The organism is Geobacillus sp. LEMMY01 (assembly GCF_002042905.1).
Taxonomy (GTDB): domain Bacteria; phylum Bacillota; class Bacilli; order Bacillales; family Anoxybacillaceae; genus Geobacillus; species Geobacillus proteiniphilus.
Genome location: NZ_MVKA01000007.1, coordinates 1 through 56,999, shown reverse-complemented (window position 1 = coordinate 56,999; position 56,999 = coordinate 1). Strand labels below are relative to the sequence as shown.

64 protein-coding genes and 1 riboswitch (1 of these 65 running past the window's edge) are annotated in these 56,999 nt (G+C 53.2%); of the genes, 5 read left to right on the top strand and 59 right to left on the bottom strand.

Annotation, left to right across the window (positions count from 1 at the left end; translation table 11 throughout):
* The 20 genes from B1A75_RS04975 to B1A75_RS04880 all read right to left on the bottom strand — a co-directional run.
* Nucleotides 1–849, bottom strand: the 5' portion of a protein-coding gene (locus B1A75_RS04975; protein ID WP_079935846.1) for an APC family permease. 516 nt of this gene lie to the left of the window's left edge; only the first 849 of its 1,365 coding nucleotides appear in the window; it begins with the start codon at nt 847–849; the stop codon falls past the left edge of the window.
* A 13-nt stretch (nt 850–862) separates the two neighbouring features.
* Nucleotides 863–1,768, bottom strand: a complete 906-nt coding sequence (locus B1A75_RS04970) for an acetamidase/formamidase family protein (protein WP_079935845.1) — start codon at nt 1,766–1,768, stop codon at nt 863–865.
* Between the two features lie 81 nt (nt 1,769–1,849).
* Nucleotides 1,850–3,139, bottom strand: coding sequence for a hypothetical protein (locus tag B1A75_RS04965; RefSeq protein WP_068896244.1), 1,290 nt, complete (start codon nt 3,137–3,139; stop codon nt 1,850–1,852).
* On the bottom strand, nt 3,139–3,840 hold the full coding sequence (locus tag B1A75_RS04960) for a response regulator transcription factor (protein WP_011231754.1): 702 nt from the start codon (nt 3,838–3,840) through the stop codon (nt 3,139–3,141). The genes B1A75_RS04965 and B1A75_RS04960 overlap by 1 nt, the downstream gene beginning before the upstream one ends.
* 3 nt (nt 3,841–3,843) lie before the next feature.
* Complete coding sequence (locus tag B1A75_RS04955) at nt 3,844–4,593, bottom strand: sensor histidine kinase (protein WP_012820711.1); 750 nt, start codon at nt 4,591–4,593, stop codon at nt 3,844–3,846.
* Nucleotides 4,594–4,816: 223 nt separating this feature from the next.
* Nucleotides 4,817–5,734, bottom strand: a complete 918-nt coding sequence (locus tag B1A75_RS04950) for a DUF7916 family protein (protein ID WP_014196233.1) — start codon at nt 5,732–5,734, stop codon at nt 4,817–4,819.
* Nucleotides 5,735–5,783: 49 nt separating this feature from the next.
* A complete protein-coding gene (gene nagE, locus B1A75_RS04945; protein ID WP_079935844.1) occupies nt 5,784–7,148 on the bottom strand; it encodes an N-acetylglucosamine-specific PTS transporter subunit IIBC in 1,365 nt (454 codons plus the stop codon).
* Nucleotides 7,148–7,879, bottom strand: a complete 732-nt coding sequence (phnF, locus tag B1A75_RS04940) for a phosphonate metabolism transcriptional regulator PhnF (protein WP_033025782.1) — start codon at nt 7,877–7,879, stop codon at nt 7,148–7,150. The genes nagE and phnF overlap by 1 nt, the downstream gene beginning before the upstream one ends.
* A complete protein-coding gene (nagB, locus tag B1A75_RS04935; protein WP_079935843.1) occupies nt 7,876–8,637 on the bottom strand; it encodes a glucosamine-6-phosphate deaminase in 762 nt (253 codons plus the stop codon). The genes phnF and nagB overlap by 4 nt, the downstream gene beginning before the upstream one ends.
* A complete protein-coding gene (gene nagA, locus B1A75_RS04930) occupies nt 8,628–9,830 on the bottom strand; it encodes an N-acetylglucosamine-6-phosphate deacetylase (RefSeq protein ID WP_079935842.1) in 1,203 nt (400 codons plus the stop codon). The genes nagB and nagA overlap by 10 nt, the downstream gene beginning before the upstream one ends.
* A 139-nt stretch (nt 9,831–9,969) precedes the next feature.
* Nucleotides 9,970–11,763, bottom strand: a complete 1,794-nt coding sequence (locus tag B1A75_RS04925) for an ATP-binding protein (protein ID WP_068896252.1) — start codon at nt 11,761–11,763, stop codon at nt 9,970–9,972.
* Complete coding sequence (locus B1A75_RS04920; RefSeq protein WP_476701666.1) at nt 11,763–12,506, bottom strand: response regulator transcription factor; 744 nt, start codon at nt 12,504–12,506, stop codon at nt 11,763–11,765. Before B1A75_RS04920 ends, B1A75_RS04925 begins: the two co-directional genes overlap by 1 nt.
* Nucleotides 12,507–12,584: 78 nt before the next feature.
* Nucleotides 12,585–13,772, bottom strand: a complete 1,188-nt coding sequence (gene ccsB / locus B1A75_RS04915; RefSeq protein WP_011231762.1) for a c-type cytochrome biogenesis protein CcsB — start codon at nt 13,770–13,772, stop codon at nt 12,585–12,587.
* Nucleotides 13,759–15,417 carry a cytochrome c biogenesis protein ResB gene (resB, locus tag B1A75_RS04910; protein WP_074043931.1) on the bottom strand — a complete coding sequence of 553 codons (1,659 nt, stop codon included), beginning with the start codon at nt 15,415–15,417 and terminating at the stop codon, nt 13,759–13,761. Before resB ends, ccsB begins: the two co-directional genes overlap by 14 nt.
* A gap of 13 nt (nt 15,418–15,430) precedes the next feature.
* Nucleotides 15,431–15,955, bottom strand: coding sequence for a thiol-disulfide oxidoreductase ResA (gene resA / locus B1A75_RS04905; protein ID WP_074043930.1), 525 nt, complete (start codon nt 15,953–15,955; stop codon nt 15,431–15,433).
* Nucleotides 15,956–16,097: 142 nt separating this feature from the next.
* The gene (locus B1A75_RS04900) at nt 16,098–16,829 is read right to left on the bottom strand and encodes a pseudouridine synthase (protein ID WP_074043929.1); all 732 of its coding nucleotides are present in this window, start codon (nt 16,827–16,829) and stop codon (nt 16,098–16,100) included.
* A gap of 136 nt (nt 16,830–16,965) precedes the next feature.
* Nucleotides 16,966–17,499 (bottom strand): spore maturation protein, encoded by a 534-nt coding sequence (locus tag B1A75_RS04895; protein WP_074043928.1) that lies wholly within the window; start codon nt 17,497–17,499, stop codon nt 16,966–16,968.
* A complete protein-coding gene (locus B1A75_RS04890; RefSeq protein ID WP_074043927.1) occupies nt 17,499–18,095 on the bottom strand; it encodes a nucleoside recognition domain-containing protein in 597 nt (198 codons plus the stop codon). Before B1A75_RS04890 ends, B1A75_RS04895 begins: the two co-directional genes overlap by 1 nt.
* Nucleotides 18,088–19,236: a D-alanyl-D-alanine carboxypeptidase family protein gene (locus B1A75_RS04885; protein WP_074043926.1), complete on the bottom strand. Its 1,149-nt coding sequence runs from the start codon at nt 19,234–19,236 to the stop codon at nt 18,088–18,090. Before B1A75_RS04885 ends, B1A75_RS04890 begins: the two co-directional genes overlap by 8 nt.
* Before the next feature lie 509 nt (nt 19,237–19,745).
* The gene (locus B1A75_RS04880) at nt 19,746–21,059 is read right to left on the bottom strand and encodes a superoxide dismutase (protein ID WP_074043925.1); all 1,314 of its coding nucleotides are present in this window, start codon (nt 21,057–21,059) and stop codon (nt 19,746–19,748) included.
* Nucleotides 21,060–21,238: 179 nt separating this feature from the next.
* On the opposite strand from B1A75_RS04880, the gene B1A75_RS20735 reads away from it, so the two are divergent.
* The gene (locus B1A75_RS20735) at nt 21,239–21,613 is read left to right on the top strand and encodes a DUF2935 domain-containing protein (protein WP_483299631.1); all 375 of its coding nucleotides are present in this window, start codon (nt 21,239–21,241) and stop codon (nt 21,611–21,613) included.
* On the opposite strand, the gene B1A75_RS04870 is transcribed toward B1A75_RS20735, so the two are convergent.
* The 3 genes from B1A75_RS04870 to B1A75_RS04860 form a co-directional block, all read right to left on the bottom strand.
* Nucleotides 21,561–21,962, bottom strand: coding sequence for a hypothetical protein (locus B1A75_RS04870; protein ID WP_074043924.1), 402 nt, complete (start codon nt 21,960–21,962; stop codon nt 21,561–21,563). The two genes, B1A75_RS20735 and B1A75_RS04870, sit on opposite strands and share 53 nt — an antisense overlap.
* Before the next feature lie 18 nt (nt 21,963–21,980).
* Nucleotides 21,981–22,637 carry an SMC-Scp complex subunit ScpB gene (scpB, locus tag B1A75_RS04865; RefSeq protein WP_074043923.1) on the bottom strand — a complete coding sequence of 219 codons (657 nt, stop codon included), beginning with the start codon at nt 22,635–22,637 and terminating at the stop codon, nt 21,981–21,983.
* 198 nt (nt 22,638–22,835) lie between these two features.
* Entirely contained in the window at nt 22,836–23,591 is a 756-nt protein-coding gene (locus B1A75_RS04860; protein ID WP_074043922.1) for a segregation/condensation protein A, read from the bottom strand.
* Nucleotides 23,592–23,784: 193 nt separating this feature from the next.
* On the opposite strand from B1A75_RS04860, the gene B1A75_RS04855 reads away from it, so the two are divergent.
* Entirely contained in the window at nt 23,785–24,324 is a 540-nt protein-coding gene (locus B1A75_RS04855) for a DUF309 domain-containing protein (protein WP_074043921.1), read from the top strand.
* Between the two features lie 22 nt (nt 24,325–24,346).
* Here the strand turns inward: B1A75_RS04855 and B1A75_RS04850 are convergent, their stop codons facing one another.
* The 7 genes from B1A75_RS04850 to B1A75_RS04825 form a co-directional block, all read right to left on the bottom strand.
* Nucleotides 24,347–24,703, bottom strand: coding sequence for a GNAT family N-acetyltransferase (locus B1A75_RS04850; protein ID WP_074043920.1), 357 nt, complete (start codon nt 24,701–24,703; stop codon nt 24,347–24,349).
* A 120-nt stretch (nt 24,704–24,823) separates the two neighbouring features.
* On the bottom strand, nt 24,824–25,288 hold the full coding sequence (ribH, locus tag B1A75_RS04845) for a 6,7-dimethyl-8-ribityllumazine synthase (RefSeq protein ID WP_074043919.1): 465 nt from the start codon (nt 25,286–25,288) through the stop codon (nt 24,824–24,826).
* A 20-nt stretch (nt 25,289–25,308) separates the two neighbouring features.
* Nucleotides 25,309–26,502, bottom strand: coding sequence for a bifunctional 3,4-dihydroxy-2-butanone-4-phosphate synthase/GTP cyclohydrolase II (locus B1A75_RS04840; RefSeq protein WP_074043918.1), 1,194 nt, complete (start codon nt 26,500–26,502; stop codon nt 25,309–25,311).
* A gap of 20 nt (nt 26,503–26,522) precedes the next feature.
* A complete protein-coding gene (gene ribE / locus B1A75_RS04835; RefSeq protein WP_074043955.1) occupies nt 26,523–27,167 on the bottom strand; it encodes a riboflavin synthase in 645 nt (214 codons plus the stop codon).
* Nucleotides 27,122–28,264, bottom strand: coding sequence for a bifunctional diaminohydroxyphosphoribosylaminopyrimidine deaminase/5-amino-6-(5-phosphoribosylamino)uracil reductase RibD (gene ribD, locus B1A75_RS04830; protein ID WP_013144840.1), 1,143 nt, complete (start codon nt 28,262–28,264; stop codon nt 27,122–27,124). Before ribD ends, ribE begins: the two co-directional genes overlap by 46 nt.
* A 207-nt stretch (nt 28,265–28,471) precedes the next feature.
* A riboswitch (FMN riboswitch) is annotated at nt 28,472–28,604 on the bottom strand.
* 47 nt (nt 28,605–28,651) lie between these two features.
* A complete protein-coding gene (locus B1A75_RS20515; RefSeq protein ID WP_014196248.1) occupies nt 28,652–28,780 on the bottom strand; it encodes a hypothetical protein in 129 nt (42 codons plus the stop codon).
* A complete protein-coding gene (locus B1A75_RS04825) occupies nt 28,767–29,207 on the bottom strand; it encodes a peptidylprolyl isomerase (RefSeq protein WP_074043954.1) in 441 nt (146 codons plus the stop codon). Before B1A75_RS04825 ends, B1A75_RS20515 begins: the two co-directional genes overlap by 14 nt.
* A gap of 184 nt (nt 29,208–29,391) precedes the next feature.
* On the opposite strand from B1A75_RS04825, the gene B1A75_RS04820 reads away from it, so the two are divergent.
* Nucleotides 29,392–30,270, top strand: a complete 879-nt coding sequence (locus B1A75_RS04820) for a DUF1002 domain-containing protein (protein ID WP_074043917.1) — start codon at nt 29,392–29,394, stop codon at nt 30,268–30,270.
* A gap of 71 nt (nt 30,271–30,341) precedes the next feature.
* Here B1A75_RS04820 and lysA read toward each other — a convergent pair whose 3' ends face one another.
* The 21 genes from lysA to B1A75_RS04710 form a co-directional block, all read right to left on the bottom strand.
* Complete coding sequence (gene lysA, locus B1A75_RS04815) at nt 30,342–31,661, bottom strand: diaminopimelate decarboxylase (RefSeq protein ID WP_079935840.1); 1,320 nt, start codon at nt 31,659–31,661, stop codon at nt 30,342–30,344.
* Between the two features lie 321 nt (nt 31,662–31,982).
* Complete coding sequence (locus B1A75_RS04805) at nt 31,983–33,461, bottom strand: spore germination protein (protein ID WP_079935839.1); 1,479 nt, start codon at nt 33,459–33,461, stop codon at nt 31,983–31,985.
* Nucleotides 33,409–34,020: a stage V sporulation protein SpoVABEA gene (gene spoVAEA, locus B1A75_RS04800; RefSeq protein ID WP_074044389.1), complete on the bottom strand. Its 612-nt coding sequence runs from the start codon at nt 34,018–34,020 to the stop codon at nt 33,409–33,411. The genes B1A75_RS04805 and spoVAEA overlap by 53 nt, the downstream gene beginning before the upstream one ends.
* A 6-nt stretch (nt 34,021–34,026) precedes the next feature.
* On the bottom strand, nt 34,027–34,377 hold the full coding sequence (locus B1A75_RS04795) for a SpoVA/SpoVAEb family sporulation membrane protein (RefSeq protein ID WP_074044388.1): 351 nt from the start codon (nt 34,375–34,377) through the stop codon (nt 34,027–34,029).
* Nucleotides 34,378–34,416: 39 nt separating this feature from the next.
* Nucleotides 34,417–35,445 carry a stage V sporulation protein AD gene (gene spoVAD, locus B1A75_RS04790; protein WP_074044387.1) on the bottom strand — a complete coding sequence of 343 codons (1,029 nt, stop codon included), beginning with the start codon at nt 35,443–35,445 and terminating at the stop codon, nt 34,417–34,419.
* 18 nt (nt 35,446–35,463) lie between these two features.
* Nucleotides 35,464–35,892: a SpoVA/SpoVAEb family sporulation membrane protein gene (locus tag B1A75_RS04785; protein ID WP_079935838.1), complete on the bottom strand. Its 429-nt coding sequence runs from the start codon at nt 35,890–35,892 to the stop codon at nt 35,464–35,466.
* A 17-nt stretch (nt 35,893–35,909) separates the two neighbouring features.
* Entirely contained in the window at nt 35,910–36,341 is a 432-nt protein-coding gene (locus B1A75_RS04780; protein WP_074044385.1) for a stage V sporulation protein AB, read from the bottom strand.
* Entirely contained in the window at nt 36,328–36,951 is a 624-nt protein-coding gene (locus B1A75_RS04775; protein ID WP_074044395.1) for a stage V sporulation protein AA, read from the bottom strand. The genes B1A75_RS04780 and B1A75_RS04775 overlap by 14 nt, the downstream gene beginning before the upstream one ends.
* A 256-nt stretch (nt 36,952–37,207) precedes the next feature.
* Complete coding sequence (gene sigF, locus B1A75_RS04770) at nt 37,208–37,960, bottom strand: RNA polymerase sporulation sigma factor SigF (RefSeq protein WP_011231790.1); 753 nt, start codon at nt 37,958–37,960, stop codon at nt 37,208–37,210.
* Between the two features lie 13 nt (nt 37,961–37,973).
* A complete protein-coding gene (gene spoIIAB, locus B1A75_RS04765) occupies nt 37,974–38,414 on the bottom strand; it encodes an anti-sigma F factor (RefSeq protein ID WP_011231791.1) in 441 nt (146 codons plus the stop codon).
* On the bottom strand, nt 38,415–38,765 hold the full coding sequence (spoIIAA, locus tag B1A75_RS04760; RefSeq protein ID WP_011231792.1) for an anti-sigma F factor antagonist: 351 nt from the start codon (nt 38,763–38,765) through the stop codon (nt 38,415–38,417). It abuts the gene before it with no gap.
* A 125-nt stretch (nt 38,766–38,890) separates the two neighbouring features.
* Nucleotides 38,891–40,066: a D-alanyl-D-alanine carboxypeptidase family protein gene (locus B1A75_RS04755; protein ID WP_074044384.1), complete on the bottom strand. Its 1,176-nt coding sequence runs from the start codon at nt 40,064–40,066 to the stop codon at nt 38,891–38,893.
* Nucleotides 40,067–40,233: 167 nt separating this feature from the next.
* A complete protein-coding gene (locus B1A75_RS04750; protein ID WP_079935837.1) occupies nt 40,234–41,535 on the bottom strand; it encodes a pyrimidine-nucleoside phosphorylase in 1,302 nt (433 codons plus the stop codon).
* 5 nt (nt 41,536–41,540) lie between these two features.
* Entirely contained in the window at nt 41,541–42,377 is an 837-nt protein-coding gene (locus B1A75_RS04745) for a purine-nucleoside phosphorylase (protein ID WP_011231795.1), read from the bottom strand.
* Between the two features lie 29 nt (nt 42,378–42,406).
* Nucleotides 42,407–43,594: a phosphopentomutase gene (gene deoB, locus B1A75_RS04740; protein WP_079935836.1), complete on the bottom strand. Its 1,188-nt coding sequence runs from the start codon at nt 43,592–43,594 to the stop codon at nt 42,407–42,409.
* Between the two features lie 130 nt (nt 43,595–43,724).
* The gene (gene xerD, locus B1A75_RS04735; protein ID WP_074044380.1) at nt 43,725–44,621 is read right to left on the bottom strand and encodes a site-specific tyrosine recombinase XerD; all 897 of its coding nucleotides are present in this window, start codon (nt 44,619–44,621) and stop codon (nt 43,725–43,727) included.
* Nucleotides 44,622–44,627: 6 nt separating this feature from the next.
* Entirely contained in the window at nt 44,628–44,840 is a 213-nt protein-coding gene (locus tag B1A75_RS04730) for a YqzK family protein (protein WP_011231798.1), read from the bottom strand.
* Nucleotides 44,841–44,941: 101 nt separating this feature from the next.
* Nucleotides 44,942–45,394 (bottom strand): ferric iron uptake transcriptional regulator, encoded by a 453-nt coding sequence (fur, locus tag B1A75_RS04725; protein ID WP_011231799.1) that lies wholly within the window; start codon nt 45,392–45,394, stop codon nt 44,942–44,944.
* Nucleotides 45,395–45,491: 97 nt separating this feature from the next.
* Nucleotides 45,492–46,157: a stage II sporulation protein M gene (spoIIM, locus tag B1A75_RS04720; RefSeq protein ID WP_074044379.1), complete on the bottom strand. Its 666-nt coding sequence runs from the start codon at nt 46,155–46,157 to the stop codon at nt 45,492–45,494.
* 224 nt (nt 46,158–46,381) lie between these two features.
* Nucleotides 46,382–47,572 (bottom strand): endonuclease Q family protein, encoded by a 1,191-nt coding sequence (locus tag B1A75_RS04715; RefSeq protein WP_074044378.1) that lies wholly within the window; start codon nt 47,570–47,572, stop codon nt 46,382–46,384.
* Nucleotides 47,562–48,125 carry an NUDIX domain-containing protein gene (locus B1A75_RS04710; RefSeq protein ID WP_011231802.1) on the bottom strand — a complete coding sequence of 188 codons (564 nt, stop codon included), beginning with the start codon at nt 48,123–48,125 and terminating at the stop codon, nt 47,562–47,564. Before B1A75_RS04710 ends, B1A75_RS04715 begins: the two co-directional genes overlap by 11 nt.
* Nucleotides 48,126–48,243: 118 nt before the next feature.
* Here B1A75_RS04710 and B1A75_RS04705 point away from each other — a divergent pair, with 118 nt between their 5' ends.
* Nucleotides 48,244–49,164: an aldo/keto reductase gene (locus B1A75_RS04705; protein ID WP_074044377.1), complete on the top strand. Its 921-nt coding sequence runs from the start codon at nt 48,244–48,246 to the stop codon at nt 49,162–49,164.
* A 153-nt stretch (nt 49,165–49,317) separates the two neighbouring features.
* On the opposite strand, the gene B1A75_RS04700 is transcribed toward B1A75_RS04705, so the two are convergent.
* Complete coding sequence (locus B1A75_RS04700; RefSeq protein WP_074044376.1) at nt 49,318–50,517, bottom strand: CynX/NimT family MFS transporter; 1,200 nt, start codon at nt 50,515–50,517, stop codon at nt 49,318–49,320.
* Nucleotides 50,518–50,530: 13 nt separating this feature from the next.
* Nucleotides 50,531–50,773 carry a YqkE family protein gene (locus tag B1A75_RS04695; RefSeq protein WP_074044375.1) on the bottom strand — a complete coding sequence of 81 codons (243 nt, stop codon included), beginning with the start codon at nt 50,771–50,773 and terminating at the stop codon, nt 50,531–50,533.
* A 380-nt stretch (nt 50,774–51,153) separates the two neighbouring features.
* Between B1A75_RS04695 and B1A75_RS04690 the strand changes: the two genes are divergently transcribed.
* Nucleotides 51,154–52,515 carry an IS4 family transposase gene (locus B1A75_RS04690; RefSeq protein WP_079935835.1) on the top strand — a complete coding sequence of 454 codons (1,362 nt, stop codon included), beginning with the start codon at nt 51,154–51,156 and terminating at the stop codon, nt 52,513–52,515.
* Between the two features lie 413 nt (nt 52,516–52,928).
* Here B1A75_RS04690 and ccmA read toward each other — a convergent pair whose 3' ends face one another.
* From ccmA to B1A75_RS04660, 6 genes are all read right to left on the bottom strand, one after another.
* Nucleotides 52,929–53,582 carry a heme ABC exporter ATP-binding protein CcmA gene (gene ccmA / locus B1A75_RS04685; RefSeq protein ID WP_011229800.1) on the bottom strand — a complete coding sequence of 218 codons (654 nt, stop codon included), beginning with the start codon at nt 53,580–53,582 and terminating at the stop codon, nt 52,929–52,931.
* A 13-nt stretch (nt 53,583–53,595) separates the two neighbouring features.
* Nucleotides 53,596–54,297 (bottom strand): hypothetical protein, encoded by a 702-nt coding sequence (locus B1A75_RS04680; protein WP_011229799.1) that lies wholly within the window; start codon nt 54,295–54,297, stop codon nt 53,596–53,598.
* Nucleotides 54,294–55,034, bottom strand: coding sequence for a hypothetical protein (locus B1A75_RS04675; RefSeq protein ID WP_041467772.1), 741 nt, complete (start codon nt 55,032–55,034; stop codon nt 54,294–54,296). Before B1A75_RS04675 ends, B1A75_RS04680 begins: the two co-directional genes overlap by 4 nt.
* Entirely contained in the window at nt 55,018–55,899 is an 882-nt protein-coding gene (locus B1A75_RS04670) for an NADH dehydrogenase (protein WP_079935834.1), read from the bottom strand. Before B1A75_RS04670 ends, B1A75_RS04675 begins: the two co-directional genes overlap by 17 nt.
* Before the next feature lie 117 nt (nt 55,900–56,016).
* On the bottom strand, nt 56,017–56,406 hold the full coding sequence (locus B1A75_RS04665; RefSeq protein ID WP_011229796.1) for a hypothetical protein: 390 nt from the start codon (nt 56,404–56,406) through the stop codon (nt 56,017–56,019).
* A 303-nt stretch (nt 56,407–56,709) separates the two neighbouring features.
* On the bottom strand, nt 56,710–56,999 hold a 290-nt coding region (locus B1A75_RS04660; RefSeq protein ID WP_139761707.1), incomplete at its 5' end, for an IS66 family transposase.

The following is a 56,999-nucleotide window of genomic DNA, read 5'->3' as shown; positions in this document are numbered from 1 at the left end:
CTCCGCAATCTGATAAAACGCCACGTCCGCGTTTTTAAACGTCGTATAATCAGGCCAAATGAGAGCGGCGACCCATGTTTGCACGATGAAAAGCGCACCGACAACGAGCAAAGCGAAAATGATCGCTTTGCCGATCGATGATTTCCCGTCTCTCGTTTCCTCAGCCAGCGTCGACACCGCATCAAAACCAAGGAAGCTCAAGACGGCCACCGACACCGCCCCCATCACCGTCTCCACGCTGAAATGATCGGGATCGTACAGCGGTTTGAACGTAAACTGCGCTCCATTGACGCCTTTTATAATAGCAATAATTCCTGTGATCACAAACACTGCAAGGACAATGAGCTCTAAAACAACAATCACTTTGTTCGCTTTGGCCGTCATCTCGATTCCGAGAATATTAATGATCGTATTCATGGCAATAAACAGAATTAGCCACACGTAAATCGGCACTTGCGGCACAATGTCGGCTAAGGCAGCAGCGCTGACCAAATAGAGAAGAGCCGGAACGAAAATGTAATCAAGCAAAATGACCCAGCCTGCCATAAAACCGACATATTCATTCATTCCCCGCTGGGCGTAGGAATACACGGAACCAGCGATTGGAAACGCCTCGGCCATTCTGGCGTAGCTCAAGGCGGTGAAAATCATCCCCACCATTCCGATTAAGTATGCTAAGGCGACCATCCCTTTTGACCCTTGCGCTACATACCCGTAAATGCCGAAAGGAGCGATCGGCACCATGAACACCATTCCGTAAATCAACAAATCAACAAATGTGAGCGACCGTTTTAATTCCTGTTTATAACCAAGCGACTCGACCGATGTGTTCGTTTCAAGTTGCGCCATCGCCGTTCCCTCCTCAATCCTCAAACAGGCGGATGACATACGCTTCAAGCACAAATCGCGGTACAAAGAAACGCGCCGTGACGAGCGGGTCAACGACTTGGCTGATTTGTGTCTGACCGGCAGCGCTAAGCACCATCGTCAAATGGTTCAGCGTCAACGGAGTGTGCGGCAACAGCAAATCAACCATTTCCTCAACCGACTGTTTGACCGCCTCATCCAACGTTTTGGCCGAGACGATCGTCGCAATGCCATCATCGTTTTGCAACAGTGGATGGTTGAGCGAATATCCTTTCATCACCCGGACGGTGACCGTCACTTCCCCCGGAATTTCGATACCAGACACGCCGATTTCGCCGTCCCCCATCGCCGCATGCAAATCGCCTAATGCGAACAACGCCCCTTTGACAAAAACCGGGAAGTAAACGGTTGCCCCTGTTGTAATGAGCTTTGTATCCATATTGCCGCCATGCGGCCCGGGCGTCCCGCACGACACATCCTCACCGCTCGGCGCTACCCCGATGACGCCAATCATTGGATTTAATGGAATAGAAAGATGCTCGTCAAATACGGCCCGGTTTTCTTCTACTGGAATCATTTTTGCCTCAAACTGCGGAATCCGGTCTCCAAGCACCCCGAGCCCTGGGCCGACAGCCATGACCCCCTGTCCTTTGAGGCGAATCTGTTCAATTTTTACCGCTAAAATGTCACCGGGTTCCGCCCCTTCAATATAGATCGGTCCGGTCGCCGGATTGATATGATTCCAATCGATCGAGTCAAACGGCGTTTCGCTTGAAGTAATTTGATTTTGGAAACAGTCGTACGTTTCGATGACAAACGTTTCCCCTGACTGTACTGTTCGAACCGGTTGGTGGTTTTTGCTAAATGCATAAATGGCCGTTGTGCATGGAACAAATGACATGTCCGCTTTCCTCCCTTTCGTTTTTGTCTCATTATAACAGGGAGCAAACAAACTGTTTTGCATTTTTTTGATTCATTTTTGTTACTTCTTTATTTTTTGAATTAATCGATAAATCTGAGTAAACAAGAAACCGCCAATCCCATTCCATGCTATGGCCTCCAGCACATTATGGCGCATTCCCCATCGCCAGGCGATAGCAAACAAACATACCCATCCGATCATGCCTATAACCCCCATCGGTTTCTCTCCTGTCCGTAAAGCAGCCAACCCAAAACACGAGGAGGCAAGCAAGGCGGTCGAAAACATGACCATCCGCATCGGAAGAAGAGGAGCAATAAAAAAGAGGGCTAGTACAAGCAAAAAAGAGATGACATATGTCCATGAGAGATGCCTGCTCCACCTGTGCCAAAAAATTTGCACAACGGAATGCAAGGAAAGGGATAAGCTGAGTGACAACGCCGCCAGCAAGGCAATAGTAAGCGGCCAAGCAATCAAGACAGAAGAATGAAGCAGCCACCGTTTCAGTATGGCGGCAGTCGAAGCGGCCGCCGCATACGGGACGCATAAGGCTGCAACGGCCAACGGAAGCGGAGCAAGGCAAAACGCGGCCATAGAAAACGTCAGCGCAACGCGTTCTTTTTTCAATATTGATGCAATATCCCATACATACTCGTCGGCCAACCATTGCCCGGCAGCCGCCGCCAGCACAGCCCAAAACAACACGAACAACGAAACCATGTTCACATCGAGGGAAGCTGGGACAGTGCGTACAATCATCTCATATTGCCGCGCCACACCACCCGTTAGATAATAGGCAAACGGAACCATTCCCATCACTATATAAACAATGTATAGCAGAACCGTTCCGATTTTCCGCATCCCCAACCAACCGGCGAGCACGGTAAACACGTACACATAGACGAACCAAATGAATAAAAAAGTCGGAGAAAAACGAAAGAGTTGCTGCAACAAATATGCACATAACACGACAACGGTAAGCAGCCGGCCGATCGAAAGAAGGCGAACAAAAAACCGAAAGAAAAACAAAGCCCGCGCCGTAAAACAGCAGTCCGGCCAGCGATCCCCTTCCTCTGTTAGGGAACGATAGCGTACGGCCGCTGCTGAACGCCAAAGCACAAAAACGGCGGCCCACACCGCCATAGCCGTCACCACCCCCGCCGCCACCCCACCATGAATAAAAGCATAACATCCAAACAACAGCAGCTCACCGGATGCGAAACGCAGTAACAGGGCATTGACCCCCTTGCTTAATCCAAGCGCCTCCGCTCCGATAAAACTGCAGCGACCAATATGCGGCACAGCAGCAAGCAGCAGTACGCATGCCATGAATAAAAGCATATACCAGTCCATTATCCATTGGTCTCCTTATACTTCGTAGGCGGGATGCCGACATATTTTCGAAACAAATGACTGAAATGATGTTGACTAGAAAATCCTGTCTCCTCAGCAATGCGTGCCATGGACCAATCCGGCTTTTTGGTCAACAGCTCTTTCGCCTTTTCAATCCGATATCGATTGACGTAATCCTTAAAATGGATGCCGATCTCCTCAACAAACAGCCTGCTCAAATAGGCTGGATGTACATGCACGGCAGCGGCTACCTCGGTTAAGCTGATTTTTTGTGCATAATGACAGTGCACATATTCGAGCGCCGCGCGGATGAGCGGGGACGAGACAAGCGCTTCCGGATGCTTTTGTTCAAATTTCGACAACGCTTGATCAAACTCGCTCTCGATGAGCGGCTTCACCAAGTAGTCGAGCACTTCAAGCTGAATCGCCCGTTTGGCATAAGCAAAATCTTGGTAGGCTGTGATAATGATCAAGGCAAGATCGGGCTGTTTTTGTTTGAGCTCATAGGCCAAATCCAACCCGGACTGTCCAGGAAGGTGGATATCGATCAGCGCCAGCCGGAAGCGATGGGATGCGGCCAACCGTTTCGCCTCTGCGGCATCCTCCGCCGGCCATACTTCCCAATGCGGATATTTCCGCTTCACCAAATACGTGAGTTGTTCCAATTCTAAATATTCATCATCGACAATCAACACCTTCATCGTTTATCCCTCATCCCCTGGAACATACGGCCAAACGACAAGCGCCTCTGTCCACCCGCGCTCATCTTTTTGCAACACAAGCTGAGTTGGCAAATCAAACAAAAGAGCAAACCGCTTGCGCAAATTATCCAAGCCGACACCTCCATTCGCGATGGATAACTCCTTCCCTTCATTGCCATTATCGCAGACGCGCAAATATACCCAGTTGCCTTGGCGTCGAAAATCGATCGCCAAACATTTTTCACCCGCTTTTTTCTCAAGGCCATGTTTGAATGCGTTTTCCACCAGCGTTTGCAACGTATAAGAAGGAATGAGCGCACGCTCTCCATCCGGATCCATTTGCACCGACACCGACAGCCGTGAACCGAAGCGAAGCTGCTGCACCGCTAGATAGTTGCTTGTATGCGCCCATTCTTGTTTGAACGGAATAAGCGGCTGTTTCGTCTCATAGCTATCACGCAAAAACAGCGCAAAATGCTCCATTCCCCGAATCATTTCTTCATTTTTTCCTAAGCGCGCCAAGGATAAGAAAGCGTTCAACGCATTGAAAAAGAAATGCGGTCGGATTTGTTGATGGAGCTGCATATACTTGCTTTCTTGGAGTTCTTTTTCCAATCGAAGGCGCGCATGTTCCAACTGCCAATAATCCACTTCTTTTTCCGCTACCCCCAACAGCGCCAACACTGTCAACGATACAAGCGGCAACAATACGCTGAAAATGAGAATGAGATGAAATAATGGCTCGGCAATCATCATATTCTCCCCGCCATGCGCAATGCTTTCTCATTTGTTCTTTAATTTTATCACAAATTTGTTCTTTCATTTGATCACAAAATAAATAGAGGCGGCGGTACAAGGCAACCGTTTCCCACAGCCGCAAATCTACTTCTCCAACTCCTTGATACACGCCCTACTCTCTGCCCGAAAAAACGCCCCAAAAGCGAATGCTTTTGGGACCGACTGATCATATTCCATTTTATCTCAACGGCGATCTTGCCATGCGAATATACGTGTGGCGTCTGCCGCGAATGGCGATCGAATACGCCATAATATTCTCTGGAACAGCGATGCCATGATAGCCAGCGTCGCCGATATGATGTAGATCCGCCCCAGCCATTTTGCTTGCAAGCGCGATTTGACGAATCGTACTCTCGTCAGCTCCTTCTTGGCTTGTGCCGATCGTCAGCATCGCAAGCGCCCCATGTTCATGCGCCACCTGAACAAGCTTCTCTGTCTTGTCTAATGTCACCCCCGGCACCGTTCCAGGAGCCGGCATCAAAACGACATCCGCACCAGCGTGAATGAAACGCACCACCACTTCTTCCGATACGATCCCGCTTCCCGCTTCATCGGCAACGCCTGCCGCGTGCATTTTCCCAGCCATCACGAGAGCATCCTCGCCTAAAATGGACCGCGCCGTTTCGATGGCTTTCACAATCTCATCATTCGTCACGCCTGTTTTCGGGTTTCCGGTTAGGCAAACAAAATCAAATCCTAGCTGTTTTGCTTGTTGCAGCGACTCGGCCGTTGCCATTCTCCCTTTTGGCAGCGTCGCAAGCTCCTCAAGCTGCTTTGCATTTGGGTCAACCGGCTCCAAATTGACGCCAACCGGGCGCCCTGTCAACTGCTTTAACCGTTCCACCATTTGATTCGGTTCGTTCGTGTCCAACCCGTTCACAACCGGCCGGAACACATCGAACCAATTCAACAACAGCAAATCCGCCCCAAACGCCGTGGCCAGTTCGGCGTTGGTGACCGCCGGATACAGCGGCGCGAATTCCCCGACGACTTCCGCGACGATCACCCTGCCTTCTGACGCTTGAATCGATTGTTTTAACTGTTTTCCTGTCATCCGACGAAAATCGGAGGCGTTGCAATCCAACAGCCGCTTCACCGGAGCTCCCCCTTTCTGGCGTCCCTTAAAAGAACGGCTTCGTTGTTCCTTATTTTCTCATAGCGTTGGCCAGAAATTCGACATCCGTGCCAACGACCACTTGCAAATCCGTTTGGTTGAGGCGAAGCACGCCTTTCGCTCCCAAACGTTTCAATTCTGCTTCGTTGACTTTTGACATGTCTTTCACTTTTAGGCGCAAGCGTGTGACACAATTGTCAATTTGCGCGAGATTATCTTTTCCTCCTAACGCCTCGATATATTTTGCAGCAAGGTCCTCGTATTTGACGCCCGACTGCGCCGCACCGCTGTCGGCAAACTCTCCCTCTACCTCATCTTCACGCCCCGGCGTTTTCAAATCGAGCTTCGTAATGAGGAAATAGAAGACGACGAAATAGACGACAGCATATACAAGACCTTGAACAATCAACAAATACGGTTTTTTCGCAATGCCGTAGTTTAAGAAAAAGTCAATCGCCCCGGCCGAGAACGTAAACCCGTGGTGGATGTCAAGCATTGTCGCCACTGCGAGCGACAAGCCGGTCAACACGGCATGGACAACGTAGAGCAATGGCGATAAAAACATGAATAGAAACTCAATTGGCTCCGTAATCCCGGTTAAAAACGACGTCAACGCCACGCCAAGGAGCGCGCCGGCGACCGCTTTGCGACGCTCTTTTTTCGCCGCCGCGATCATCGCCAGCGCTGCCGCGGGCAGGCCAAACATCATGATCGGGAAGAAGCCGGCCATAAAAATGCCCGCATCCGGGTCGCCGGCGAAAAAGCGGCTTAAATCGCCCGTTTTTCCGTTATACTCGCCAAACACAAACCAGACGAAGCTGTTTAACACATGGTGCAATCCGACTGGAATGAGCAACCGGTTGAGGAACCCGAAAATGCCGACGCCAACCGCCCCGGCGCCAACGATCCAATGGCCGACCGCGTTGATGCCATCTTGAATCGGCGGCCATACATAGCCAAAAATCAAGGCAAGCACGAGCATGACAAGCGATGTCACGATCGGCACAAACCGCCGTCCGCCGAAAAAGCCGAGCCAATCCGGCAGCTTGATATCATGATAGCGATTGTATAAAAGCCCGGCGATCACTCCGGAGATGATGCCGCCTAATACGGACATATTGATGTCCTTATCAATCGCGGCGGCCCCTTTTGTCAAGACAAAGTAGCCGATCGCCCCAGCAAGCGCCGCCGCGCCGTTGCCGTCTTTCGAAAAACCGATGGCCACGCCGATGGCGAAAATGAGCGCTAAATTGGAAAACACTGCATCGCCTGCGGCGGCGATAAACGGAATATTCAATAAATCAGGCTGACCGAGCCGAAGCAACAATCCTGCCGCCGGCAAAACGGCAATCGGCAGCATTAATGCTTTTCCAAGCCGCTGTAAAAAGCCTAACATCATGATCCTCCCCTTTTCATCTCAATCATAAATTTGTACCGGTCGCCGCGGTACACCGATTTGACGACTTCAAGCGGCCGACCGTCGACAAGGTGCGTGCGGCGCTCAAGCAACAGCACCGGAGCCCCTTCTTTCATCTTCAGATGCTCCGCCTCCACCTTGCGGGCGACAGATGCTTCCAATGTTTGAACAGCGGAGCCGATGATCATTCCTTTTTCTTTTTCGATAAATTCATAGACGGAACCGCTTACAACATCACGCGTCAGCCCGGGAACAAGATGGACAGGAATGTACAGCGTCTCCAACGCCATCGGCAAGCCGTCGGCCAACCGAAGGCGGCGGACTTCGTAAAGGTCATCGCCTTCCGTGACGCCAAGTCCTTCAGCGAGCTTCTGAGAAGCCGGAACCGTCTCAAAGCTGAGGACGATCGTGCCGGGCTCCATGCCGCGCGCCCGCATATCTTCGGAAAAGCTCGTCAGCCCTTTCAGCGGCTGCTCGATTTTTTGGGCGGCGACAAATGTTCCTTTCCCGCGCCGGCGGATGAGATAGCCATCGTTCACTAAATTGTTGACCGCCTGCCGAACGGTCATCCGGCTGATGTCATACATTTCCGCCAACTCGCGCTCAGACGGGATCATTTCGCCCGGCTGCCACTCCCCTTTTTCGATCTTTTCTTTCATATATTGCTCGAGCTGATAGTAAATCGGAATCGGCGACTGTTTATCGATCACGGCGCATCCACCCGCCGCTTTTCCTTTGGGATGAGCGAGAGCGCCTCTCGGTCGGCGATGATCGTCACGTCCGGATGAAGGTGAAGCGCTGAAGCCGGCAAGTCCGGTGTGACAACGCCTTCGAGAAGCCGGGCCATGGCCTCCGCTTTTTCCTCCCCTGACGCCAACAGCACGATGCGGCGGCTGCGCAAAATGGTCGCAATCCCCATCGTAATGGCATAGCGCGGCACGTCATCAAGCGATGGGAAAAAGCGGGCGTTCGCTTCCCGTGTCAGCTCGGTCAGCTCGACGACGTGGGTGGCTGTCGAAAACGGCGTCCCAGGCTCGTTGAACCCGATATGGCCGTTGCGGCCGATGCCCAAGAGCTGCAAATCGATGCCGCCCAATTCATCGATGAGCCGCTCGTAACGGCGGCATTCTTCGTCAAGATCAGCGGCCAAGCCGTCCGGCACATGCGTCTGATGAAGCGGGATGTCCAATTGGGCAAACAAATGCTGATTCATATAATAGCGATAGCTGTTCGGATGATCCGGGCCAAGGCCTACGTATTCATCCAAATTGACCGTGCGCACGAGCCGATACGATGTCCCATGCTGCCGATGATCGGCGGCCAATTCGCGGTACACACCGAGCACGGTCGAGCCGGTCGCCAAGCCGAGAACGGCGTTCGGCTTTTCCTTGACTTGTTTGATGATGATGTCCGCCGCCTGACGGCTCATCTCTGCGTAGTCAGCAGCTTTCAAAAGCTTCATGGCCATCGCTCTCCACCCCTTTCATCCGGCTTGCGATAGGCAAGGGCGCCGCGGCAAAACGTCATCATGACTTCATATCGTTCATTCAAAACGACGACATCGGCGTCTTTGCCGGGCCGCAAGCTGCCTTTCCGATCAAGCAAGCCAAGCTGTTTCGCCGGATTCCAGCTCGCCATGCGGATCACCTCTTCAAGCGTGCAGCCAGTATAATCGAGCACACGGCGGATGGCCTCGCCAAGCTTGAGCACGCTTCCCGCCAGCGTGCCGTCGGCAAGCCGCGCCTCTCCGCCCCGAACAGTCACCTCTTGGCCGCCAAGATCATACCGCCCATCACCTAGACATTTCGCCCGCATGGCATCGGTGATTAATATGAGCCCATCGCTTCCTTTATTCCGGTAAGCGAAGCGGACCATCGGCGGCGCAACGTGCAACCCGTCGGCGATCAGCTCGCACATGACTTCTTCAAACATAAGCACAGCACCGGCGACACCCGGTTCACGGTGATGGATGCCGCGCATCCCATTGAACAGGTGGGTCGCATGCGTCACCCCTGCATGGACCGCCGCTTTTACTTCGTCGTAAACGGCATCGGAATGGCCGATCGAAGCGATCACACCCGTCTGTTTCAAGTAGGCGGCAAGTTCCAGCCCCCCGTTCCGCTCTGGGGCAAGCGTGACAAGGCGGATATGGCCGCCCGCCGCCTTTTGCCAGTGCTGGAACAGTGAGATGTCCGGATCGGCGAGATGGCGCGGGTGCTGCGCTCCGGCGCGCTTCGGCGACAAAAACGGCCCTTCCAGATGAACGCCGAGCACTTCAGCCGCTCCCGGCCTGTTCGCCTCCGCCATATAGCGAGCGACGTTGCGAAGCGCGGCTTCGATTTGTTCGCTTGGCGCTGTCATCGTCGTCGCCAAAAAGCTCGTCGTCCCTTCCGCCGGCAGCGCCTTCGCCATCTTGTAAAGCGCCTCCGGGGTCGCATCCATGACATCCGCCCCAGCCGCCCCATGAATATGGACATCGATGAATCCCGGCACGATGGAAAACCGTGAGGAAAGCTCGATCACTTCCGCCCCTGCATCAGTTGGGCATGACGACATCGGCCCGATCGCGGCCACTTTTTCCCCTTCGATCAGCACATACCCTTGTTCAATGTTTCCTGTTTCTGCATACACCGCGGCATTTTTCAATATCCACCGCTTCATCGCGATTCCCCACTTTCTGTCTCTCATTATAACATTATATATTCTAGTTGTCTATACCACTAAAACAAATCCGTCAACCAGTTCGCTTCAGTATGAAAGAAGCAGGGAAGCCGTGGCTTCCCCGCTCTTCCAAACGGCGCTACGCTCCTTTCGGTCCGCGGGCCGGCAAATAAAACGAAAACGTCGTTCCTTCGTTCAGTTTGCTGTGAACGGTAATGAGCCCTTTATGCGCTTCGACGATGTTTTTGGCGATGGCAAGGCCTAACCCGGTGCCGGAACGGCCGCGCGTGCGCGCTTTATCGGCTTTGTAAAACCGTTCAAACACAAACGGCAAATCCTCTTCGGGAATGCCGGAACCAGAGTCTTGGACATGGATCGTCACGCCGTCGCCGCTTGGTTCGATGATGAGGCGAACTGTGCCGCCCGATTCCGTATGGCGGATGGCGTTGTCAATTAAGTTCGTCAGCACCTGTTCGATCCGATCCGGATCGAGAGCGATTTCGATGTCCCGATCGCGAAACTCGGCTGTCAGCTCAATCTGCTTTTCTTTCGCCAGCCCGTAAAACTTGCGGATCACCCGCTCGATGTAAGGAACAAGCTTGACTTGTTCGTACTCTAGCTCGATATGGCCAGCTTCCATGCGCGCCAAGTCAAGCAAATCGTTAACAAGGCGGCCCATGCGCAGCGACTCGTCATAAATGACTTTCGCCATCTCTTTCTTCTCTTCTTCGCTCGCCGCGATATCGTCGATGATCGCCTCGCTGTAGCCTTGGAGCATGGCAATCGGCGTGCGCAATTCGTGCGAAACGTTGGCGATAAAGTCTTTGCGCAGCTTGTCAAGCCGCCGCTCTTCGGTCATGTCGCGCAAAACAGCCACCGCGCCGCGCACCATCGTTTTGCCGTACAGCGGCGTCATTAAAATAACCCACGTCCGCCCCTGCAGCGTCACTTCGGTCGATTGCTCCTTCTCCTCGCGAACGACGCGGGCAAACAGCTCTTTCACTTGCGGCGGCAACGGCGCCATCGCTTCCGCGTCGTTCCCTTGCTCAAAATACCACGCCTGCAAAAACCGCTCAGCCGGCGGGTTCGTAATCAAAATTTCCCCGTCGCGGTTAAACGTAATGACGCCATCGGCCATGCTGCTTAAAATGCTGGCGAGCTGTTCTTTTTCCTGGTTTAAGGCGTTGATGTTAAACTGCAGACGCCGTCCCATTTGGTTGAACGCCATCGCCAGCCCACCGATCTCATCGTTCGTTAAAATCGGCACTTTCATATCGAAATGGCCCCTCGCCATTTCGAACGCGGCTTGCCGCATTTTCCGGAGCGGAGCGGTGATGCGCGTCGACAAGAAAAAGGCAAAAAACGTCGTCATGACAATGGCGATAAACGCGGCGAGAAAAATTAACTCTTTCGTCCGCTCCGTCGCGTCGGCGATCGCCTCGAGCGACTGATAGATAAACACAGCTCCTCGGCTGCCATCCGGCATCGACATCGGCACGCCGACAATGATCATATCACGGGGCAGCTTTTCTTTTGGATGCCGCTCCGGCATATACAAACGCTTTTTCACCGTTTTCCCATCTGTCAGCACACGCCGCAAGTCCCGATCTTGGCGGATCGACGACAGCGGCATATTGTCCAAACCAGCATCGCCAGGCGAATACCAATAGTGCGACTCATCGGCGACGATGACGGCTTTCGTTCGATTGTCCACAAGCGTCCAAGCGATCGAGCGGGCAAGCTGCTCGTCGCGGTAATCGTGCATCACCTCGGCCACTTTTGTCGCCAGGCGGGTCAAGTCGTTTTCCGCTTCCTGCACATAATAATCTTCCAAAAATTTAATAAGCAAAATGCTTAAAATAAACAGCACGCACGAAACGAGCAACAAAATCGTAAACCATAGCTTGCCGACGACGCTGCGAAACAGCCACATCAGTCGTTCACTGCCTCAAACTTGTAGCCGACGCCCCAGACGGTGACGATCATTTTTCCCGCCTGCGGCGACGCTTTATTCAACTTTTCGCGCAACCGTTTAATGTGGGTGTCGACCGTGCGCAAGTCGCCGAAAAACTCGTAATGCCATACTTCCTTCAACAGCTGTTCGCGGTCGAACACTTTGTCGGGCGAGCGGGCCAAAAAGAGAAGCAACTCATATTCTTTCGGCGTTAAGCTGACTTCCTTGCCGTCGACCGTCACCCGGTGGGCATCGTTGTCAATCGTCAAATGCGGAAACACAAGCACGTCTTTCGCCGTCGTCTCCACCGGCGCGTAGGCGGCGTTCGCCGCGCGGCGCAACAGCGCTTTTACGCGCAGCACGACTTCGCGCGGACTGAACGGCTTGACGATGTAATCATCCGTGCCGACTTCAAACCCTTGCACGCGGTTGGATTCTTCGCCTTTTGCCGTCAACATCATAATCGGCGTCGTTTTTTGCTCGCGGATTTCTTTGCACACCTCAATTCCATCTTTGCCCGGCAGCATCAGATCGAGCAAAATGACGTCATAATCATTCGTCAACGCCTTCTCCAACGCTTCATTGCCGTCGCCGGCCTCATCGATCACATAGTTTTCCCGCTCCAAATACATTTTCAAGAGCCGCCGGATGCGCTCTTCATCGTCAACCACTAAAATACGGATGGTTTTTTCTTGTTTTTCCAATGCTTTGCACCCTCCCATCATCAATGGAAACACTCCCTATTTTCTAGTTTACCGAAAAACCGGATGCTCGCCAACAGAGCATCCGGTTGTTTTCCATTATGTTCCGGCGTACGAGTGCAATCCCGCAATGACGAGGTTGACCGCCACTAAGTTAAACATAATAATGGCAAAGCCGATGACGGCGAGCCATGCCGACTTTTCACCATGCCAGCCTTTTGACAAACGAAGGTGCAAAAAGGCAGCGTAAAACAGCCAAGTGATAAGCGCCCATACTTCTTTCGGGTCCCAGCCCCAAAAACGCGTCCAGGCGATTTGCGCCCAAATCATCGCGAAAATGAGCGCCCCGAGCGTAAACACCGGAAAGCCGATCGCCACCGCCCGATAGCTGATCTCATCAGTCAAATCCAAGTTAACGTTCTTCACGAGCGGCTTGAGCGCGGCGGCAACGCGCTTGCGCAAGAGAAGCCGAAGCATGATGTACAGCGCCGTTCCGGCTATGAGCGACCAGATGACCGTATTGAGCTTTCTTGCATTGATGATCGCCGGCATCTCAACAAGCGGCTCCATGCGGCCGGCGCTTTCTTTCATAAGCTCCCCTTTGTGCGGCCCAACGAGCGCCGGCATATCGTAGATGACCTCAACCGTCTGCTTGTTTTTGTCGACCCACGTGAACTTCGCTTCATACCCAGAAAGTCCGAACGCTGTCGAAACGATGACAAAGCCGAGCGTGGTAATTAAGCAAAACATGACCACTTCGAGCCAAAACGTCCGTTTCGACGGCTTCGATTGATCAACGACGCGAATCAAATAGATGAGCCCAGCGACAAAGCTGATGGCCAAAATCGCTTCACCAGCCGCCGCCGTCGTCACATGGATGTGCAGCCAATCGCTTTGCAAGGCGGGAATGAGCGGCGAAATTTCCCGCGGAAACATGCTTGCGTAAGCAATCACAAGCAACGCGACCGGCAGCGCAAACAAGCCGAGCACACTCAGCCGGTAAATGAAATAAATAATAATGAAAGCAGCAACCAGCATCATGCCGAAAAAGGTCGTAAACTCGAACAAGTTGCTTACGGGCGCGTGCCCGGCGGCGATCCAGCGCGTCACAAAATAGCCGACTTGGGCGAGAAAGCCGATGATCGTCACGGAGATGCCAAGCTGCGACCAACGATCCTTCTCTTGCCGTTCTTTTCGCTTGTCGCGAATGGCGCCGCCAAAAAAGAACGTGCCGATTAAATATAGAACGAACGCGATATATAGCAACGTGCTGCTAAGCTGTACCATGCGCTTGTCCTCCTTGTCCGGCTTTTTTTTCGTTTTCGAGCTGATCAGCCGGCATCATGACGCCGGTGCCGTCAAGCAAACGGCGCAGTTCGTTTTTCAAGCCGAACCAGTTTTTATTCGTATGCGCGGCGATCCATAGCTCGCCGTTTACCCGCTGCACCCAAATGCGGCGGTGGTTCCAATACATCCCTTGGATGAGCCCGATCATGAAAATCGCGCCGCCTACCCCTAAAATCCAAAGCGTAAAGTCGCGGCGGACGGTCAAACCGGAGACATTGCGGGTTTGAAGCCCCGCGAACGCCATTTTGTATTTGTTGTTGCCAAACGGTTCGATCGTCTGCTGGATGGCGACAAAGCTTACTTCCCCTTTCGGACGGTCCGGCGCGTACATTTTGAACACGAACGCCGGATTGTTCGGCACACGCGACTTCGTTGACGGATTGCCGTCTTCATCAAACTCAAAATCAGGAAAATAGCTTAATAGCTCAACGCGATACCCATGTCCGAGATTGTACGACTCTTTCGGATCATACAAATCGACCGTCACCGTGCCGAACGTTTTCCCCGACTGCTTGTCCGCCAACTGAAATGACATCGCTTTCGGCTCATTCAAGCGGAAATCGACTTGGTAGAGCGCATAATGGTCGAACTCCAGCGGCTCGTTGACGCGAATCGGATACTCCTTCACTTTTTCAAGCTTCGGCTTGGCGCCGGGGATCACAGGGCCGACGCGCTTATACAACACGACGTTTGTTTGATAGTTTTTGGCGATCATCCCGTTGCCGACGCGGTCGATGGCAGCGTTGAACACTTCGTTGTCCTTGCCTTTCTCATATGTTTCAAAAATAAATTTTTCGCTCTTTAAAAAGTAGCGGCCGTTCGTCCCAGGAATTTCTTTCGTTTCTCCTTCCGGGATCCACATCACCCGGTCGATGTACATGCCGGGAACCGAACGGAGCATCGCTCCGATCAAGAAAATGATGAGACCGATATGGTTGACATACGGCCCCCAGCGGGAAAACCGCCCTTTTTCAGCGAGCAAATGCCCGTCTTCCTCGCGGACATGGTAGCGCCGCTTCGCCAGCCGCTCTTTCAACACAGCCATCGTCTTGTCGAGATCGCTCACATGCGAGACGCCAAACAGCCGCTGCCGCTCTAAAAAGCGCGGATGGCGCTTCACCCCTTGCCGCTTCAAGGCGCGGTAAAGCGGAATGACCCGGTCCAAGCTGCAAATGACGAGCGAGACGCCGATTAAGGCGATGAGCAAAATGTACCACCATGAGCCGTACAAGTTGTTAAAGCCGAGCTCATAATACAGCTTCCCTGCCCAGCCGTACTGCTGCTTGTAATACTCCGCCGGATCGGCGTTCGGCGGAATGTACATTTGCTGAGGGAAAATCGTGCCGATCACCGAAGCGATGAGCGTGATGACGATGAGCGCCACCCCGACTTTGACCGACGAGAAAAACGCCCAAATTTGGTCGATCATCGTTTTTTTATACGTTTGCGATCGGCGCGCGCTTCCTTCGTAGCGCATGTCCAAAAGCGGTTTCTCTCCCAAATCGGCAAGCGGCTTGCCGCACGATTCACAAAACGCCGTGCCGTGCGGATTGACATGGCCGCATTCGCATTTGACGTGTTCCATGGCGCAAAACTCCTTACGGTTTGATGCTTTCTAGATGACGCTGAATGTCATCTTTCGTCATCGTTCCAGTAATGATTTGTTTCACTTCGCCGTTTTTGTCAATCAAAAACGTCGTCGGCAGCGGCCCGACGTTGTAAGCGTTCAATACTTGATCTTGACGATCGATCACAATCGGAAATGTCAGGCCGAACCGTTCGGCGAATTTTTCGACGCTCAACTTCGGTTCACCGACATTGACAGCCAAAATTTCAACCCCTTGTTTTTTGTAAATCGGGTACAGCTCGTTCATGTACGGCATCTCCCGCTCGCACGGCTTGCACCACGTTCCCCAAAAGTTCAAAAAAACGCCTTTGCCGCGATAGTCTGAGAGACGATGTTCATGCCCTTTCAAATCGGTCAGCACAAAATCAGGCGCCGTCGAACCAACAGCGACCGCCGTTTTCTCCGTGAAAAAGTTCGTGTAAATCGTATAGCCGATCGCCGCGAGCAACACGAGCAAAATCACTGTTCTCATCACTAAACGCTGTTGTTTTTTCATCGTTCAAACCCCTTTACGTTTCTCCTCCCCCGCAACCAACGCCGCAAGGGAGGCAAGCGGTTCACAATCTCCCATTTTCCATTATAGCAAAGTTCCTCGCTCGTTTATGCGCAAGGATATGAACGTTATGTGACAATCTTCGTCATTTTCTTCCCCCGGATTGGGCCAGGACGCGCAGCAGCTTCACCTCATGCGGCGTCAGCTCGCGGTATTCGCCCGGTCGCAGCCCTTTCAAATCAAGAAACGCGTACCGCTCTCGCTTCAGCTTCAGCACCTCGCAGCCGATCGCTTCAAACATGCGGCGCACTTGCCGGTTTCGTCCTTCGTGAATACGGATTTCCACAATGGCTGTCCCCTTCTTCCGGTCGGCGGAGAGCAGCTTCACTTTCGCCGGCGTCGTCATGCCATCTTCTAACTGCACCCCTTGTTCGAGCCGTTTCAGCTGCTCGTGTGTTGGAATGCCTTTCACTTTGGCAATGTACACTTTTTCAATTTCATACCGCGGATGCATGAGCAGGTTGGCAAAGTCGCCGTCATTCGTCAACAAAAGCAGCCCAGACGTATCATAGTCAAGCCGCCCGATCGGATAAATGCGTTTGTCCAGATCTTTGAAAAAATCGGTCACCACTTTGCGGCCTCTGTCATCTTTGACGCTTGAAATCACCCCGCGCGGCTTGTACAGCAAATAATACACCGGCTCCTCGCGCTCGATCGGGATGCCGTCGACTTCGACATCATCGCGCGGCCCGACTTTGACGCCGAGCTCGGTGACGACGCGGCCGTTCACTTTCACCCGTCCTTGCAAAATGAGTTCTTCCGCCTTGCGCCTTGACGCGATGCCGGCGCGGGCGATCACTTTTTGCAACCGTTCCATTCTCTCTCACCTCTTTCATCATCTTACCCTTTCCGCTCGACAGATACAAGCAGGGCGCTTTTCTATTTTTATCATTCCTCTTTGGGGCCAACCAAAAAGCCCGCCCATTGGGCGGGAAAACAAAACAGAGGCGCCGCTAGCGCCCGAATACAAACAAAACGATGAAAACAGAAACAATAAAGCTGAGAATGTCGGCCAAAATGCCGACTTTTAACGCGTCACCCATTTTTTTGACGCCGACGGCGCCAAAATAGACGGTGAGCACGTAAAGCGTCGTCTCCGTGCTGCCTTGGATCGTGGAAGCAAGGCGCCCGATGAACGAATCCGGGCCGTAAGTAGCGATCAAATCGGTCGTCATGCCGAGCGCCGCCGTGCCGGAAAGCGTACGGAGAGCCGCAAGCGGAACGACTTCGGCCGGCAGTCCAATGGCATCGGCCAGCGGTTTGATCACTTCCATCATGGCATCAAGCGCCCCTGAGGCGCGGAAAATGGAAACCGACACCAACATGCCGACCAAATACGGGATGAGCGAAAATGCGATCTCGATCCCTTCCTTGCCGCCTTCCACAAACGCTTCGTACGTCGGCACTTTCTTTGCTGTACCGTAAAGCAAAATAAAAACAATGAGCGCAGGGATCAGCCAAACGGAAAGAAGTTGGACGATGGCCATTATGGCTTCCTGCCTTTCCGCATCCGTTTCCAGTAATAGTACCGGTCAATCAATACCGCCCCAATCGTCGAAATCGTCGAGGCGATGACCGTTGTGCCAATAATCTCCCCCGGCGATGCCGAACCGTACGTCATGCGGATCGAGATGACAGTCGCCGGAATGAGCGTAATGCTCGATGTGTTAATGGCCAAAAACGTCACCATCGACCGGCTCGCCTCGTCGCGACCGCCATTGAGCTTTTTTAGCTGTTCCATCGCCTTTATGCCCATCGGCGTCGCCGCATTGCCAAGACCGAACATGTTGGCGACCATATTCGAGACGATATAGCCGAGGGCGGGATGGCCGGGCGGCACCTCCGGAAACAAGCGGCGTACGAGCGGCATAAACAGGCGCGCCGCTTTGTCAAGCAAGCCGGCGCGTTCAGCGATCGCCATCAGCCCGAGCCAAAACACGAGAATGCTGATCATGCCGATGCTGATCGTCACCGCTTCTTTGGCGCTTTCAAACACCGCTTTGTTCACTTCGTCCATCGTGCCGTTGGCCGCCGCAAAGACGATGCCAATGACCGCCATCATCACCCAAATGAGGTTAACCATCGCTTCTCACACCTAAAAAGCGAAATGCTTGCCATAAAAACCCTCGGCCGCTTTCTTCCTTTCCCGGTTCATACAGCAGCGGCACCGAATCAACCGCCTTTTGATGCAAATAAAGCACCGCCTTTCCGACCTCTGTCGGTGCCCGTTCTGGGTATTTTCCCCATTCCTTGCGCGGCTTCAGCAAATACACTTTCACCCGCAGCCCGCTCTCCTCTTTATCGGTCACCGGATATCGCAAATCGCGGACCGCCTGCAGCCGCCCGCGGTAAAACGGATCAGAAATTTTGTCGACCACCCTCTCGCTGCTCACTTTGGCGATGTGATAATGGGAAAACCCGTATTCGTACATAGCGATATGGTCGTTCCAATCGTCCGGTGCATCCAACGTCACGGCGATCAAATCGATGCCGCCTTTGGACGCCGTCGTCACGAGCGTGCGATGGGCCCGTTTCGTATAGCCGGTTTTGCCGCCGGTGCAATATTCGTAAAGACTTGTCAACAACTTGTTTTTATTCCGCCACACACGCGCGCCGTCTTCGCCGGGCGGAGCGGGGGCGCGGTACACCTTCGTCCCCGATATGCGGCGAAACTCTTTGTTTTTCATCGCATATTGCATGAGCAGCGCCATATCGTACGCGGTCGAGTAGTGGTTTTCCGCGTCATCCAATCCGTGCGGATTGGCAAACTCGGTATCACGCATCCCGATTTCAGCCGCTTTTTGGTTCATTAAAAAAACAAATCCTTCGACGCTGCCGCCAACATGTTCAGCGATGGCCACCGCCGCGTCGTTGCCGGAACGAAGCATCAGCCCATATACCAAATCGCGCAGTTTGATTTTCTCCCCTTGGCGCAAGTAAATCGACGACCCTTCGGTCCGGACAGCGCGGGCGCTGACCGTCACCGTGTCGTCCATTTTCCCTGATTCAATCGCCAAAATGGCGGTCATAATTTTCGTAATGCTGGCGATGCGCCGTTTTGTATAGGCATCCTTGGCAAACAAAACCCGCCCGGAATGTTGCTCTATCAAAATTGCGCTTTTTGCGCTCACCCCATCCATAGCGCGCATCCGCTCTGGAACAAATACCATAATCCCCGCAGCGAGTGCAAGAATGAGCGCAATGAGCCGCTTCTGCTTATTCATCTCATATCGGCGAGGATCCCCCTCCTTCAAGGAGCGGGGAGGAATCGCCTGTTCCTCCTTTCCGATTAGGCTGAACGGGCCGCAGCCGAAGAAACGTCGCGGCGGAAACAGGCTGAACCCCAAAGCCGCGTTTTGTACAAGTGTATGCGTCGATGGGACAAATATGATGAAAAAATGCCGTTGCAAGGGGAGACAGCCCTGAACGATCCGCTCCGGCGCTTGCGCTGGGCGCGTTGATGACATTTCCCTGCAACTCATATTTCGCAACCTTTGCATAATATACAAAAAACAACCTGGATATTCGCATAAAAATAATTTTTTATACAAAAATTGTAAAATAATTAATTTTTATTCGGTCAAATCGGGCTTATTTCGAATTTTTATTCAGGGTGCGAAATGTGAGCTGCAAAGAGAAAGCCGCTCCCCGAAACGACGGACAGGTGTCCTGCTTGATCCGCAACGCCTGCTCTCCCAAAAAAAACGGGCAAGGGGGTTTCCTCCCCGCCCGTTTAAAACGGCTGCCAACGAAGCTTCCGCGCCTCATGAAAGCGCTCCTCAACGTTGCGCCAGTTGACGACGTTCCACCAATGTTCGATGTACGCCGCCCGATCATTTTTGTATTGCAAATAGTAGGCATGCTCCCACACATCAAGCACAAGAAGCGGGATCACATCCCATTGCGCCATGAGCTGGTGTTTTTCCGCCTGCAAAATTTCCAGCCGGTGCGCTCGCGGCGCCCAAACGAGCAGCGCCCAGCCGACCCCTTCAGCGCTTTTCGCCGCTTCGGTGAAATGACGGCGAAAGGCGGCAAAGCTGCCAAAATCACGCTCGATTTGCGCCCGCAGCTCCCCGCGCGGCTCGCCGCCGCCCTCTGGATGCATGTTGTACCAAAAGATTGTGTGCAAATAATGCCCGGAGCCGTGGAACGCCGCTTCCCTCTCCCAATGTTTCAACAGATCAAAATTGTTCGTCCGACGCGCCTCGGCCATCATTCGCTCCGCCTGGTTGAGACCGTCGACATAGCTTTGGTGATGCTTCGTATGGTGGAGGCGCATGATTTCTTCGGAAATATGCGGCTCGAGCGCATCATAACGGTACGGCAGCGGCGGCAAGACATGACGGCCGGGCGCCGCTTGTTGGCGCGGCTCACCGCCGTCGTCCGCATCCACCCAGCGTCGCTTTCCATCGGTCACGTTGTCCGCTTGGCCCGGCTCGCCGTCAGCTGCATCAGTCGGCGAGTCGGAGAGCTCCGCCATAAAAGCCGGCTCTTGGCCATCCTCAACCCGCTCCACCGTCCCACTGGTGTCAAGCCATCCGTCTTCGTTCTCTTTGTTTTCACCCTCCGGTTCAAGCGACACCGCTTCCCCTTCGACTTGTTCTTGCGTCGCCTCTTCTTCCCGCTCGGCAGCTGACGAATCAGCCAGGCGGACGGCCCGAGTGTATACGTCATCGACAAGACGCTGAAGCTCGTAAATCGCTTCTTCGGTCCATTCATCGCCGTGTCCATCGATGTACGCCAACAAAGACGAAAGCCCGACATCCTCAGCCGTCCTGCGCGCAGACAGCGCCTGCTCAACTTGTCTTCCCCACGCAGCCGCTTCCATGACATACTGGCGGAGCGCACCGACATACACGTCATCAGCAAGGCGCTGAAGCTCGCGGACGGCCTCTTCCGTCCACTCGCCGTCATGCTCGGCAATAAACTCGAGCAGCGACGAAGCGCCATCCGTGCTTGCCCCACGCAAAGCGAGCGTCTCCTTGACTTGATTTCCCCATTCGTTCACCCTAGCCGCATATTGGGCGAACAACACCTGATCGTCCATTTGGTAAAAACCTCCTCCTGTTTTGTTCGCCATATCGTATGCTGTCATGGGGAAATCGTTCTTGTCCGCATTCACCCAAATTCCCGGCCGCTCATACATAGAGGAGCGAGGGCAGTCATCATAAGAAAGATTAAGGAGGGGAAGAGCAGAATCGTCGCCTTCCTCCCCCGCGATGTTTTCTGCAAACAACAAATGAGCAGACCGCTGAACAGGAGGCACTTTTTGAGCTTCGTTTTCTGTCGCCCCTTATGGCCGACCATATGGCGCGTGAGGAATGCTATTACTTGCAAAAGCTGGCGGAAACAACCGGTGAGGTGAAGCCGACGGCGTGCGATCTGACAAAACCGCTCGCTAAACAGACGTTTTTAACAACAAAAAGCGATTCCCTTCAAGGAACCGCTTTTTCTGAAAAAAGGAAGGCTGCTTTGGCGAACCGCCGGCTGCACCAAACTATTTCCCGTCCGAACGGACAGAAAACGCGGCGCCAACCGCGTTTTCTCGTTACGCCGACCGTTCGGGCAAGCGGCACGCGCCGGTTTCCGCCCATTCGCTGACGAGCTCCTGCAACGTTTTGGCGTCCACGCCGGCAAAATAACGGCGCAATTCATCTTCATCGTGAATATAGACGCGCTTGCGCTGCCGATACGCCGGATTTTTCCATAAACAGACAAGAGCGATGATGTCGCGCAAATAAATGTCGCGCCCGTTAGCCGTAAACAGCGGGTCGCTTTCATACGGCAGCAAATCAAGCAGCGCCGCCTCAAAATGGCGCAAATACAACACAGACAGCGTCCGCTCTTCGCCGCCGTCGCGGTACGTGACTTCCGAGCGGTTGAAATAGTCTTCAAACGTGTTCGATTGCGACTTTTGCAGCTCTTCGCCGTGCAAGCGGCAAACGTTCATGAGCGCTCTCCTTCCCGATCAGCCGTTTTTCTTTAGTTTACCATATTCCGGCTGCCCGTCGCTCAAATTTTCTGCTAATTTTTCGAAAAATAAATCCGCTTCCCGCTCGGATTCGCCATCGTCCGCCCATTCCGGCAGCGGCGGCAGCTCCTCGAGCGTTTTCAGCCCGAAATAATCGAGAAATTCCGGGGTTGTCCCGTACAAAATCGGCCGCCCGGTTCCTTCGGCTCGTCCAACCTCTTTAATGAGCGCCCGCGCCATCAGCGTCTGCAATGGCTTGTCGCTTTTTACGCCGCGAATTTCCTCAATCTCCGCGCGCGTAATCGGCTGGCGGTATGCGATAATGGCGAGCGTCTCAAGCGCCGCCTGCGACAGCGGCGACGCCCCCGGCGCCTCGACCAACTTTTTTAAGTACGGAGCGTGCTCTTTTTTCGTCGCCAGCAGAAACACGCCGGCTAGCTCGATGAGCTGGATGCCGCGCTCTTCCCGACGGTAGTCTTCCTGCAGCTCAGCGATCACCGCTTTTGCTTCCGGCTCGCTGACTTCCAACACGGCGGCAATTTGCGAAATCGACAGCCCTTCGTCACCGGCGGCAAACAACAGCGCTTCGACAATCGCCTTCGCCGGCTTGAGCGCGCCGGCGCCGCCCGTTTTTTCCGTTTCGTTTTGTTCCATCGCCCTTCTGCCGCGCCAAACTCGTTGGCGCCCCCTCCTCCTTTCCGCCTGTCTCCGTCGTTTCCCAGCGTCCGTTCCACCGTCGGCCTTCTCAGTCCAACAGGAGTCAACCCTCCGCCTTATCACGGCATGGGCCAAACGGGCAACAAAAGGAAAGCGGTCCGCCGCAGCGAACCGCCGCGGCCAAACCGCACCGCCTCAATCGGCTGGTTTCACCGCAAGAAACAAATCACTGAAATTCCGTTCTTGCTCAACGATGATTTCGTCTTGCTTCATCAACTCTAAAATGGCCAAAAACGTCACGACGATATACGAACGATCGTAGGACGGAAACAGCTCGTAAAAGTTTTTCCGCCCGTTCGCCTGCTTTAGTTCATGCAAAATTTCCGCCATGCGCTGTTCGACGGAAATATCTTGGCGGGCGATTTTCGCCCGCATCGGTTTTTGTAGCTTTTTGCGGCGCAACAGCTTCGACAAGGCGCCAAGCATATCGTATACGTTCACATCAAGCGGCGCCGCCTTTTTCTCATCCGCGTATGCGCTTAAGTCGCTCGGCGGCTTTGTAAACAAAAGCGCCCGCTCCTCTTCACGCCGCTTCAACTCGCGCGCCGCCTCTTTAAACTTTTTATATTCAAGCAGCCGCTGCGTCAGCTCCTCGCGCGGGTCCCCGTCGTCGACCCACTCGATGTCGCCGTCGACGCCTTCCTCATTGGAGGACGGCAACAACATTTTGCTTTTGATCGCAAGCAAGGTGGCTGCCATCACTAAATATTCGCTGGCGATATCCAACTCAAGCTCCTGCATGGCATGAATGTACGCCATATACTGCTCCGTAATTCGCGCGACCGGAATATCGTAAATATCGATTTCATAGCGGTTGATCAAATGCAAAAGCAGATCAAGCGGCCCTTCAAACGCTTCGATTTTGACGTTGTACGGCAATTGCACATCCATCCCACCATTTTTTCCAGAACACCGCCCGTGCGGCTCGTCCCCAGCTGCAGTACATTTATTGTATCATAACGAAGCGGCGAAGCGAATGGAAAACACCCTCTTTTTTGCGCCGCAGGCCGCCGAAGTCGTATAATCAAAGGAGAGCCGCCCGTCTTCACATGGCGCGGCCCACTTTTGAAAGGAACGATGACCGATGTACCCGAAAGCGTATATCGAGTATTTGATCCATTTCCATAGCGATCGCGACTATTTTGAATGCCACGAAATTTTGGAGGAACATTGGAAACAAGACGGTCGAAACAAAGGTTGGCTTGTGCTCATTCAAATCGCGGTCGCTTTTTACCATTACCGGCGCGGCAATGTCTCGGGAGCGCTGCGCCTCATTCGACGGGCGCGGGCGCTGCTTGACGAAACGCAAGAGATGATCCGGCGGCTCGGCCTCGATGACGGGGCGCTCGCCCGCTTGCTCGACGAGACGGCTCGGCGGATCACTCGCGGCGAACCGTACGAAAGCGTCGAACTGCCGATTCGCGACCGTTCCCTTTACGAGGAATGCCAGGCCGCCTGCGCCCGCCGGCAGCTCGTTTGGGGGCGGGCAAGCGACCTAGCAAACCTTAATCTTGTGGATAAACACCGGCGCCGTGACCGCTCGGACGTCGTCGCCGCGCGCGAACAAAAAAAACGGGCCAAAGCGGAAGGAGTTGGCTTCCCTCCCCCTCCGCCGCCCGCCTAAGCGCGGCGCCGCGCTAGTTTCGTTATTCGTTGCACGCATGGCATTTATCGAAAAACGAGGCAGTCCACTCGTTGGCGCACAATCGACGGCCCGGGTACGCCTCTTTCAATGCCTTGACCATCTGTTTTCCGATCCCTTGGTGGCGGTGTGACGGATTGACGCTGATGTGCTGGATTTCCACAACATCAGGAGCGCGCAACAGGACGCCGATAATGCCGACGATGTCATCCCCTTCTTTCCATAAAAACAGCTGCCAATCGTTGTTTGTTTCATACTGTTTCATCGTCTGCTGCAGCCGTTTCAGATCTTTTTCCGTCGGCATAAACGACAACAGTCCCATGGCGATTTTCTCATAGTTTTTTCGGTAACGGATTAACATAAAAATCCCTCATTATCGACAAACGCTTTTCCGAAATGGAAAAGTTTTTGTCATTTTCTCTATACGTATTATAAACATTCTCACCGATATTGTGAACCATTTCATGCCTTTTTACGCAAATTACGCAAGCGTCCGCAAGACGTTCGCCATTTCGATCGCCGACACCGCCGCTTCCCATCCTTTATTGCCCGCTTTCGTGCCGGCCCGCTCGATCGCCTGTTCAATGGTGTCCGTCGTCAACACGCCGAAAATGACCGGAACACCGCTCGTGAGCGCCGCGTGGGAGACACCTTTGGCCGCCTCGCTGCAGACGTAGTCAAAATGGCTCGTTGCCCCACGGATGACGGCGCCAAGCGTAATGACAGCGTCAAACTGCTTCGATTCCGCCATTTTTTTCGCCACAAGCGGGATTTCAAACGCACCCGGCACCCAGGCGACGGTGATGTCGCTGTCGCTCACGCCATGGCGCGTCAAGCCGTCGATCGCCCCAGATAAGAGCTTGCCCGTGATGAATTCGTTAAAACGAGAGACGACGATGCCGATTTTCAGTCCGGTGCCGACTAAGTTTCCCTCAATGACACGCATGTTCGTTGCTCCTCCCATCATTAAAAATGAAGCATATGTCCTAATTTTTCATGTTTCGTGCGCAAATATTTTTCATTTTCCTTTTTCGCTGGCATCTCGAGCGGCACCCGTTCGACCACTTCGAGTCCATGCCCTTTTAATCCGGCGATTTTGCGCGGGTTGTTCGTGAGCAGGCGCATTTTCGTTACACCGAGATCTTTCAAAATTTGCGCCCCGATGCCATAATCGCGCAAATCGGCCGGAAAGCCGAGCTTTTCGTTCGCCTCGACTGTGTCATAACCTTGCTCCTGCAGCTTGTAAGCGCGCAACTTGTTCATAAGGCCGATGCCGCGCCCTTCTTGGCGCATGTAAAGCAACACCCCGCGCCCTTCCGCCTCGATTTGCCTGAGCGCCGCATGCAGCTGCGGACCGCAGTCGCACCGGTACGAGCCAAACACATCGCCGGTTAAGCATTCGGAATGAACGCGCACCAAGATCGGCTCATCCGGGGTGATCTCTCCTTTGACAAGCGCCACATGCTCTTTTCCGTCGAGCACGTTCGTGTAGCCGATGGCGCGAAATTCGCCGAATTCGGTCGGCAGCCAAACGTCCACCTCCCGTTTCACGAGCTTTTCCCGCTGGCTCCGATAGGCGATCAAATCTTTGATCGTGATCATTTTCAATCCGAACTGGTCGGCGATTTGCCGCAAATCAGGAACGCGAGCCATCGTCCCGTCCTCTTTAATGATTTCGCAAATGACGCCGGCCGGCTTCGCGCCGCACAAACGGGCCAAATCGACCGCCGCTTCTGTATGGCCGGCGCGCCGCAAGACGCCCCCCTTTTTCGCAATCAACGGAAAAACGTGGCCAGGACGTTTAAAATCGCTCGCTTTCACATTCGGATCAAGCAGCGCCTGAATCGTCGCCGCCCGCTCGTAGGCGCTGATTCCGGTCGTTGTCGTTTTGTAGTCGACACTCACCGTAAACGCTGTGCCATGCGCGTCCGTGTTATGAGTGACCATCGGCTCAAGCTCGAGCCGCTCCGCCAATTCCTCCGTAATCGGCACGCAGACGAGCCCGCGGCCATGAGTGATCATAAAGTTAATGACATCCGGCGTCGCTTTTTCGGCCAGCACGACAAAATCGCCTTCATTTTCGCGGTCTTCGTCATCGCAAACGATGATCACTTCTCCGTTTTTCAGCGCCGAAAGCGCCGCTTCAATCGTGTCAAACATCAAGCTTGCCCCCTTTTCCTCTATTTATAGCCGTGCTGCTCCAAAAATTCGACCGTCAATTTGGAGGTCGGCGTCGCTTTCGCGGCGAGGAAAGCAGCGACGTACTTGCCGATCATGTCGCACTCGATATTGACGAGATCGCCCGGCCGCTTTTCGCCTAAAATCGTCGCCTCACGCGTATGCGGAATGAGTGAAACGATGAACGTGCGCTCGCTCAGACCGAAAATCGTCAAGCTCGTCCCATCGACAGCGACCGATCCTTTCTCAATCATATAGGCGCGCAGCGAGGCCGGCACTTCGATTTCATAGTAGACGGCGTTCGCTTTCGGCCACTGCCGGATGATGCGCCCGACGCCGTCCACATGCCCGGTGACGAAATGGCCGCCAAACCGTCCTCCAGCCGCCATTGCCCGCTCCAAATTCACCTTCGATCCCGGCTTTAATGTCTTTAGCGCCGTCGCTTTCACCGTCTCCGGCATGACATCGACCGTAAACTGCCGTTCGGTGAACGATGTGACGGTCAAGCAGACGCCGTTGACGGCGATGCTGTCGCCAAGCCGCACATCTTCGAGCACCCGCTTGGCGCCGATCGTCATCACGATGGCGTCGCCGGTTTGCTTCATTTGTTCGATCGTGCCGATCTCTTCAATAATGCCAGTGAACACAACGATTCCTCCTTCCGTTTCGGCGCGGCGACGATTTTGATGTCCGGGCCGATCGTCTCGATGCGGCGGATGTCAAGCTCCACCGCTTCAGCAAGCCGGGCGAAGCCAAGGCCGCCGACCGGCGTCGGCGCCCCGCGGCCGCCGATCAGCTTCGGAGCGATATAGGCGATGACCTCATTGACTGCTCCCGCGCGGAGGAAGCTGTCATGAACGCGCGAGCCGCCTTCGACAAACAGCGACATGACTCCCTGCTCCCCAAGCAGACGGAGCACATCGCGGACATCGATCTGGGCCGTCGGCATTGAAAATACGCGCACCCCAAGGCGCTCATACGCCGCCGCTTGTTCCCGACTGACGCCGCCGGTGATGATCCACGTTTCTGCTTCCTTGTCAGCGACGACATGGGCGTCAAGCGGTGTACGCAATTTTGTATCCAAAATGATGCGCAGCGGGTTTTTCCGCTTTTCCCCAAAGCGGACGGTAAGCTTCGGGTTGTCGGTCAAAACGGTGTTGACGCCGACCAAAATGGCGTCATGCTGCGCACGAAGGCGATGGACATCCTCACGCGCCGCGCTTGATGTAATCCATTTGCTTTCCCCCGTCGCCGTCGCGATTTTGCCATCGAGGCTGCATGCGAACTTCAACGTGACAAACGGCGTTTTTGCGGCGATATAGTGGAAAAACATCCGATTCAATTCGTCCGCTTCGTCTTTTAATACGCCAACATCAACGTCAATGCCCGCTTGGCGCAGCTTGGCAATCCCTTTTCCCGCGACAAGCGGATTCGGGTCGGTCGTGGCAACGACGACGCGACGGACGCCGGCCTGGATGAGCAAATCGGCACATGGAGGCGTTTTTCCATAATGGCTGCACGGCTCAAGCGTCACGTACACCGTCGCACCGCGCGCCTTCTCGCCAGCCATGCGGATCGCATAGACTTCAGCGTGCGGCTCACCCGCTTTCAAATGGGCGCCAAGCCCAACGACCGTCCCACCGTTGACAACGACCGCGCCAACTGCAGGATTGGGAGACGTTTGCCCGACTCCAGCTTTGGCCACATCGAGAGCGAGCCGCATATAATGTTCATCGTTATGCACCGCACTCCCTCCTTCAATAAAAATGAAACCCCCGGGATGTCCCCGGGGGCTCATCGATGAGAGAATGACCAATGATGCGCAAACAAACACATGTTCGCTAATCAAGTTATACCGGCCGGTCGGAAACAAAAGATACTACCATGCCTAGTCGGCCGACAGACGCTGCCCATGCGGTCTGAACCGGCCGAAAACAGCCGTGCGCATATTGGCATCCTTCTCCCATCCAGACTATACTGTCGGCTCCGGAATCGCACCGGATCCTGCCTTTCGGCTCGCGGGCTGAGGGGCGGAAAGCCCCATCACCGCCGGTCGGGAATTTCACCCTGCCCCGAAGGATGCATCACTATATCGTTATGTTCATTATACCACACGAAACGCCCTGCATCATCATTCCGCAACCCAAATCCAATACGCCGCTCCCCACAGCAGGCTGGCCGCAAGCAAAAAGAAAAACAAGCGCCAGTTGTTTCGAACAGTCCGATCATCCTCGCTCATGCGCTGTTTACGGTTCGTCAAATACTTTCACTTCCTTCATCACGTCGCCGTTTTTCATCGTCCTCACGACGTCCATGCCCGATGTCACTTGGCCAAAGACGGTGTGCACCCCATCCAAGTGCGGCTGCGGCTCGTGGACGATAAAGAACTGGCAGCTGCCGGTGTCGCGGCCGCGGTGCGCCATTGACATCGCCCCAGCAACATGTCGGTGTGGATTGTTGTCCGTCTCGCACGGGATCGTATAGCCGGCATCGCCCGTTCCGTTGCCGCGTGGACATCCTCCTTGGCTGACAAATCCAGGGATGACGCGGTGGAACGTCAACCCGTTATAAAAGCCTTCGTTTGCGAGCTTCTCAAAATTGGCCACCGTCACCGGCGCCTCGTTTGGGAACAGTTCAAACTCGATTTTCCCGCCGTTTTCCATTAGAATATATCCTTTTTTCGCCACAAGCATCCAGCTCCTTTTCGACATCGAAACTGCTTTTATCATACCATGATTGCCAAGTGAAACAAAAGAAAAAATGTCTTTTCAAATTCGTGCGCCGCCTGACCGCGTCGCGTTTTTCCGATAGCCAAGCAGGCGAGCGTACGGTATAATGATAATGCATTTTCGTAAACAGGAGGCGAGCTATGTGAAACGAACGATCGCTTCATCGCTGCTGGCGGCGGTGCTGCTGGCATCTCCGGGCATCGCAGCGGCCGATGCCGCGCCGGGCGATGTCATTGTGACGCTCGGGGAAAACTTAACGAATGAACAAAAGCAAAAAGTGCTCGACGAAATGAAGGCGCCGGACGGGGCGCAAACGATCACCGTCTCAAACGTTGAGGAGCATAAATATTTGGACGGACTCATTCCGAAAGCGCAAATCGGCACGCGCGCCATCTCGTCGTCGATGATCACGATAAAAGAGCCCGGCTCGGGGCTTCATGTCGAAACGCACAACATCACATGGGTGACGAAAGAGATGTATACAAACGCCTTGATCACCGCAGGGGTGAAAGATGCCGACATTTACATCACCGCCCCGTTTCCGGTTTCCGGCACCGCAGCGCTGACGGGGCTGATGAAGGCGTATGAAATTTCCTCGGACCAAGCCATCCCTGATGATGTCAAAAAAGTGGCGAACGAGGAAATGGTGCAGACGGCGAAGCTCGCCGATTCGATCGGCGCGGACAAAGCGGTCGCCCTGCTGGCGAAAATCAAACAAGAAATCGCCAACAACCCACCGCAGACGGACGCTGATTTGCGCGCCCTTATTGAAAAAATCGCCAACGACCTTGGCATTACGCTGAGCGAGAATGAAATCAACAACCTGATTTCCCTTTTCCATAAAATGCAAAACGCCAATATTAATTGGGACCAAGTGAACGATCAGCTGAGCAAGGCGAAAGAACAGCTATCGGCGTTTTTGCAGTCAGAAGAAGGAAAAACGTTCATTCAAAACCTTATCGACATCTTCAAAGAAATTTGGAACGCGATCAAATCAGCATTTTCCTCAAATCAACAATGAAAGAAGGCGCCCCAAAAAAGCAGCGGGCGCCTTTTCTTTGTGAAGGCCGTTCTCTTTCAAAGCGGCGGCCTTCACTTTTTCACTTTCGTTTTCAAAGGCAAATCATATTGGATCAAATCTTCATATGTCTCCCGTTTTACAACGAGCTGGGCGTCGCCGTTTTCAACGAACACAACGGCTGGGCGCGGCAGACGGTTGTAATTGTTCGCCATGGAATAGCCGTAAGCGCCGGTGCAAAAAACGGCCAAATAATCGCCCGGCTTCGCTTCCGGCAGGGCGATGTCCCAAATGAGCATGTCGCCTGACTCGCAGCACTTCCCGGCGATCGATACGACTTCCGTCGGCTCGCCGAACACCCGGTTGGCGAGCGCGGCTTCGTATTTCGCTCCGTAGAGCGCCGGGCGGATGTTGTCGCTCATGCCGCCGTCAACGGCAATATATGTGCGGACGTTGGGCACTTCTTTGCGCGAGCCGATCGTATAAATCGTCGTTCCGGCATCACCCACGAGCGACCGGCCCGGCTCGATCCAAATTTCCGGCAGCGGCAAGCGGCAAGCTTCGGCCTGCTTTTTCACCTCTTCCACGATGCAGTCGACGTACGCTGTCACCGGAATCGGGTCGTCTTCCTCCGTATAGCGGATGCCAAAGCCGCCGCCAAGATTGACAACCGCTGGGACAAATCCGTGCGCCTTGTTCCACTCGGCCAGCTTGGCAAACACTTTTTGCGCCGCGAGCACAAACCCAGCTGTTTCAAAAATTTGCGAGCCGATATGGCAATGAACGCCGAGCAGCTGAAACGCGGCCGACGCCATGACACGGCGAAACGCCTCGTCCACCTGACCGTTGTTTAAGTCAAAGCCGAACTTTGAATCTTCTTGCCCGGTTAAAATGTAATCGTGCGTATGCGCCTCGACCCCCGGCGTGACGCGGAGCAAAACCGGCACCGTCCGACCGAATGATTCCGCCAGCTCTTCAATCAGCTCGAGTTCGTAAAAGTTGTCGGCAACGATGCAGCCGATGCCGTGTTCAAGCGCCATCGCCAATTCGTCCCGGCTTTTGTTGTTGCCATGAAAATGGATGCGCTCAGGCGGAAAACCGGCGGCGAGCGCCGTATACAGCTCACCGCCTGAGACGACGTCAAGCGACAATCCCTCCTCAGCGGCCAGCTGCACGATGGCGACGGCGGAAAACGCCTTGCTGGCGTAAGCGACTTGCGCCCGTACGCCATGGCGGCGGAACGCTTCTTTAAACGCGCGCGCCCGCGCGCGGATCAACGCAACGTCATAAATATAAAGCGGCGTTCCGTACGTTTTGGCCAACTCGACCACATCGACGCCGCCGATTTCCAAATGCCCTTGTTCATTGACACGGCTTGTCCCGTGAAGAAACATCGCAAACCCCTCATTCCTCATTGAAATCGCACGGCAAAAGCAAAAAAGACAGTTTGCAACCGGCAACTGCCTTCACAAAAAGGAAAACCGCAGATCGCCATCGGCTCTGCCTTGAAACGGAAGGCCGCATGCCCCGCGCTGGGCCATGCCCATTCCGCCCGTGCAAACGTGCGGAGCACTGAGGCAAGCACAATGGCAAGCACCATCAATGCAAGCATTAAGTATAACTTATCATAATTATACAAAAGTTGCAATAGCGCTAAAACGAAAAAAGCGGCCGCCAATAGGTGGAAACGGCCGCTTTCAAACGGATCGTTCGCGTCATGACGGTTGTTTTTGCCGATCTTGCGGGTGAACGATGCTCGGGCGCACTCTCGCTCCAGCAGCCGAACGGCGGACGACAATTTGCATAAATGCCGCTGGATCGAACGGAATGAACGGCCATAAGTACGGCGTATTGAGCGAGCGGATGCTGGCCAGCCAAAGCAAATAAACGGTCGTGCCAATGACGAGCCCGGGCACTTTAAACAAGGCGACAAGAATGACCAATGCCAATCGAGAAATCTTATTAGCCACGCTCAACTCATAGCTTGGCGTCGCAAACGAACCGATCGCCGCCACCGAGACGTACAAGATGACTTCCGGCACAAACAGCCCGACATCGATGGCGATTTGTCCGATCAAGACGGCGGCAATCAAGCCCATCGCGGTTGATAGCGGCGTCGGTGTATGAATGGCTGCCATCCGCAAAAACTCAATCCCAAAATCAGCGAGCAAAATTTGCACAACGATCGGGATGTTTGTTTGTTTGTTCGGTCCAATAAACGCCCACGATTCGGGCAGCAACGACGGCTCAAGGACGAACAGCACCCACAGCGGCAGCAAAAACAGCGACGCCAAAATACCTAAAAACCGCACCCAGCGCACGAACGTCCCAACTCCCGGCGACTGCCGGTATTCCTCGGCATGCTGAACGTGATGGAAAAATGTTGTCGGCGTGATGATGACGCTTGGCGATGTGTCGACCATAATGAGCACGTGCCCTTCAAGCAAGTGCGTCGCTGCTACATCCGGCCTCTCGGTATAACGGACGAGCGGGTACGGGTTGTATCCTTGCTTCACTAAAAACTCTTCGACTGTTTTGTCGCCCATCGTCAGTCCATCGACGTTGATTTGTTTCAATTCATTTTTCACGAGCTCAACAAGCCCCGGGTCGGCGACGTCTTTAATATAGGCGATGCATACGTCCGTTTTTGACCGCTCGCCGACTTGCAAAATTTCAAAGCGCAGCCGCTCGTCGCGGATGCGGCGGCGGGTGAGCGCCGTGTTGACAATAATGTTTTCAACATACCCGTCGCGAGCGCCGCGCACAACTTTTTCCGTATCCGGCTCTTGCGGCTGCCGACCTGGATAGCTGCGGACGTCGACAGCAAATCCGGTCGATTCGCCCTCGATCAAGACGATGATCAAGCCCGACAGTAGTTTGTCAACCGCTTCGTCGAGGCTCGTCACCGGGCTGACTTGCTGATGGACGAGCCGATTTTCGATAATTTGCCACGCTTGGGCCGCCTGACGCTCGTCATCATTGACGCGCACGATTTGCTTTAGCAATTCGATAATGTATTGCGTGTCGCATAAACCGTTGCAGTAGTAAATATGTACTTCCCGGTTTAGGACATAGATTTTCCGCACGCCTAAATCAAAGCTTGTCCCGACGCCGATCCGCTGCTGCAAAAACTTCGCGTTGTCAACGAGCTTCTTCGCGATCGGCGCTGTCGGTTTCTTTTCTTTTTCCGGCATGGCCACCACTCCTTTCGAGAATCAACTCGACCGCCTTGCGCGTAATCGGCGCCCCGTATTTCGCATGGTCGCGGTATCCCATTTTGCCGATGTCGCCGATGCCGACGATGAGCGGAATGTTCAGCTGGTCAAGGCAGTAGACGGTGTCGCCGTTGATCCGCCCGATCTCGAGATCGCGGACGCCTTCTTTATCGACCCCATATTCGGTAATCACGCCGTCGCGGTCGATGCTCACGTGCACTTTTGTCCATTCATGCTGGTGCGTATTGGAGGCAACCGCCAGCGCCCCGAGCACTTCGATTTGTTCATGCGTCGCCACATAGCGAAGCGCCTGCTCTCCGGCCCCCTCCCCGAGGGCGCCGCAATCGTCAAACATGACAAACACTGGATCATGCGGCGTTTGCAAAATGAGTTCGACCAACTGTTCGCCGCTCAGTTTCGTCGGATTGCCTTGCGAGCGGGAAATGCAGCGGCCGCCGATCTCAGCGGCGACCTGCTCGATCGCCCGGCAGGCGAACTCGTCCCCATCCGTTACTAAAATGACCCGTCGTTTTTCCATCATCTTCTACCCTTTCGGTTTGCAAGTGAGCGCCGCGGCAAACGAGCCGGCCACGATAAAGGAAAACAAGGCGCCGGCAAATCGGAACACCGCTGCTCCCGTTTCGACAAATCCCTCCGGCCGCGGTTCTGCCATGACCCCTTTCGCCAACCAATACCCAAATCCGCTCAGCGGCATCGTCGCCCCAGCGCCGGCCCAAACGGCCAATCGATCATAGACGCCGCCAAAGCCAAGGAGGACGCCAAGGACGACAAGCGAACCGGCGACACCAGCCGGCGTCCATTTGCCGCGGTCGATGACGAGTTGGACGATGGCACACAGCAGCCCACCGACGAAAAAGGCGCGGACGTATTCCATATCGCATTCCCCCTTGATCGTTCCCGAATAAAAGACGACCTATAGCGGCAAATCCGGCTCCCGTCCGGCCGCTTCGATGACGACGCCGTGAGCGATCGCTGGGATCGACTGTTTTTGCTGCACCATCGTTTGACTCAAGAGCGCCCCGGTAGCGACGACAAACAGGCGTCGAAACGTTCCGCGGGCGAGCTCTTGAAGCAAATACCCGTACGTGACGACCGCCGAGCAGGCGCAGCCGCTGCCGCCGGCGAACACCTTTTGATCTGGCCGGTAAATCATCAGCCCGCAATCGTTGTAAACGTCGGTCACATCGTAGCCGGATTCAGCAAGCAGCTCTCGGACGATGACGCTGCCGACGCGCGACAAGTCGCCGGTGACGATCAAATCGTAATCGCCCGGCGATGCGCCTAAGTCGCGGAAATGCTGCTCGATCGTATCGGCCGCCGCCGGGGCCATCGCCGCCCCCATGTCGAGCGGGTTTTTCAGCCCGGCGTCAACGACTTTGCCGATCGTCGCCGCCCGGACGCGCCAACGTCCCGGCGCGCGGCCAACGAGCGCGGCGCCGGCGCCCGTGACGGTGAACGTCGCCGTTTTCGGCTTTTGCACCCCAAGCTCAGTCGGGTAGCGAAACTGCCGTTCGGCCGTCGCGTTATGGCTGCTTGTCGCCGCAAGCGCCCGATCGGCCAATCCGCCAGCGACGAGCGCGGCGGCTGCCGCCAATGTTTGCATCGAGGTCGAACAGGCGCCGAACAAGCATAAAAACGGAATCGGCAGCTCGCGGGCGACATAGTTCGATGTCGCATTTTGGTTTAACAAATCACCGGCCAAAAACAGATCGACTTCTTCGGCAGAGACGCCCGCCTTTTGCAAGCAGCAGTCCACCGCCTCCCGCATCAGCCGCCGCTCGGCCAGCTCCCACGTCGCTTCGCCGCAATATAAGTCGCGATGGCAAACATCAAAATAACTCCCGAGCGGCCCGTCGGCTTCAAGCGGCCCGACCGCGGCAGCGGCCGCTTGGATGTAAACACCATCGTCAAACACCCATGTCTGCTTTCCGACACGTTTCATGGCCAATCCCTCTTTTCGTCACGGCCAAACAAGGCCAAGCACATAGGCGGCAATCAGACCATAAATGACCGATGCCCCACCGGCTTTCAACATCTGCCCGGCCACCCCGGCCGTCCATCCTTCGCTGCGATGCTCGATAGCGGCGCTGGCGATCGCATTGGCCAGCCCTGTAATGAGCATCGTCGCCCCCGCGCCGGCAAATTGGCTGAAATCGTCATATTTCCCGACGGCCGTCAGCACAATCGCCAATCCGGCCATCATCATAGACGCCCACAGATGGGCCTCGAGCGGCGGAGCGGCAAACGTGCCGCCATACCAATCAGCGAGCCATTGCGCCAACGCACAAAGCGTCCCGCCGACAAGAAACGCTTTTACCGCATTGGCGGCGTATGGGGGAGAAGGCTGAAACGCCTTCACCTCGCGGACATAATCGGACTTTAATCCCACGTTTCCTTCCCCCTTTGTCAGCGAAAGTGATCGACAAAATAAAGCCAATGAAACAACGAACCGGCCACTTTGCCAAAGGCGATGGCCATAAGTAAAATGACGATTTTATCATCGACGCCGATCCGCTTCGCTAAAATCGGCCAAACGTTCAACACCTCTGTTAAAGCGGCAGCGAGCATTCCGATAAACACACCATGAAACAATCCGATCGGCGCCATCCAATATTTGGATAAATGCCAAACCGAATGGCGCAAACTCATCCAACCGCCAACGATGGCGCCGGCTACAGCCCCCCATTCATAGGCGTGAATGCGTTTCATCGTTTTCGTCAGCTGCGTCAGGCGCGGGATGACGCCAAGCACGACCAAAAAAGCGACAAATCCAGTTCCGACCGCCAACCCTCCGGCGAAGCCGACGAACACTACCAGCAAAATCTCAAGCGTCGTCAAGAGGCCTCAAGCTTTCTTTGTTTTCATGCAAAATGACGTACTGATCGATCGATTGCTGGTAGTTGAACATTTCGACTTCAAGAGGGCTGGGCTCCTCGTTGATTCGTTTACGGAACCAATGGTTGAAAAATAAAATCATCCCGATGCCGAGCCCAAGCGAATACGGAATTTGCAAAAGCAACGGTTTATCGACCGCTTGGCCGGTCATCATTTCGTACAGATGGCGATGCACTTGTTGCATGCTGACGTCCTCGTGAAAGTTCATGATCGCCATCGCCGAACCGACGAACAAAAGAAGCCAAACGAGAACGAAGGAAGCGGTCGAAACTTTCCGTTTTTCATAGACGACTTCAATGATCGTCTGCGATGGGCCGATCATCTGCACATCAAGCGACGAATCCACATCAAACACAGCCCTGATCATTTGCATCATATCGATGATGACGATATTTTTATCGCTCGGCTGGATGCGATAGAGTGGAATCATCTTCAGCCGCCGAATGAGCCCGCCATCCGGCGCAGCGATTTGCGCTGTCTGCCCGAGCGTCACCACCGCCCCCGGCTTGACTTGCACGCGATGGCGCGGCTTAATAAACACGGTGTTGGCCATTTGCTTCACACCTTTGTCCCCATTTTGTTTTTCTTTAGTTTGGTTGACCGAAACACGGATCATGCGGTCTATCAGCATTCACCATCGATTTCATAAAAATAGAAAAGAATGGACTGAAACATGTCCATTCTTTTTTCAAGAGAAAATGGATTTTGTTGTTCATCAAGAAAAAATTTAGATAAAAAATGCACCCTTGATGCTCGCTGCCCGCTGGAACGCTCTTCCCTTCTGCACGCGCAAGTTGCAAAAAAATGGACTATCCGTCCATTTTGTCCTTTATGTGCTGCAATATTTTCTTTTCCAGCCGGGATACTTGCACTTGAGAGATGCCGAGCCTCGATGCCACTTCGGACTGGGTTTGGTCTTTGTAATAGCGCAAATAGACGATCAGCCTCTCGCGCTCGTCGAGTTCTTCGATCGCTTTTTTTAAGGCGATTTTGTCAAACCATGACGCCTCGTCGGCGTCAGCGATTTGATCAAGCAACGTAATCGGATCGCCGTCGTTTTCGTACACCGTTTCGTGAATCGATGTCGGCGAGCGGACCGCCTCTTGAGCCAGAACGACGTCTTCTGGCGAAATGCCTAAATGGTCGGCGATTTCCGTAACCGTCGGCGCCCGCCCGCGCGTTTTCGACAGCTCGTCTTTCGCCTTGCGGATTTTGTTGCCCATCTCTTTCAGCGAACGACTCACTTTGACGGTGCCGTCGTCGCGAAGAAACCGCTGAATCTCCCCAATGATCATCGGCACGGCGTACGTCGAAAACTTGACGTCATACGACAGGTCAAACTTGTCGACCGACTTTAACAAGCCGATGCAGCCGATTTGAAACAAGTCGTCCGCTTCATAGCCGCGGTTTAAAAAACGTTGAACGACCGACCAGACGAGGCGCATGTTTTTTTCAATAATTTCATCACGCGCTTCTTGATCGCCTTCTTGGCTGCGGCGGATCAGCTCTTTCATCTCCTGATCTTTGATTGGCGACTGATCTTGCTTGACATCGACATCCATAGGCATGTCTCCCTCAGTTACATAACGCTTTGCTTTTCGCAATATGCTTTTTCAAATACACAGTCGTCCCTTTGTTCACTTCCGATTCGACGATGACTTCGTCCATGAAGTTTTCCATAATGGTAAAGCCCATCCCTGACCGCTCGAGCTCGGGCTTTGTCGTAAACAACGGCTGGCGCGCTTCTTCGATGTCAGGAATGCCGACTCCTTCGTCTCTCACCGTCAAATGGACGACACCGTCTTCAATGATGACCGAAATGGAGACGATGCCGTTCGGATCGTTGTTGTAGCCGTGAATGATCGCGTTTGTCACCGCCTCAGAGACAACCGTTTTAATTTCCGTCAGTTCGTCCATCGTCGGGTCAAGCTGGGCGACGAACGCCGCCACGGTCACACGGGCGAACGATTCATTTTCGCTGCGGGCAGAAAATTGGAGGTGCATTTCGTTGCGCATTTACGCCACCCCCAATGCTTGCAAGGCGAATTGCTCATCCGCCTCAACGCGGATGATTTTAAACAGACCCGACATGTCAAACAGCCGTTTGACGGCCGGCGATACGGCGCATACGACCATCTGCCCGCCGACGTTTTTGATTTGTTTATAGCGTCCGAGAATGACGCCGAGGCCAGAGCTGTCCATGAACGTCAATTGTCCTAAATTGAGCACGATGTGGCGGATCGCTCGGTTTTCGAGCACATCCGTCACTTGTTCACGCAATTCTTCGGCTGTATGATGGTCAAGCTCCCCAGACAGGCGAACGATGAGCACGTCTTGCTTCACTTCCAAGTCGATCGCGAGACTCACAGCGTGTTCCCCCTTGTCCATTTCAGGATATGGAGACATTTCGCTGCTGTCCGCCGGAAATCCTGCCGCCTGACAAAACTAGTGGTCGTTCGCCAAAGAGAGCGAAAAGACCGCAAAACTTGACATTATCCCGCCTGCACGAAGCGGCCAAACACCCGCTTAAACAAGTCCCAAAAGCTCGCTTCTTCGACCGTTTGCTTGGCGACGATCGGGCTGTGCAAAATTTCTTTTCCATCCTGTTTTAAAATGAGGACGCCAAGCTCATCGCCTTTGCGAACGGGTGCTTTCACATCGTCTTTCACTTTGATCACTTTTTCGATTTGCTCGACCGACTGCCCTTTTTTCGTCAGCACCGACACCGGCTCCGACGTCACCGCTTCGACGGATGACCGTTTGCCTTTGCTTATGTTGACGCGGGCGACTGTTTCATTCCGTTTGTACACCGGGTGAGTTCGATATTGGGAAAACGCGTAATCGAGCATCTTCGTAATTTGAGCATTGCGCGATTTCGGCGTCGGCGCTCCAAACACAACAGCGATGACGCGCATGCCGTTCTTTTTCGCCGTGGCGGTCAAACAATATTTCGCTTCGGCTGTATATCCGGTTTTCAGGCCGTCAACGCCCGGATAAAATTTGACAAGCCGGTTCGTATTGACGAGCCAAAACTTTTTGTCCGTATTTTCGCGCAAATAGTCTTCGTACTTGCTCGTATATTTCGTAATATCTTCATATTTCAACAGTTCGCGCGCCATCATGGCCATATCATAAGCGCTGCTGTAGTGATGTTCCGCCGGCAGGCCGGTCGCATTGGCGAAATGGGTGTTTTTTAAGCCGAGCTGTTTCGCTTTTTCATTCATCATCTCGACAAATGCTTCTTCCGACCCGGCGATCTGCTCAGCCATAGCGACCGACGCGTCGTTGGCCGAACCGATGGCAATGCCGCGCAGCAGCTCATCGACGGTCATTTCCTCGCCCGGCTCGAGGAAAATTTGCGATCCACCCATTGACGCGGCGTATTCGCTCGCCCGCACTTTTTCATCGTAGGACAGCTTTCCTTCATCGATGGCTTCCATGATCAACAGCATCGTCATAATTTTCGTCATGCTCGCCGGCGGCAATGGTTCATGGGCATTTTTTTCATACAATACTTTGCCGGTGTCGCGTTCAATCAAAATGGCTGATTTCGCCTCATCGGCCAGCTTCACTTTCGCCTCCTTCATCTCTTTCGCCTCGGCATGGGCAGAAAGAGGAAGAAAAAGAAGAAACGGCAATAAAAGAAGACGAGTGACTTTCGTTTTCATCTCCCAAACCTCCATTCTTTATACATGCCATTTTTTCCAGGCGAGATATTTTTATACAAAAAAACAGCTCATTTTCCAAAAAACAAAAAAAACGCCCGAAACACGCGTTTCAGGCGTCTTCTTCTTGAACAACTGCTTTTTTCCTTGCGGATCGCCAGCGTCCCTCTCTATACGATGGTCTCATAAATGAGCGGCGGCCGAGCAACCAGCTGCGGCGACAGCTGAATAGCCGCCTCGATCTTTTCTTTCACGTCAAGCACATCTGGCCGGTTGCTGTGAATCGTGGCGAGCGCTTCCCCTTTCTGCACGCGATCGCCGATTTTTTTATGGAGCACAATGCCGACCGCCAAATCGATCGTGTCTTCTTTTTTCGCCCGGCCGGCGCCGAGCCACATGGCGGCCGTGCCGATGTCATCGGCGGCCATCTCGGCGACATAGCCGTCGGCAGCCGCCGTGACGGTCGACGTATATGCCGCCTTTGGCAATTTGTCCAGATCGTCGACGACCGATGCATCTCCACCTTGAGCGGCCAAAAGCGTTTTGAACGCCGCGATGGCGGCCCCGCTGCGAATCGCCTCTTCAAGCAAACGGCGCGCCTCATCAAGCGATGGCGCCTTCTCCGCCAAATAGACCATATGGCTGCCGAGCGTCAAACAAAGTTCGGTTAAATCGTGCGGCCCGTCCCCTTTTAACGTGGCGATGGCCTCTTTCACTTCCAAGGCGTTGCCGACGGCATAGCCGAGCGGCTGGCTCATGTCAGAAATGACCGCCATCGTCCGGCGGCCGACGCGCTTGCCAATGTCGACCATCGCCCGAGCGAGCCGGCGCGCCTCGTCAAGTTCCTTCATAAACGCTCCGGCGCCCGTTTTCACATCCAAGACGATGGCATCAGCCCCAGCGGCGATTTTTTTGCTCATGATCGACGAGGCGATGAGCGGAATGCTGTTGACGGTCGCCGTCACATCGCGAAGCGCATACAATTTTTTGTCCGCCGGCGTCAAGTCGCCGGTTTGTCCGATAATGGCAATGCGATTCACATTCACTAATCGGATGAACTCGTCTTTGCTGATCTCGACATGAAACCCGGGCACAGACTCGAGTTTGTCGATCGTGCCGCCCGTATGGCCGAGGCCGCGCCCAGACATTTTCGCCACCGGCACGCCGACAGAAGCGACAAGCGGCCCTAAAACGAGCGTCGTCGTATCGCCGACCCCGCCGGTCGAATGTTTATCGACTTTCACGCCGCGAATACTCGACAAATCGAGCATTTCGCCGGAGTGCACCATCGCCATCGTCAGCGCGGCCGTTTCTTCCTCGGTCATGCCGCGGAAATAAATCGCCATCGCGAGCGCGCTCATTTGGTAATCGGGAATGTCCCCGTTTGTATACCCGCGGATGATCCACTCAATTTCTTCCTTCGTCAGCGCCTTTCCGTCGCGCTTTTTCGCAATCAAATCGACCATTCGCATCGCGATCACCTTTTTCGTTTTGATTTCGCCATTTCGGCGACAATCGCTTTCACAAACCGCAAAAAGTCCGTCTTCACCCGCTCGGCCGTTTCAACCACTTCGTCGTGGTGAAGCGGAGCATCCGACATCCCTGCAGCCATATTCGAAATGCACGAAATGCCGAGCACCTCAATGCCGCCGTGGCGGGCGACGATCACTTCCGGGACGGTCGACATGCCGACCGCATCGCCGCCGAGCGTACGAATCATGCGGATTTCCGCCGGCGTTTCGTACGACGGCCCCGTATTGGCGACATATACTCCTTCATGCACGCGAACGCCAAGTCTCGCCGCCGTTTCCTTGGCGAGCTCGCGCAGCCGCCGGCTGTACGCTTCCGTCATGTCCGGAAAGCGCGGACCAAGCTCCGGATCGTTCGGACCAATGAGCGGATTTGTGCCCAGCAAGTTGATATGGTCGGAAATGATCATGAAATCGCCGGGCTGGAACCGTTCGTTGATGCCGCCCGCAGCGTTTGTCACGATCAATTCGCGGACGCCAAGCGCCTTCATCACCCGGACGGGAAACGTCACTTCCTGAAGCGAATACCCTTCATAATAATGAAACCGCCCTTGCATGGCGACAACGGTCGCCCCCTCAAGCCGCCCATATACGAGCCGTCCAGCGTGTCCTTCAACGGTCGACACTGGAAATCCGGGAATATCTTCATACGGAATGCGAACCGCCTCTTCGATTTCATCAGCGAGCACGCCGAGCCCCGAGCCGAGAATGAGACCGATTTCAGGCGGAGTTGGCATCAATGGGCGCAAATGACCGGCGGTTTTTTCAATCGCTTGTCGATCCATTCTTTTCCCCCTCATCGTTCTTTATGAAGTTAGGCCAAATCAGCCAAAAAGCTTGTTCCGTACGGCGGCCGGTTGACTTGGAAGTTATCCGCAATCGTTGCGCCGACATCGGCAAACGTCTCGCGGACTGGGAGCGGCTTGCCGCCGCGAAATCGCGGGCTGTACACAAGAAGCGGCACATATTCGCGCGTATGGTCGGTTCCGTGGTGAATCGGGTCGTTGCCGTGGTCAGCGGTGATGATAAGCAAGTCGTCCGCTGTCAAGCGCGGCAACACATCGGCAAGCCGGGCGTCAAACTCTTCGAGCGCATCGCCGTAACCTTTTGGGTCGCGGCGATGGCCGTATTTAGCGTCAAAATCGACGAGATTGACGAAACTCAACCCGGTAAAGTCCATGCCGAGCGTGTCGACGAGCTTATCCATTCCGTCCATATTGGATGTCGTTCGCAACGACTGGGTAACTCCTTCATTGTCGTAAATATCGGCGATCTTCCCGATGGCAATCACTTCATAACCGGCGTCTTTCAATTCATTCATCACCGTTCGGCCAAACGGCTTAAGCGCATAGTCGTGCCGGTTGGCGGTTCGCTCAAAATGGCCGGGTGTGCCGATGAACGGTCGGGCAATGACGCGCCCGACCATATACGGCTCGTCGCGCGTCAATTCACGAGCGATTTCGCAAATGCGGTACAATTCATCAAGCGGCACAACTTGTTCATGGGCAGCGATTTGCAAGACGGAGTCGGCTGATGTATAGACGATGATTGCCCCTGTTTTCATATGCTCTTCGCCAAGCTCTTCGATGATCGCTGTTCCGCTCGCCGGTTTGTTGCCGATCACGTTCCGGCCGGTGCGCCGCTCGAGCTCAGCGATCAATTCATCTGGGAACCCGTTCGGAAAGACGCGGAACGGCTTGTCGATGCGAAGGCCCATCAGCTCCCAATGGCCTGTCATCGTATCTTTTCCAGCCGATGCTTCCTTCATTTTTGTATAGTACGCGAGCGGTCGATCGACTTTCGGCACCCCTTTGATCTCACGAATATGGCTTAGGCCGAGCTTCGCCATGTTCGGCATATAGAGGCCGCCGCGATACTCAGCGATATGGCCGAGCGTATCCGCTCCTTTGTCATTGTATTTCTCGGCATCCGGCGCCTCGCCGATGCCGACTGAATCCATCACAATCAAAAAGACGCGCCGGTATGTCGCTTTCACATTCATTCCCCCTGCCTGCAATGAAAATGGAGTCTCTTTCTATCGTTCCCGTATTTTCGCGAAAACACGCCTATGGCCAATTGGTCAGAAGTCTGACAACTAAAACGACAGGCAAGCGCCTAGCATACGGCAGCTGCTAGGCGCGCGGGTGGTACTGTTTGTACACGTCTTTTAGGCGCGTTTTCGTAACATGCGTATACATTTGCGTCGTCGAAATGTCGGCATGCCCAAGCAACTCTTGCACAGCGCGCAAATCGGCTCCGTTCTCAAGCAGATGCGTCGCAAACGAATGCCGAAGCGTATGCGGCGTCAATTCTTTTTCGATGCCGGCTTCTTTCGCGAGCCGCTTTAAAATTTTCCAAAACCCTTGCCGTGTCAACCGCTGGCCATAATGGTTCAAAAACAGCGCCTCCGTTGCCCGCCGTCGCGGATTGACAAGCTGCGGGCGCCCTCGCTCCAAATAGTGGGTAAGCGCTTCAATCGCCATGCGCCCGATCGGCACGATCCGCTCTTTCCGCCCTTTTCCATAGCAGCGGACAAACCCCATCGTCAAATGCACGTCGCTTAAGTTGAGCTGCACAAGCTCACTGACGCGCATGCCGGTCGCATACAACAGCTCCAGCATCGCCTTGTCGCGCAGCCCAAACGGTGTGCTCACTTGCGGCGCTGCGAGCAGCGCCTCGACTTCCTCGACCGACAGCACTTTCGGCAGCGTCCGTTCAAACTGCGGCGTTTCGATATGGACGGTCGGGTCTTGCGCCGCGATTTTCTCCCTTAGCAAAAACTGATGAAACGAACGGATCGACGCCAAATGGCGGGCGATCGTCCGCGCCGATTGCCCTTGTTCGCTTAAAAACTTTAAAAAATGGAGAATATGGAGGCGCTCCACTTCGCCCCACGCCTGAAGCTGCTCGACTTGGCGCAAATAGCGGACGTATTTTTTCAAATCGCGTTCATATGAAACGATCGTATTGTGCGCCAAATTCCGCTCCACCGTCAAATAATGCAGAAAATCTTTCAACTCGTATTCCAACGCTCTCTACTCCCCATCGCGATAAAAAAATAACAGCCGGTCGAGCCAACTTGGCGGCGCACTCTCCGCCGCCGATACTTTGACCGCCGATCCCTTCGGCTCATCGTATCGGTGGTAATACTCGTACTCGCGGTTAAACCATACAAGACTATAATAAAATAAAATGGTGCACCCCGTAAATAAAAGAAACACTTTCACCATTTGCCAAACGGTTTTCATGGCATCCTCCCTATCAGCTGCTTGTCAGCTTGCTAGTATGAGGATATGCCATTTGTTTCGTTGTTTATACGCAAAAAACCTTTCCCGTTGGAAAAGGTTTTTTATTTTTCTTCATGCTTTTGCTGGCAACGGTGACAAATGCCGTGGAACGTCAAACGATGGTCTTTAATTTTAAATTTCCACTTCTCCTCAACAATCGCTTCGACATCCTCAAGCAAATCTTCTTGAATTTCCGCCACCGATCCGCATTCCAAGCAGATGAGGTGGTGATGGAAATGGGCCGCTCCTTCCTTGCGGAGGTCATAGCGCGACACCCCGTCCCCGAAATTGATTTTATCGACAATTTTCAGCTCGGTTAACAGCTCGAGCGTCCGGTAAACGGTCGCCAACCCGATTTCTGGGGATTTTTCTTTCACGAGGAGGTAGACGTCTTCCGCGCTTAAATGGTCTTCTTCATGTTCAAGCAGGACTCTTACCGTCGCTTCCCGCTGCGGCGTTAGCTTGTAACCCGCCGAATGCAGCTGCTTCTTAATTCGTTCCACACGATCTTCCATCTTTTCATTCCTCCCTCGCCATTCACCCATCATTATAACAAATGCACGAGGGAAGTATCAAAGTAAAATCACTATTATGAAGGAATGATAATGGTTATTATATAATATTCATTATGATTAAACTCATTGTCCATTGAACCGCCTGTTTCATCAATGCCGGCGAAAGATATGCCTCGACCGCTGAGGAAAGAAGCAGCCCAAGGGCAACAGCCACCATCGCCGCTGCGTAGCGCATCACCATCGGAAACATCGATCCATGCGGCCGCTTCATAAACTGGTTGCGCACCATGTGCAAGGAAAACGAAATAGAAATGACGCCCATGACGATCATGAGTGGAATGGCCACCAAGTTTTGCGGCATGATGGACACAAACGACAAAAGAAACCCGCGCCAACCCATTTGGTTGACTAAAAAGCCAACCGTAAAGCCGACGACGACGCCTTTGAAAAACAGCAAAACAAGAATGATCGGCAAGCCAATGACAGAAATGCCAAGCACCCACATCAACGCGGTATATTTGACGTTGTGCATATAGCTTTGCCAGAACATATCATGGGCGCTTGCGATATTGTCTTTTGACACTTGTCCAAAAAATTGCGTCAAGTAATAGTACAAGTCTTGCTTTTGACTGAAACCGAGGCTGTTGACGACAATGGCGCCGAAAATGACGCCCATGAGAAACAGGACGATGACAAACACATACAGCGAAGCATGTTCACGCCAATGGACAGCGATAGCCGATTTCAGCGGATGGGTTCTCATTGTGCTTCGTCCTCCTACTTTGTCTCTTAGTAGATTGTATGTCCATCCGCTTTCGGTATGACTGTTTTTCTAAAAGGCTGGTGATGTAATGAAAAAACAGCTCAACACCGACGTGTGGCCAACTCCACGGGCGGCACGCCGCCTCGGTCCACTGGCGCATGGCCGGGCTGGGCCAAGCAGCACGCACGGCATGATGATGAACGGCAGGAGCGCTGCCCGAGTGGTTACCCCTCCCGCACTTTCCCGTATCTCCCACCGCCCCCGGCCTCGATATGGAGCGCACCGCTGCGGGCAAGGACGATCAGTTGGGCCAACTTTTCTCCCACCGTCTCCGCGATCTCTTCCTCCGCCGCCTCATGAAGAACGCTCATTTCAGTGCCAAAACGGGCGAGCAGCTTTTCATACGCTTTTGGACCAAGGCCGGGGATGAATTCAAGCGGCACTTGATAAATGTACGGCGGCCGTTTCGGCCCGCGTTCCGCCGTTTTCAGCTCCGCAAGCCGGTCAAACACGCCTTTCACGAAGCGATGATGGCCGCATGCCGCGCAGCGATCGACGTCCGGTGCAGCCGGCGCAAGGCAGCGCTCGCACACTGTCTGGTGATATTTTCCAAGTTTAGGATTTAAACCGTAGTTGGCGACAATCGCGCGCCCGTCTTCACCGCGCAGCGCTTTTTCAAATTCGGCAAACGTCGGGGCGGCGAGCCGCACTTCTTCATATTCGCGGGCGATTTTCCGCAGCGAATGGGCATCGGAATTCGTCAAGTACGGGTAGCGATGCAATTCGGCGATCTGGTCCGCCATCGCCGTATCGGCGCTTAACCCAAGTTCAATGGCATCAATCCAATCCGGGTCAAACACTTCTGTCAGGCTGTGCTTGACCCCTTTTCCGTACAAGCTTTTAAACGGGGTGAACGCGTGCGCGGGAATGAACCAGCCGCCCTGCTCTTTCGCGGCAGCTTGCAGCTCACGGCCGGACACGTAAACGCGCTGTGAACTGAGCGACACGTTCTTTACCCGTTTGCCAAGCCAGCCGGAAAACGTGCGCATCGTCTGCACAGTCGGCAAAAAAACGAGCACGTGGATCGGTCCATGGCAATGGTCGTCATATACTTCGATTTCACTGCCTAACAAAAGCGTCACCTTTCCGGCGCTGACGCCGCCTCCGTCATGTTCGCGCCAACCGTGCTTCTCCATTGCCCGCTCGAGCTCGTCCAGCACTTCCGGCACATGGCTGTCAATGACACCGACCAGGTCGATCCCTTTCACCTCAGCCGCCTCATGCAAGATGTTCTCAAGCGTCAACGTCCGCGCCCCAGTAATTTTCACCGGGCGGCCCGAGGCGGTGCGGCCGATGTGAATATGTAAATCAGCGTAATAACGGCCGAGGCCGCGCTCGTTTTTTTTATTCGGCATTTTGCTCCCCTAGCGCGCGGCGCAGCTGCAAATATTGCAAGGCGTATGCCGTTTTCGCATCGTAAATGTCGCGTTGTTGAAGCATCTCAAGCGCCTCCTCCAATGTAACTTCCAACAGCTCGACAAACTCATCTTCATCCAAACCGGCGCCGTCCTCCGCTTTTTCCAGCCCCTCGGCGACATACAAATGGATGAGTTCATCAGCAAACCCTGGGGATGTATAAAAGGAAATGAGATGGCGCATCGATTGGGCGCGGTAGCCGGTTTCTTCTTCGAGCTCGCGGTGTGCGGAAGCGAGCGGCTCTTCCCCATGTTCTAGCTTGCCCGCCGGAATTTCGACCAATGCGCGCTCCAGCGCTTTTCGGTACTGGCGGACAAGAACGATTTTCCCGTCCGGCAAGAGCGGGAGCACCGCCACCGCCCCCGGATGTTTGATCACCTCGCGCCGGCTCGTTTTCCCATTTGGCAACTCGACTTCCTCGATATACAAGTCAATGATGCGGCCGCTGAACAATTTCTCTTTGCGGACGGTTTTTTCATACAACTTCTCCATTCTTCTTCTCCCCTATCGATTGATGGACTCTTTTCCATTGTACTACATGTTTGGCCATTTTTTCGCTTCCGTTGTACAATGAACATATCATCATCGATCGCTAAAGGGGGCGCAAAAGATGAACAAACGCCGCATCGGCACATCAGACTTATACGTCAGCGAAATTGGACTCGGCTGCATGTCGCTCGGCACTGATGAAAACCATGCCATCTATCTCATCCATGAAGCATTGGAGCGCGGCATCAACTATTTGGATACGGCTGATTTGTACGACCGCGGCTTAAACGAGGAATTTGTCGGCAAAGCGGTGAAAGGAAAACGCGACCAAGTGATCATCGCGACAAAAGTCGGCAACCGTTGGCGCCGAGACGGAAGCGGCTGGGATTGGGATCCGTCAAAAGCGTATATCAAACAAGCGGTCAAAGAGAGCCTGCGCCGCCTGCAAACGGACTACATTGACTTATACCAGCTCCACGGCGGCACGATCGACGACCCGATCGATGAGACGATTGAAGCGTTCGAAGAGCTGAAGCAAGAAGGCGTCATCCGTTGGTACGGCATCTCCTCGATCCGCCCAAACGTCATTCGCGAATATGTGAAGCGCTCGAACATCGTCAGCGTCATGATGCAATACAGCTTGCTTGACCGTCGGCCGGAAGAATGGTTCCCGCTTCTTCGCGAACATCACATCAGCGTGATCGCCCGCGGTCCGGTCGCTAGAGGCTTGCTCACGAGCCGCCCGCTTGAACAAGCGAGCAGCGCGGTGAAAGAACACGGCTACCTCGATTATTCCTACAAAGAACTGCAAACGCTCATCCCGAAGCTGAAGGAAAAAACGGCCGGGCGCCGTTCATTGACCGCGACCGCGCTGCAATTTTGCCTGTATGACCCGGTCGTTGCCGCCGTCATTCCGGGCGCAAGCCGGCTTAGACAGCTTGAAGAAAACATCGCCGCCGCTTCCGCCCCGCCGCTTGATGCCGACGAATACGCGTGGCTGAAGCGGACGACGAAGCAGTCGGTGTATGAAGCGCATCGTTGACATTCCGCCCAGACGAAGCCGGCAGCGCATCATCCAATTGATCCGAATGCCCGCAGCGCTTCATTGCAACGGACCATTTCCGAGGTCCGTCCGACCGAGCCCGACCGCTGATTGGCGGCACCGGGCTTTTTTCATCGCTTGGGATCCGCCCTTTTACTCAGCTTCATCATCCACGAATTTATCTCTCGCGGCTCCTAAACCGAACACCATCATTCCTATGCAGACAACCAACAACAAACCGAGAGGAGCGGTAAACCGCCCGACGGCATCATACAGCATGCCAAACAACGGCGGACCGGCAGCGGCAAGCAAGTAGCCGACCGACTGGGCCATAGCCGAAAGCTGGGCGGCTTCCAGCGGACGGCGCGTGCGCAAAGTAAACAGCATCATCGCCAGCGAAAACGCCATGCCGGCGCCGATGCCGGCGAAAAGCGCCCCAACCCAAAGCAGCCAACCTTGGCCAGCCAAAAAGGCGATCGTTCCAAAAGCCATGAGCAACACCGCCGAGCCGATCAGCACTTTTTGATTGTCCATCCGCTCCGCGAGCATCGGAGAGACGAACATCATCGGCAACTGGGCAAACTGGAAGAAAAAGAGCAGCCATCCGGCTGTATCGGCCGCCAAGCCCTTGCTTTGGCCAAGCTCCGGCAGCCACGTGACGATGCAATAAAAGAACAAGGATTGCAGCCCCATAAACAGCGTCACTTGCCAGGCAAGCGCCGATCGCCAAAGCGAAGAGCGCCGGCTTCCCGCCGGGACGCCGCTCGACTTCTGGCGCCAAGCTTGCGGCAGCCAAACGACAAGCGACAACGCGGCAACCAGCGCCCAAAAGCGAAACGCCCCTTGCCAGCCGATCCCCCACCCGTCGGCAAGCGGAACGGCGAACCCGGAAGCGAAGGCGGCGCTCATGTTCATCGTTACGGTATAAACGCCCATCATCAAGCCGACCCGTTCAGAAAACGTGTCTTTGATCAGTGCCGGCATGAGAACGTTGTCGACCGCGATGGCGGCTCCAATCAGCGCCGTGCCGAGAAATAGGGAAAACCCTCCCGAAAGCGGGCGAATGAGTTCGCCGGCAAGCAAAACAACAAGCGAACCGAACAGCGTCCGCTCTATTCCGAACCGCCGGGCGAACGCGGCCGCCACAGGAGCCAAGAAGGCAAACGCCAAAAGCGGAATCGTCGTCAACGCCCCAGCGGCTGCGTGGGAGAGGCCAAGCTCCCGCTGCAATTCAGGAACAAGCGGCCCGACCGTTGTGAGCGGTGCGCGCAAGTTGGCGGCCAAGATCACGACCGCAGCCACCATGAACACAGACGCGGACGCCATACCCGCTGTCATCATTTTTTGTTTCATCTGAACGTTCCCCCTATTTAAACTTCCGCCAATCGAGTTCACTTTCTTCCAGCAGCTCGGCAAATGATTTCTGTTCCTCACGGCGGCGCGCTTCCTCGCGACGCCGCGCCTCTTCCGCCGCCCGACGCCGCTGTTCTTCCTCGGCAAGCGCCCGCTTTTTCGCAAGCAGTTTCGCTTCCGTCTCGGCACCGAGCCGGTCGGCAAGCGTCACTGCCTGCGTCTCTTGTTCTTTTTTCCGCGCAGCCCGGTTCTTCATGATTTCCGCCCCCCTTTGCATAACGACCGTTCGTTTGTCAAACGATACAACTAAACGATAAGAAAAAGGAGAGATGTATGGATGGAGAAAAACCGCGCCCAAAAAGGGAAACCGTCCGCCGATACGGTGAAGCCGGTGATCGCAAAAGAAGAATTGGAAAAAGCAATCCACCCGACTAAGCGGCAAAACAGTCCGCAATAACATTGGAAAGCGCCGTTCGGCGCAAAACGCGGCTTCTAACTATGGAAAGGGGCGCCCCCGGCCGAAAATGGCTTAGGGGCGGCCCCCATAGCCATCAAGTTAAGAAAACAGGAATAAATATATGCCTGATTTGACCATCCTTTTGAAGACCTCATAATGTCTTAGAAAGGGTGGTTTTTTTGAAGACGTCCTTATCTCTCCGAGAAGAATGGCATTGTTTTTTAGACGGATTAAGAAGCGTGTTATCGTGCGAAGAACTTGAACATATGGCCCGAGATCATCAATTTATTCAACGAAAGGGGAAATTACGCGCCCATGATTTTGTGGCACTTTGCACATTTCTCCAGGAAGGAGGCGGTCAAAAATCATTGGTGCAGCTTTGCAGTGCTCTAGCTCTCAAGCAAAACACCTTTCTGAGTGCGGAAGGGCTCAATCAACGGTTTAATGAAAAAGCGGTGAGTTTCCTCAAAGCGGTGTTTGAAAAACTGCTCATTCATCAGACTCAGGAAGCCCGTCACTTATGTCAAAGACATTCGCTGTTTCGCCGGATTCGCATTCTCGATTCCACGTCGTTTCAACTGCCTCCTGAAATCCGGGGGATTTACGAGGGATGTACGGGGCCTGGGGTGAAAATTCAGCTAGAATATGAATGGCTAGAAGGGAAGTTTCTCCATGCGGATGTCGAAGATGCCCGTCATCACGACGCCGCCTACGGAGCGTCCCTTCTATCGACCATCCAAGAGGGAGACCTTTGTTTGAAAGACTTAGGCTATTTTTCGCTTGAGGGATTGCAAGCCATTCATGACGCCGGAGCCTTTTATATTTCCCGGCTCAAACACAATGTAGGGATTTACCAAAAAGAAGGAGACCGATTTCGAAAATGGGAACCAGAGGATTTCCTTGCGGTGTTACAACCCGGAGAAACCATGGAACTGGAACATGCGTATGTCAGTGGAAAGAAAGTTCATCAACCGCGGCTCATTGTGTATCGGCTGACCGAAGAACAGGAGCGACAGAAGGAAGGACAATGGAAACAGAAGGCGAAACGAAAAGGGGCCGCGTACGTGACGCGACGCCCCCACTCAATATATGTATATATCACCAATATTCCAGCGATTTATACCTCTTTGCACGAAATTCATACGCTGTATTCTCTTCGCTGGCARATTGARGTGGTATTTAAGACATGGAAATCCCTGTTTCACATTCATCGATTCAAACCGATGAAAGGGGCTCGCTTTCAGTGCCACCTGTATGGAACRTTGATTGCCTTATTGATCAGCTCCACTGTCATGTTTAAAATGCGGGAATGGCTCTATCGAAAACAGAAAAAGGAATTGAGCGAATATAAGGCGATGAGTATGATCAAGGAGTTCGGTATGGATTTATTTCAAGCCTTATGGTGTTCGGAGGCGTTAGCTGTCCAACTTCTTTTAAAACTGTGTGACATCATCGCTCAACACGGAAAAAAATCAAGGCGTTATACAAAAAAGAGCGCTTTAGACATTATCGAGAGTTTGGTCATCATGCCGGTGTCGTAAGAAATTCCCGCCTCATACCATGAAAAAAACCTTCTATCGGGAAGGTGTATTTGGCATGCCTATCTTTATATATTCTCACGGTCACAGCCTCCAAAGATGAAGAGTGAAGCCTTGGAGCTACTCGCTCCAAGGCTTCACTTGATGGCTATGGGGATTGCCTCAAAGAGTTGTTGACCCAAGCAAAACACACAACATCTTGGCATTTCCATGGCGGCTCTCCTGTTCAAGAGTAGGATGGGGGAGTGGCGCAACGAAGAAGAGCTGCTGCACTGAAGCTCCCAGCATCCTCCTCAGATGCAGGAAGCTATTGGTTCACTTTTGATTGTCCCATGAACACGGAAGCGGCACCTTCGCACAGTTGGTTGTTCAAGATGGCCACCCCCTCGCGAATTTCGACATTACACACATGACAGTCATTCTGCCGTAATATGGGTCATACCCGTAATCACCCCTTCATTCATCGAATATACTTCATGGCATAATGACTGAATGTCCACCTTGTTGTGAGACGTCAACAAAATGGTGCAGCCTCTTTTGTTTTCCTCCCGAATAATTTGGTACACTTGGTCCACCGATTTTTCATCCAAAGCATTCATCGGTTCATCGAGCAACATCAGCTGCGGTTTCTCCATGATGCATTGTGCGATGGCCAGTCTTTGTCTCATTCCAAGAGAGTACGCTTTCACCGGCCTTTTATCATGCGGATTCAACCCCACTCGCTCGATCGCCTCTTTTACCTCACGTTCGCCGATTTTGTTCTGAATCATGGCTAAAAAATGCAAATTATCGAATCCTGAGTATTGTTCAAGGAAACCTGGTTTTTCCAACAAAACAGAAATATCGCTCGGAAATGATACATCTTGGTGCAACGTCTGGCCAAATACCGCCACCGTGCCGCTGGACGGCTTCACAAGTCCGCTGATGACTCGGAATAACATCGTTTTTCCCGACCCGTTCGGCCCGACAAATCCATAAATCTTTCCTCTTTCCAACTCTAAGTTGATATTGCGCAAAACTTCCCTTGCTTTTATCGTTTTGGAAACATTGGATAAGACGATCGCCTTCATAATTGAAAACCTCCTACATATAATCCGCGTTCTTCACTCTCTTGATCGTCCAATACCCGAACGCAACGATCGACAAGAGCTCCACCATCAACGCCGACCAGAACATCGAGCTGCTCCGCACGAGATCCGCCATGCTGTAGTACAAAGGAATAAAAGGCGTTGGCATCTTGACACCCACAAAAAACAAAGCGAGAATGACAACATTCGCCAAGTGATGGGTTGCATACACGTTCAACAACATCCACACGCTGGCGTGCCAATACAAATTCACGGCGATGCCCACGAACATGAGCACGAGCGAACGGTCAAACGAAAACGCCATATGCGACACAAAGAGACCGAAGCCGCCAGCGATCAAAAACACCGACAAGACATACACCAATGTAAATAGAACACCTGCCAGCAGCCTAGCCATCGTGTACGACGTCGTATCCCTCAACAAAATGAACAGTTTATGTTCAAAATATTTATCCCGCTTTTTCCAAACGATTTGGAGCAACACCACATAGCCGAAGCAAATCATCAGCCAATACATCCAATTCGAGATCGTCACCGCTCCGAATAAGCGGGAGAACAACTCCGATAGGCATTGGGAAGAAAACGCCTCTGACCAGCTGGACATCAAAGTGCCCAACAGTGGGAACAGGAGGCAGGTGATGACAATTCTTTTGACATCCATTTTGATCAGGGTAAACTCCAAATGCATCGGTTTCATAAAAGATCATCCTGAACATAGTAGTTTTTTTGGCTTGACGAAAGGCAAATGGTATAGACCAGCACCAGCATCATCGCAATGAGAACTAAGATTGTCCAAACGGGAGCCGTCTGTTCACTTATGTAAAACAAATAAGGGAGCATGTGCACAGTGAACATATCCAATACAGCCAGTATGATGACGGCAGCGAAGGCGAAAAAGCGGTTCCCCCCAAAATCAATGAATGCGACAAACAACAATCCGTATATCGCGGTGACGAAAAAGTACATGACAAGAAAATAGAGAAACGAGCTTTTATCCCCACTATGCGGCACGTACAAAAAAGCCGCATGGGCGTTTGGCATATTAGGATAGATGACGTATTTCACAAACATTGTACATAATCCGCCTACTGCGGCAACCCAAAGAGACACGCCCCCCGCCAGAACGACGACCAGCAACGCTTTATGAAGACCGATTTGCCTCCGCGTGCGGTATCTTCTTAGCACCACCCACGCATTGGTTTGAAGCGCGGAACCTAAAAGAAACAAAAAAGCAGGGAGATGAAAAAATTCATACCGATAAAGCAAGATAAAATCTTTGAGGCTGTGCCACTTCCCCACCACCACCATTCCTAGCGGCAAGATGCCCACCACCATCAACAAAGCCATGACGCCCAAAATCATTTTGATGACGGTTCGATGCAACAGCAAATCTTGCCAAACAAAAAAAACGTTCTGTCTAGAGAACATCTTCACTTTTCTTCACTCCATATGAAAATACCGCTGCCGCAATCAACAATTGGAGGACAAACACGATGACGATTTTCCAATAGGACAATCCTTCCACTGGTTGTGAAGGGATTAAGAAATTAAACGGATCCCAAGCCAATTGGTTGGTGATAGTCAGCGCCGCCCAACAAACCATATAAATGATTTGTGGCATCAAAGTAATCAAATACCGATTTTTCAACAACAAGGAAAATCCTAACCCAAGGCAGACGTAGCCGCTGGCAAACAATCCGCCAATGATATAATACGCGAGAACATACCAATAAGGGGAGATCTCCAATAAAGGAGAAAAAAGGCTTTTCTTTTCCCCTTCAAACGAATTGTCCGGCAACGGCAACGTGCCATTGACCAATTGCCGATATGCCTGGGAAAAGCTCGAATAATCCCAATGGTTGGTCAAAAGGTTGACGAGCACGACGCCAAAAAGAAGAGGAAGGAGAAACAAGAAAAACGCGCTGATATAAGAAAACAAAAATTTCCCCCAGTAATAAGCGCTTCTTCCCATCCGTGTCAATTGATAATGAACATTTCCGCTCTTTCGCTCACGATCAATCGAATCCACCAATGGAATCGACAACAATAATGGAAAAAGGAAGTAATATAGAGATGAAAATACGTTAAAGCGGAAGCCTCCTAGACCAACCCATTCAAGGTGAGGCGATGCCAAGGCGAAAACATTTGGATTGTCGTGGTAAATTCGTTCAAGCAACTGCACATTTTCACGATAATCTTTCACCCCCAACACGACGGCGCCGATGACAAGCAGCAACAGGCAGGCTGCGCTGATGTAAAAGTTCCTATTTTTCAAAAGTTTGATCAATTCTATATACATACTATCATCTCCTAATTCTTCTGTTAAGGACGGTCTTCTTTGTGATATTGAAGAAGACCGCCCCGACCAAGAAAACCTCTTTCTTGTCCAAGTTGACTGAACATACCTATAAATCGATCAATTGTCGGGATAAAATTTGCCTGCGATGTCAACTGTAACGTAAGTGAAGGATGCATTTTCCGCCATTAATGAAACTTTTTTGCCAACAGCACTTTGGTCGACAGTGAAATAACGCGTGTCATTATCGGTTACATTCAGCGCGGTTGGCGACACTTTCGTGGAACCTTGCTGAATCCACATGTTTGCTTTATAATCGGCGCCCACAACCGAATTTTCCACTTTACTTTTACTGTTTGTCGCTTTATTGGCGCTTGCTAATTCCGTATCGCCTTGAAAACGAGGGAGAACCCCAGCATACGTAACATAAGATGCGGCGCTGACTCCCCCTACCACAATGAATGAGATAAAAGCAAGCAAAGTAGTAACCATTTTAAGTTTTTCCTTCATGATTCGATCCCCTCTCCCCTAATAAATTTTGAAAACGCAGGATCGTCCTCCTTTTCTCCCTTGACGAGTATCGATCAAGGGTGGATCCAAGCACTAAATCCCTTTTATTTTCCTTGGAAAGCTGTCTTGTGATCAATCATCCTAGAATTTTCCAACTCTTCCATATTCCAATTAATAATTATAAGTTATTAGCATCGAATGCAAGAGTTACAAGATACACAAGAATTTTGGTAACTATTCACCCCAGTGCTAGTGTATAAAAAAGCCCAGCACAAATAGGGCATTTCGGTCATAGAAAATGCCCTAGGTAGCGGAAAGAACTCGATCGATCGTTTCGCCTGCCAACAGAAGACATAACGAATCCCACACGTTTTTTTCGTGTTTCGTCAGTGTGGAAACGATGCTTCTTGCGATGCAAAACGACTGCGCGAATGTTTCTTCGCGAAACGTACCCGAAATGTTCTCTTTGACTTTGACCATGCGAAGATCGCGTTCGGCTTGGTTGTTGTCAAAGGGAACATGTACTTCACGTAAGAAACGCAGCGCTTCTTCCTTTCGTTTTTGAAGCCGTCGAACAAAAGCAAGTGCTTTTT

Coding starts and splice junctions, on each gene's coding strand:
- B1A75_RS04970 (WP_079935845.1), bottom strand. CDS start 1,768: ATGTCATTTGTTCCATGCACAACGGCCATTTATGCATTTAGCAAAAAC.
- B1A75_RS04965 (WP_068896244.1), bottom strand. CDS start 3,139: ATGGACTGGTATATGCTTTTATTCATGGCATGCGTACTGCTGCTTGCT.
- B1A75_RS04960 (WP_011231754.1), bottom strand. CDS start 3,840: ATGAAGGTGTTGATTGTCGATGATGAATATTTAGAATTGGAACAACTC.
- B1A75_RS04955 (WP_012820711.1), bottom strand. CDS start 4,593: ATGATTGCCGAGCCATTATTTCATCTCATTCTCATTTTCAGCGTATTG.
- nagE (WP_079935844.1), bottom strand. CDS start 7,148: ATGTTAGGCTTTTTACAGCGGCTTGGAAAAGCATTAATGCTGCCGATT.
- nagB (WP_079935843.1), bottom strand. CDS start 8,637: ATGGCCATGAAGCTTTTGAAAGCTGCTGACTACGCAGAGATGAGCCGT.
- nagA (WP_079935842.1), bottom strand. CDS start 9,830: ATGAAGCGGTGGATATTGAAAAATGCCGCGGTGTATGCAGAAACAGGA.
- B1A75_RS04925 (WP_068896252.1), bottom strand. CDS start 11,763: ATGTGGCTGTTTCGCAGCGTCGTCGGCAAGCTATGGTTTACGATTTTG.
- B1A75_RS04920 (WP_476701666.1), bottom strand. CDS start 12,506: ATGGGAGGGTGCAAAGCATTGGAAAAACAAGAAAAAACCATCCGTATT.
- ccsB (WP_011231762.1), bottom strand. CDS start 13,772: ATGGTACAGCTTAGCAGCACGTTGCTATATATCGCGTTCGTTCTATAT.
- resB (WP_074043931.1), bottom strand. CDS start 15,417: ATGGAACACGTCAAATGCGAATGCGGCCATGTCAATCCGCACGGCACG.
- resA (WP_074043930.1), bottom strand. CDS start 15,955: ATGAAAAAACAACAGCGTTTAGTGATGAGAACAGTGATTTTGCTCGTG.
- B1A75_RS04900 (WP_074043929.1), bottom strand. CDS start 16,829: ATGGAACGGTTGCAAAAAGTGATCGCCCGCGCCGGCATCGCGTCAAGG.
- B1A75_RS04895 (WP_074043928.1), bottom strand. CDS start 17,499: ATGGCCATCGTCCAACTTCTTTCCGTTTGGCTGATCCCTGCGCTCATT.
- B1A75_RS04890 (WP_074043927.1), bottom strand. CDS start 18,095: ATGGTTAACCTCATTTGGGTGATGATGGCGGTCATTGGCATCGTCTTT.
- B1A75_RS04885 (WP_074043926.1), bottom strand. CDS start 19,236: ATGAATAAGCAGAAGCGGCTCATTGCGCTCATTCTTGCACTCGCTGCG.
- B1A75_RS04880 (WP_074043925.1), bottom strand. CDS start 21,059: ATGGACGATCAGGTGTTGTTCGCCCAATATGCGGCTAGGGTGAACGAA.
- B1A75_RS04870 (WP_074043924.1), bottom strand. CDS start 21,962: ATGAACGTTTGCCGCTTGCACGGCGAAGAGCTGCAAAAGTCGCAATCG.
- scpB (WP_074043923.1), bottom strand. CDS start 22,637: ATGGAACAAAACGAAACGGAAAAAACGGGCGGCGCCGGCGCGCTCAAG.
- B1A75_RS04860 (WP_074043922.1), bottom strand. CDS start 23,591: ATGGATGTGCAATTGCCGTACAACGTCAAAATCGAAGCGTTTGAAGGG.
- B1A75_RS04855 (WP_074043921.1), top strand. CDS start 23,785: ATGTACCCGAAAGCGTATATCGAGTATTTGATCCATTTCCATAGCGAT.
- B1A75_RS04850 (WP_074043920.1), bottom strand. CDS start 24,703: ATGTTAATCCGTTACCGAAAAAACTATGAGAAAATCGCCATGGGACTG.
- ribH (WP_074043919.1), bottom strand. CDS start 25,288: ATGCGTGTCATTGAGGGAAACTTAGTCGGCACCGGACTGAAAATCGGC.
- B1A75_RS04840 (WP_074043918.1), bottom strand. CDS start 26,502: ATGTTTGACACGATTGAAGCGGCGCTTTCGGCGCTGAAAAACGGAGAA.
- lysA (WP_079935840.1), bottom strand. CDS start 31,661: ATGTTTCTTCACGGGACAAGCCGTGTCAATGAACAAGGGCATTTGGAA.
- B1A75_RS04805 (WP_079935839.1), bottom strand. CDS start 33,461: ATGCCGGAAAAAGAAAAGAAACCGACAGCGCCGATCGCGAAGAAGCTC.
- spoVAEA (WP_074044389.1), bottom strand. CDS start 34,020: ATGGAAAAACGACGGGTCATTTTAGTAACGGATGGGGACGAGTTCGCC.
- B1A75_RS04795 (WP_074044388.1), bottom strand. CDS start 34,377: ATGGAATACGTCCGCGCCTTTTTCGTCGGTGGGCTGCTGTGTGCCATC.
- spoVAD (WP_074044387.1), bottom strand. CDS start 35,445: ATGAAACGTGTCGGAAAGCAGACATGGGTGTTTGACGATGGTGTTTAC.
- B1A75_RS04775 (WP_074044395.1), bottom strand. CDS start 36,951: ATGGCCAACACCGTGTTTATTAAGCCGCGCCATCGCGTGCAAGTCAAG.
- sigF (WP_011231790.1), bottom strand. CDS start 37,960: ATGGATGTCGATGTCAAGCAAGATCAGTCGCCAATCAAAGATCAGGAG.
- spoIIAB (WP_011231791.1), bottom strand. CDS start 38,414: ATGCGCAACGAAATGCACCTCCAATTTTCTGCCCGCAGCGAAAATGAA.
- B1A75_RS04755 (WP_074044384.1), bottom strand. CDS start 40,066: ATGAAAACGAAAGTCACTCGTCTTCTTTTATTGCCGTTTCTTCTTTTT.
- B1A75_RS04750 (WP_079935837.1), bottom strand. CDS start 41,535: ATGCGAATGGTCGATTTGATTGCGAAAAAGCGCGACGGAAAGGCGCTG.
- B1A75_RS04745 (WP_011231795.1), bottom strand. CDS start 42,377: ATGGATCGACAAGCGATTGAAAAAACCGCCGGTCATTTGCGCCCATTG.
- deoB (WP_079935836.1), bottom strand. CDS start 43,594: ATGAATGTGAAAGCGACATACCGGCGCGTCTTTTTGATTGTGATGGAT.
- B1A75_RS04730 (WP_011231798.1), bottom strand. CDS start 44,840: ATGAAAACCGTTTGGCAAATGGTGAAAGTGTTTCTTTTATTTACGGGG.
- fur (WP_011231799.1), bottom strand. CDS start 45,394: ATGGAAGATCGTGTGGAACGAATTAAGAAGCAGCTGCATTCGGCGGGT.
- spoIIM (WP_074044379.1), bottom strand. CDS start 46,157: ATGAGAACCCATCCGCTGAAATCGGCTATCGCTGTCCATTGGCGTGAA.
- B1A75_RS04715 (WP_074044378.1), bottom strand. CDS start 47,572: ATGCCGAATAAAAAAAACGAGCGCGGCCTCGGCCGTTATTACGCTGAT.
- B1A75_RS04710 (WP_011231802.1), bottom strand. CDS start 48,125: ATGGAGAAGTTGTATGAAAAAACCGTCCGCAAAGAGAAATTGTTCAGC.
- B1A75_RS04705 (WP_074044377.1), top strand. CDS start 48,244: ATGAACAAACGCCGCATCGGCACATCAGACTTATACGTCAGCGAAATT.
- B1A75_RS04700 (WP_074044376.1), bottom strand. CDS start 50,517: ATGAAACAAAAAATGATGACAGCGGGTATGGCGTCCGCGTCTGTGTTC.
- B1A75_RS04695 (WP_074044375.1), bottom strand. CDS start 50,773: ATGAAGAACCGGGCTGCGCGGAAAAAAGAACAAGAGACGCAGGCAGTG.
- ccmA (WP_011229800.1), bottom strand. CDS start 53,582: ATGAAGGCGATCGTCTTATCCAATGTTTCCAAAACGATAAAAGCAAGG.
- B1A75_RS04680 (WP_011229799.1), bottom strand. CDS start 54,297: ATGAAACCGATGCATTTGGAGTTTACCCTGATCAAAATGGATGTCAAA.
- B1A75_RS04670 (WP_079935834.1), bottom strand. CDS start 55,899: ATGTATATAGAATTGATCAAACTTTTGAAAAATAGGAACTTTTACATC.
- B1A75_RS04665 (WP_011229796.1), bottom strand. CDS start 56,406: ATGAAGGAAAAACTTAAAATGGTTACTACTTTGCTTGCTTTTATCTCA.